Genomic DNA, 56,238 nt, shown 5'->3' on the forward strand with positions numbered 1-56,238 from the left:
CTGGACCTGCCCTACTTCGATCATATGCACCGCTATCTGCCGGCATTGATGCAGCGTGCCGGCTGGCGCACGGTGAGCGTACCCGTGCATCACCGCCATCGCACCGCCGGCGTGTCCAAGTACAACAACCTCAATCGCGCGCTGGTCGGCATCCGCGACCTGCGCGGCGTGGCCTGGTTGATCACCCGCAGCAAGCGCACCGTGGTGCAGGAGCGCTGATGGAACTGCATTGGCTGGATCAACCGCTGACCTGGCTGTACTGGACCGGGCTGCATGTCACCGGCTGGAAGCTGATCGGCTATGTGGGCGCACTGATGTTCGGCGGCCGCTGGCTGGTGCAATTCGTCGCTTCCAAGCGCGCCGGCAAGCCGGTGATCCCGCGCATGTTCTGGTACATGAGCGTGGTCGGCAGCCTGATGACGCTGAGCTACTTCGTGTTCTCGGCCAAGCAGGATTCGGTGGGCGTGCTGCAGAACCTGTTCCCGGCGTTCACCGCGTTCTACAGCCTGTATCTGGATGTGAAGCATCGCGGCTGGAGGCGGGATCGGGCGGTGCATTGAGCGGGGATTGGGGAGTGGGGATTGGGGATTCGTAAGTGCGGCACTCCTGCTCCACGTTTCCGGGCTTTGAGGCGATGCTGGTTGCGTAGCTGGGCTGATTGAGCGTGCTGCATTGACTCTGCTTTCGGTGGATAACGTCAGGGGCTCGCTAGCTGCGGTCAACGCGTTTTTTCGTACGTCGCGATGCGCTGGTTACCGACCTGGAATGAGGCGCGTGGCCGATGCCGCAGCTGTTTGCTCATCGGCACGCTGTGCCTATGTCCAGCGCGCTCCTCCATCGTCCGTTGTCCGGGTCGGCGCCGCTTGCGGCGCATTGGCACCTGCGGCTGTACACGCATCAGCAGGTGCCGTTGTTTGCCGACTGGCGTTGCGCGCGCGCGGCCGCGGCCAGCCTTGCGGCGGCCGGTCATTGGCAGGGTGCGCAGTTGCTGTGCTGGGTGCTGCTGCCGGACAGTTGGTGTGCGCTGTTGCAGGCGCCGGGCAAGGCTGCGCTGCTGCAACTGGCTGCGGTCGCACGACAGGCGGCTGCCGAGGCGGTCAATCGCGCGCGCGGCCGTGGCGGGACGGTGTGGCAGCCGCAGATGCAGGCGTCGGCGCTTGCGCCGACTGAGGACCACCGACAGTTCGCGCGCGCGCTGGTGGCGTTGCCAGTACGCGCAGGGCTGGCCGCGCAGATCGGTGGGTATCCGTACTGGGATGCGGTCTGGCTGTTGCATGACCGCGCTGCACACGGCGCCGCGATTGCAGCGCCAGATGATCGCGCACGCATGCCGGGTCCGGGACGCAGGTGACCGTGATCGCGTGCATTCGTCTGGCTTGAGCCGGAAAGACCGACCCGCGTCTTCGCCTGTCAGCCTTGCGGGATATCTGTGCGAGCGACATCTGCTCGATCAACATTTGACGTCCAGCGGCGCCTGCTCGATCAACGTCTGACGTCGAGCGGCGTCTGTTCGGGCGACGCCTGACGTCGACCGCCTACGCCTGTCGGAGCGGGCCGCGCGCTGCGGTGATAGCCTGCATCTGCCAGCGCCGAGCACGGTGTGGTCGGCAGCTGTGGCGACGCGACCTGCCCTGGCGGTAAGCCGGCAGGGCAGTCGCCCGGGACGTACCGGCCGGTCAAAATTCCAGTGGATGATCTGGAAGCAGGGCCTGCAACTGGCTGCGGAACAACCCGCGAATCCGCTGCAATGCGGCTTCAGTGTCGGCCTCGAAGCGCAGCACCAGGATCGGCGTGGTGTTGGAGGCACGCACCAGGCCCCAGCCGTCGGCGAAGTCCGCACGCAGCCCGTCGATCGTCGACAGCCGCGCCGATTCGAACGGCGATTCCTCGCCAGCCTGGGCACGCTCGACAATGCGCGCGACCAGTGCGTGCGCATCGCCGTCCACCGGCACCTTGATTTCAGGCGTGGACACGCTTTCGGGCAGGGCGTCCAACACCTCCGACGGGGTTTCCTCGCGCTGGGCCAGGATTTCCAGCAGGCGTGCGGCCGCATAGATGCCGTCGTCGAAGCCGTACCAGCGCTCCTTAAAGAAGAAGTGCCCACTCATCTCGCCGGCCAGTTCGGCGTCGGTCTCGCGCATCTTGGCCTTGATCAGCGAGTGCCCGGTCTTCCACATCAACGGGCTGCCGCCGTTGCGCAGCACGTGATCGGACAACTTGCCGGTGCACTTGACGTCGTAGATCACCAGCGCGCCGGGATTGCGCTGCAGCACATCGGCGGCGAACAGCATCAGCAGACGGTCCGGGAACACCATGGAACCCTGCTTGGTGACCACGCCCAGACGATCGGCATCGCCATCGAAGGCCACGCCGATATCGGCATCGAAGCGCTGCACCATCTTGACCAGGTCGTCGAGGTTGTGCGGCTCGCTCGGGTCGGGATGATGATTGGGGAAGGTGCCGTCGATCTCGCAGTACAGCGGGATGACCTCGGCGCCGATCGCTTCCAGCAGGCGCGGTGCGATATCGCCGGCCACGCCGTTGCCGGCATCCACCACCACCTTGATCGGGCGGTCCAGCTGCACGTCGTCGGCGATGCGCTGGATGTAGGCGTCGCTGATGTCGCGCTGTTCCAGATCGCCAGGCGTTGCCGCGGTGTGCAGGCGGCCTTCGTTGATGCGCTGGTGCAGTTCGGCGATCGCCGCCCCGGACAGGGTCTCGCCACCGATCACGATCTTGAAGCCGTTGTAGTCGGGCGGATTGTGGCTGCCGGTGACCGCCACGCAGCTGCCGGCGCGTAGTTCGTAGGCGCCGAAGTACACCACCGGGGTGGGCGCCAGGCCGATGTCGATCACCTGGCAGCCGGCGCGGCGCAGGCCGTCGATCAGGCCATTGGCGAGCTCCGGGCCCGATAGCCGCCCATCGCGGCCGACCACTACCTCACGCAGGCCCTGCGCCTGCATCACGCTGCCGATGGCCTGGCCGATCAACGCGGCGACGCCGGGATTGAGATCCTTGCCGACCACGCCGCGGATGTCGTAGGCGCGGAACATCTCGCTGGCGACCTGCAAGGCCGGCACCAGCGCTGGCGGTGAGGGCGGCGCATCTGCGTCCAGCGGGCGCGCCTGGCTGGCGAGGCTGGCGTCGTGCTGCAGGCTCTGGCTGAAGGTGGGTTCGTCGGCGGTTGGCTCGCCGGCCACGCGGCGACGCGGCAAGGCGACGCGGCCACGGCTGGCCAGCACCAACAGCACGGCGATGACGAGCAGCAGCGCGGCCACGATCGCGCAGCCCACGGCGCCCAGACCCAGCGGGCCGTCATCGCGTTGTGGTACCGCGGCGGCCACGCGCAGGCCGCTGTTACCCAGTGGCCTGGCCAGGGTTTCGGCAGCATCGGCCAGCACCAGATCGCCCTGCTGGGCAACGTTGTAGCTGCCCTGGCGCAAGGCCAGGTACGCACTGCCGGGCACTGCGATCGCATCCAGCGGGCCGGTCAGACGCAACAACGGCAGCCGCGCATACGCCACCGCCGGCTGCGCGCCCAGGCGCACCGCTGCCGCCACGCCGAGACGGACCTGCTTGGCATCGCGCACCACGTGCACCTGCGCACGCTCGGCCACCAGTGCCGACTCGAGCAGGCTCAGCCGCGCGTAGCCGAAGTCCTTGGGATTGTCGTAGGCGGCGGTGAGGTCGCCGGACAGGACCTGCACATCCTCGGCGCCCTTGAAGCGCTCGCGGATGCTCGAAGCAGCCGCAAGCGCGTCGCCATTGGCCAACGCGGCGATGACCTGCGGTTGCTTGAGCACGGCGTCGAGCTGGCTGGCCTGCTGGGCCATGGCCCGGCTGATGTCCTGCACGGCGCGGTCGCGCGCCTGTTCCAGCTCCTGCGCAACCGCATCCTGGCGCCATTGCGCATAGCTGCTCCAGCCGAACCAGGCAGCCAGCAGCACCAACACCCCCCCCAACACCGGACCACTCGTACGCACGCTGGACATCGACTGCCTGCGCTCGTTCGCCTTGCTCATGTGACGTCCCCCGTCAGCGCACGCCGGTGTGGCCGAATCCACCCGCTCCCCGCGCGCTGTCGACGAAAGTATCCACCACTTGCAAGCCCACGCGCACGATCGGCAGGATCACCAGCTGTGCGATGCGGTCGCCCGGCTCGATGGTGAAGGCCTCACGGCCGCGATTCCAGGTGCTGATCAGCAGCGGCCCCTGGTAATCGGCATCGATGAGCCCGGTGCCGTTGCCGAGCACGATGCCGTGGCGATGGCCCAGGCCCGAGCGCGGCAGGATCACCGCGCACAGCTGCGGGTCGGCCAGATGGATGGCGATGCCACTGGGAATCAGCGCCGCATCGCCGGGTTCCAGCGTCATCGGCGCTTCCAGCGCGGCGCGCAGGTCCATGCCGGCGCTGGCGTCGGTGGCGTAGGCCGGCAGCGGCCACAGATCGCCAAAGCGCGGGTCGAGCAGCTTCACCTGCAAGGACTGGGTCGGGGTGCTCATGCCTGCAATCTCTCCGCGATCAGGGCCAACAGCTGGTCGGCCAGTTCGGTCTTGCTGCTGCTGGGGAAGGCGCGCTCGCCGCCCTGCCAGTAGGCGGTGGCGGCGTTGTTGTCGCTTTCGAAGCCGCCGCCCTCGATCCCCACCTGGTTGGCGATGATCAGGTCCAGCCGCTTGGCGGCCAGCTTGCCACGCGCGTAATGCTCCACGTCGTGCGTTTCGGCGGCAAAGCCGACCACCAGCTTCAGCGCGCCGGTCTGCGCGGCGACCTCGGCCAGGATGTCCGGGGTGCGCACCAGTTCCAGGGTCAGCGTCTCGCCGGTCTTCTTGATCTTCTGCGCGACCACCCGCTTGGGGGTGTAGTCAGCCACTGCGGCGGCGCCGATGTAGATGTCGGCCGGGAACGCGCCCAGCACCGCATCGCGCATCTGCGCAGCCGAACGCACGTCAATCCGCCGCACCCCGGCCGGGGTGGTCTGGTGCACCGGGCCGCTGACCAGTACCACGTCGGCGCCCTGGCTGGCAGCGGCAGCGGCCAGGGCATAGCCCATCTTGCCGCTGCTGCGGTTGCCCACGTAGCGCACCGGGTCCAGGTCCTCGAAGGTGGGGCCGGCGCTGATCACGATGCGCAGGCCGTCCAGTTGCGCGCTGCTGGGCACGAACGCCGGGGCGGCAGCGGCCTTGGAGGCGAGCGGCGCGGCGCTGCCGGCACCGCCGGCCAGGGCGGCGATGATCGCCGCCGGCTCGGCCAGCCGGCCGGGGCCGGACTCGCCTTCGGCCAGCGGGCCGTCCTCGGGACCGACCACGCGCACGCCGCGCGCGGACAGGGTCGCCACGTTTGCCTGCGTGGCCGGGTGCAGCCACATGCGGTGGTTCATTGCCGGGGCCACGGTCAGCGGCGCGGTGGTGGCCAGGCACAGCGTGCTGACCAGATCGTCGGCCAGGCCGTGCGCCAGCCGCGCCAGCAGGTCGGCGGTAGCCGGGGCGACGATCACCTGATCGGCCCAGCGCGCCAGTTCGATATGTCCCATCGCCTGCTCGGCGGCGCTGTCCCATAACGTGGTGCGGGTGGGCTGCCCGGACAGTGCCTGGAAGCTGAGCGGGGTGACGAATTGTTGCGCGCCGCTGGTCATGGCGACCTGCACCTGCGCACCGGCGTCGCGCAGGCGACGGACCAGTTCGAGCGATTTGTAAGCGGCAATGCCTCCGCCGACGCACAGCAGCAAGCGCTGTCCGTCCAGGGGGCGGGCCTGAGTGGAGCCGATCACGTCGGAGTCGTCCTACGGTTACAAGGACAACTAGATTAGCCGATGCCCCCGTCCGGCCTGATAGGCGTGAGCGATGAGCACCGGCAATCTCGCCATATGCACATTCACGACTGGCCCACCCACGAACGCCCGCGCGAGAAACTGCTGGCGCGCGGGGCGCCTGCCCTGTCCGATGCCGAGCTGCTGGCGATCTTTGTCGGCTCCGGCCTGCGCGGCCAGGACGCCGTCCAGACCGGACGCAATCTGCTGCTGCGCCACGGCCCGCTGCGCGTGCTGCTGGATCACACGGCGCCCGCCCTGGCGCGCCTGCCCGGCCTGGGTCCGGCCTCAGCCTGCAAGCTCAGTGCGGCGCTGGAACTGGCGCACCGTCACCTGCTGAGCGCACTGGAACGCGGCGACGCGCTCAGCGACCCGACCAGCGTCGGCCGCTACTTTTCGCAGCGGCTGCGTGCGCGCCCCTACGAGGTGTTCGCGGTGCTGTACCTGGACACCCGCCATCACGCCATCGCCTTCGAGGAAGTGTTCACCGGCACCATCGACGGGGCCGACATCCACACGCGCGAAGTGGTGCGGCGGGCGCTACTGCACAATGCCGCGGCGGTGATCGTCGGGCACAACCACCCTTCAGGCAATCCGGAGCCGTCCGAGGCCGACCGCGCGGTCACCCGGCGCCTGCTGGATGCGTTTGAGCTGGTGGATATCCGCCTGCTGGACCACTTCGTGATCGGCGACGGGCGTCCGGTCTCGCTGGCCGAGCGCGGCTGGCTGGGATGAGCGCGCGGCGGTGACCTGAACCGTCGGCCCGACCCCGGGGCGCGCGGTCGGGTAAAATCGGTGGTTTCGTTCCAAGCAGATCCCACGTGAAAGCCCAACTCCGCGCACTGATCGGCCAAGGCATTGAAGCCTTGCGCGCCAACGGCACCCTGCCTGCCGACACCCTGCCGCCGGATTTTGTGGTCGAGCGGCCCAAGACGCGCGAGCACGGCGACTTCGCCACCAATGCCGCGATGCTGCTGGCCAAGCCGGCGCGCAGCAACCCGCGCGCGCTGGCCCAGGCGCTGGTCGCCGCATTGCCGGCCAGCGACGACGTGGCCAAGGTGGAGATCGCCGGCCCGGGCTTCATCAACTTCCATCTCGCCCCCACCGCCTACCAGCGCGAAGTGGCGCATGTGCTCAAGCAGGGCCACGACTACGGCCGCGGGCTGGCCGGCAACGGCCGCTCGGTGGGCGTGGAATATGTCTCGGCCAACCCGACCGGCCCGCTGCACGTCGGCCACGGCCGCGCCGCGGCGATCGGCGACAGCCTGGCGCGCGTGCTCGATGCCAACGGCTGGAACGTCAAGCGCGAGTTCTACTACAACGATGCCGGCGTGCAGATCGAGAACCTGGCCCTGTCGGTGCAGGCGCGCGCACAGGGGCTCACCCCCGACAGTGACGGCTGGCCGGAGAACGGCTACCGCGGCGACTACATCGCCGATGTGGCCACCGCCTATCTGGCTGGCGACACCGTCGACCTGGAAGGCCACCTGGTCACCGGCGGCAAGGACCCTGCCGATTTCGACGCGATCCGCCGCTTCGCCGTGGCCTACCTGCGTAACGAGCAGAACCACGACCTGGCCGCGTTCCGCGTCGATTTCGATATCTATTTCCTGGAAAGCTCGCTGTATAAGGACGGCAAGGTCGAAGAGGCGGTGCAGAAGCTGATCGCCTCCGGCCATACCTACGAGGAAGGCGGTGCGTTGTGGTTGAAGTCCACCGACTTCGGCGACGACAAGGACCGGGTGATGCGCAAGTCCGACGGCACCTACACCTACTTCGTGCCGGACGTGGCCTATCACCTGACCAAGTGGCAGCGCGGCTACGAGCGCGCGATCACCGAGCTGGGGGCCGATCACCACGGCTCGCTGACGCGCGTGCGCGCCGGCCTGCAGGCGCTGGAACTGGGCATCCCGCAAGGCTGGCCGGAATACGTGCTGCACCAGATGGTCACGGTGATGCGTGGCGGCGAGGAAGTGAAACTGTCCAAGCGTGCCGGCAGCTACGTCACCCTGCGCGATCTGATCGAGGAAACCAGCGCCGATGCGGTGCGCTGGTTCCTGATCGCGCGCAAGCCCGACTCGCAGCTCACCTTCGACATCGACCTGGCCCGTCAGCAGAGCAACGACAACCCGGTGTTCTACGTGCAGTACGCACATGCCCGCGTCTGCAGCGTGCTGCGGCAGGCGCAGGAGAAGGGCTACAAGTACGAGCAGGCGCATGGACTGGCCGAGCTGGCGCGCCTGGACGACGAGCATTCGCTCAACGTCATGGTCGAGCTGTCGCGCTATGCGGAGGTGGTGGACATCGCCGGGCAGACGCTGGAGCCGTACCAGATCGCGCAATACCTGCGTGAATTGGCGCACGCCTTCCACACGTGGTATCACAACACCAAACTGCTGGTGGACGATGCCGCAGAGCGCGACGCCAAGCTCACCCTCGCCGTCGCCACGCAACAGGTGCTCGCCAACGGCCTGGAACTGCTTGGCGTCAGCGCCCCAGAAAAGATGTAAGCCGGGCCGCATGGCCCGCAACGACGTGATTCGGAGAAGTGGTAGATGGCAGCACGACGCGGTAAGAGTCAGGCGCGACGCAACACCAGCAATGGCACCCCCGGTTGGGTGTGGTTGGTGGCGGGCGCTGCGATTGCGGCAGTGATCTTTCTGGCCGCGCCCAACCTGTTCAAGAAGGACGGCGACGGCTTCCTGCGCGTAGGCCCGCGCGCCAACCCCGACGCACAGCCCGAGCCGGTGGCCGATGCCGACGTGGATACGCCGGCCGAGCTGCCCAAGCCCAGCGCGCAACCGCCCAAGCCGCAGGCCAAGCCGGGCGATGCGCAGACCCAGTACGACTTCTATACCTTGCTGCCCGGCAAGGAGGTGCAGATGTCCGATGCCGAGCTGGCGGCCAGCGCGCGCGCCGAGGAAGCTGCACGTGCGCGCGCCGCATTGGAAGGCAAGCCGGTCGCGCCTGCACCGGGTGCGAGTGTGGCGGCAGCCACGCCGGCCGCCAGCGTGCCGGTCCCGTTGACCGAAACGGCCGCCAGCGCGCCGAAGCCATTGGCCGAGACCGCCCCGGCACGCCCGGCCGCCACCCCGGCCCCGGCCAGCACTGCGGCACTGAGCACGCCGGCTGCAACCGCTGCGCCGAAGCCGGCAGCGACGGCAGCAGCTGCCACCCCGGCAGCTGCCTCTGCAGTGACCGACAACACCCGCTACATCCTGCAGGCCGGCTCGTTCGGCGCCTCCGGCGATGCCGAATCGACCAAGGCCAAGCTGGCGATGATGGGCCTGGCCGCACGCGTGGAGTCGGCCGACATCAGCGGCAAGACCGTCTACCGCGTGCGCATGGGGCCGTACGGCAGCGCCAGCGAACTGGCAGAAGCCAAGCAGAAACTGACCGGTAGCGGCTTGCCCGCCATTGCGATCAAGGCGCAGTAGCCGCCGTGCTGCAGCGCACCGCCGGCCTGTGGTTGTGGTGGGGACTGATCGGCGCGGCGCACGCCACCGAGCAGATTCCCGACCGCATCCGGATCGACGGGCAGGACGCGGTGCTGCTGGCCGAGCCATTGGCGCCGGTGCTGGACGACCAGGCCACCTGGCAACGGTTCGTGGCGCATGCGCGGCCGGCGCTGGGCAGTTGCAGTGCAAACTGGCGCGGCTACCAGGCCGATTGGCGCGTGGAGCAGACGCAAGTGCTGCTGGATCGCATCGTCATCGGTGCCTGCGACACCGCGCCGCCGGCGTTACCGCTCGAGGTGTTGTTCCCCGGACGAACCGCCCCGGTCGCCGCGGACTGGATCGACGGTGAGCTGGTGATCGCCCTGCCAACCGCCGCGAGCGCCGGCGACACCGCACCCGGCACCGCAGAAGCACCGTATCTGCTCCTGCAGGTGCAACACGGTCGCGTAGTGACGCGCGAGCCGCTCAGTGAGGCCGAGCTGCGCGCGCGCCGTGCCCAGGCCCACGCACCCGGCGCTGCCACCACCCCCTGATCCCTTTGCCTGACCCCCTCGTTCGCAGGAGTTATCCCCCATGTCCAAGACTGTTCTGATCACCGGTGCCACCTCCGGATTCGGCAGCGCCGCCGTGCGCCGGTTTGCCGCCGCCGGCTGGAAGATCATCGCCACCGGCCGCCGCGCCGAGCGCCTGGATGCGTTGGCGGCCGAGCTGCCCGCCGGCCAGGTGCACACCGCAGCCTTCGACATGCGCGATGCGCAGGCCTTGTCGGCAGCGATCGACGCATTGCCGGCCGAGTTTGCCGACATCGATGTGCTGGTCAACAACGCCGGGCTGGCGCTGGGCACCGCGCCTGCACAACAGGCCGACCTGACCCAGTGGCAGCAGATGATCGACACCAATGTGACCGCGCTGGTCACCCTCACCCACCGCCTGCTGCCGGCGCTGATCGCACGCCGCGGCGCCATCATCAACATCGCCTCGGTCGCGGCGACCTACCCCTACACCGGCGGCAACGTGTACGGCGGCACCAAGGCGTTCGTGCAGCAGTTTTCGCTGGGCCTGCGCGCGGACCTGCACGGCACCGGCGTACGCGTGACCTCGATCGAACCGGGCATGGCCGAAACCGAATTCACCCTGGTGCGCACCGGCGGCAACCAGGCCGCCTCCGACACGCTGTACCGCGGCGCCACCCCGATGACCGCCGAGGACATCGCCGAGCAGATCTTCTACGTCGCCAGCCTGCCGGCGCATCTGAACATCAATCGGCTGGAAATCATGCCGGTCACGCAGTCGTTCGCCGGTTTCCAGGTGGCGCGCGACGCGCAGTGACGATGGCCTGCAACGCCATTGCCTCGGTCGCGTCGCGATCCGATGGTGGGTTGGTCGGCGCGTTGGCAGATTGCGCCGCATCCAAGCTGGGTGCGGCGCTGCAACCGGCGCACCGCCAGGGATGACGAAAACGCCGCGCATTGCGCGGCGTTTTGCTTTACCCGGTCAGCCGCGATCGGCGGCAGCCAACGGCTGCGCGCCTGGCCGCAGCATCCTGTCGCGCAGTTGCAGGAACGGGCGCTCCACCGCGTAGTGCAACAGCGCGCCGCCCAGCACTGCAACCAGCCCATACACCGCAAATGCCAGCATGCCCCGCCCCTCCAGCGCCGGGCCGAACCAGTCCTGGGTGAGATGGAAGACGGCCTTGTGGGTCAGATACAGGCTGTAGGAGATGGCCGCCAGCCATGCCGCGCCCGGCACGCGCAAACCGCCAAGCACACCGCTGCTGGCGGTGCCTGCGAGCACCAGAAAAGCCAGCCCCAGCGACAGCACCGGCCAGCCCACCGCATTGCCGAGCAGGCCGGTGCGCTCGCGGAACAGCCACAGTGCCAGCGCCAGAATCGCCACGCCGGCACACAGAATGGCGTTGCCGTGCTGCTGCAGCCGTTGCCACGTCATGGGACGAAACACCTTCAGCACCGCCAGCACGACACCGGCCAGCAGACCATCCAGACGATTCCAGGTCGGGTAGTAGATGTCTTCGATGAACCAGTTGCGCTGCAGACCGACGCCAGCGCTGTCCAGGGCAGTGTTGTGCCACCAGATGCCAGCACGCAGCGCGATGCCGGCAACCACGACCAGCACGCAGAGCACGCCAAAGCGTGTAGCCGAGGGCCGACGCAGCAGCAGCGTCGCCAGCAACGGAAACACCAGATAGAAATGTTCTTCCACGCACAACGACCAGGCGTGCGAGAACGCGGCGTCACGGCCGTAGTCGACGAACAGGTTCAGGGTGAAGGTGACGAACATCCACCACGGCGCCAGCCCGGGCGACTCGCGGAAGTCCGGCCACGCCATGTAGATCACCAGCACCAGCAAGAACGCCGGCAGGATGCGAAACGCGCGGCGCAGATAGAACTCCTTGAAGTCCAGGCGTTGCCCGCGCGCCAGCGGCCTCAGCACCTGCGTGCCGATCAGAAAGCCGCTCAGGACGAAGAACAGGTCCACGCCCATCCAGCCGTAGCGCGACAACCACGCCCAGTCCGGCCCCAGACCGCCGACCACGAAGGAATGGAACAGCATCACCCAGACAATGGCGATGCCACGCAGCAGATCGAGAGCGGGGTAGCGCATGCGGACGATGCAAAGCCGAGGGAGCCCGATTGTGCCGCATCCTACCGATGCGACGATGCCGGCGCTGGCCGCATTCGCCAGCTCGGATCAGCAATGCAGACGCTGTTTCCACCTCACTCCGTCGTGCAGGCATGGTCCGGTCGACCACCTATCGGCGGCAATAGGCCCCAGCGCCCCACCCGTGCAGCAGCCAAGGGGCTTCGGTGAGGCCAGCCGCATTGCCGCAGCCAATCCAATGTTGACGCTGTGGCTCCCCCCACAGCGTCAACCATCACGCATCGGCCTGTGTCACGCGACGGCCTGCTGCTCGATTCGCACGGCCGGCGCCACCGACAGCGCCGGTTGCAGCAATCCCCAGGCTTCCAGCTGCTCCACCGCACGGCCGATTCCGTCCTCCTCGCGGATGCGCTGCCCCAGCGCGCGCGCCGCTGCGCGCATGCTCGGCGCGCTGGCCTGGCCGATGGCATCGGCCAGGGTCTCCGGCTGCAGCCCGACCCGTGCGAGCGCCGGCGGGGCGACGCCGCGTTGGGCCAGGCAGTGCGCCCAGAACGGCTGGTCGTAGCCGAACGGCAGCACCACCGACGGAATCCCCGCAGCCAGCGCCGCACCGGTGGTGCCGGCACCGCCGTGATGCACCGCCACCGCCACCCGCGGAAACAGCCAATCGTGCGGTGCCTGCTCCAGCTGGAAGAAGCGCTCGGCATCGTCGGATGCGTCTTCCGCAGCCGCCAGCCCGCCCCAGCCGCTGGCCAGCAGCGCGCGTTGACCGGTCAGACGCACCGCCGCCTTGACGATGGCGGTGAGCTGGGCCGCATCGCTGCTGATCATGCTGCCGAAACCGATATACAGCGGCGGCGGGCCGGCCTGCAGAAACGCCTGCAGCGCGGCCGGTGGCTGCCACTGCGGCTGCGGCAACTGCCAGAAACCGCTGACCTGGGCCCGGTCCGGCCAGTCCGGCGGGCGTGGGCACAGATGCTCGCTGTAGCCATACACCACGCGCTGGGCGCTGCGATCGGGCCCGCTCCACGGATATGCCGGCAGCCCCAAGGCCGGGCGCACGATGCCGTTGAGCGCCGGGCGCATCAGCTGCCAGCCGGCAAAGCGCACCGCGTGATGCAGCGCCACGCTCACCAGCCCGGGCAGGCGTACGGTGGGCATGACCATCAACGGCACATGCCGCGAGGCGGTCAGCGGCTGCAATTGCGTGAACACCACCGGCAGGCCGTAGGCCTGGCCCAGGCTATGCGCCAGCAGGCTGGCGCTGCCGACGCCGAGAATCAGGCCGGCATCGGCACAGGCCGCGCGGCCCTGCTCGGCCCAGTCGCGCGCCCACTCCAGCAGCTGCGCACGCAAGGTGCCCCAGATGCCGCGCCAGCCACCGCGCATCTCGGCGACATCCGGATGGCCCTGCAGCAGTTTCTGGTGGTCGCCGCTGAGCGGGAAGAAGTCCAGCCCATTGGCGCGGATCAGCGCTTCGAAGTTGGCGCTGGTCAGCACCCGTACCGGATAACCGCGCGCCTGCAAGCCACGGCCCAGCGCGATGATCGGGCGCACATCGCCATGCGTGCCCAGGGTGGCGATCAGCACCGGGCGCCGGCGTCCCGCGTTGACGGAAGACTCAGGCATATTCGGCCACCCCGTCGCTGGCGGTGGCGATGCTGCCATCGCGTTGTGCGGCTTTCGTGGTGGCCGCGTGCAGCAGTGCGCTGAGCGTGGCCGCATGCGTGGACGACAGCATCGAGTGGTGGTCGCTGTCCAGCACATGCAGCTGCAGGTTGCGCACATACGGGCGCCAGGCCTGCGGCCGGTAATCCACCCACACCGTATCGTCGCCGCCGGAGGTCATGCGCACGCTCGCTTCGACGAACACCACATCCTGGTCCAGCGGCTTGGGACGATGACGCCGCGCCAGATGCAGGTGGTGCTGGGTCATGCCGCCCATGTCGTCCAGCAACGTGGGGCGTTGCTCGAGCAGCTGACGCACTGCGGGCAGGTCGTTCAAGCCGTAGTGATCGCACAGCAGGCTGGCCAGTTCGGCCACGGTGGTGGGCATCGGCTGGCCGGGTGCCAGATGCAGGCCCAGCGCATGCACCGATGCACGCACGTTTTCCGATTCCGGCAGCGACGCGGCCTGCTCCAGGTGCGGGTAGCTGTCGAGCATCGCCAGCAATTCGACTTCTTCGCCCAGCGCATGCAGTTCGGCAGTGATGGCATGCGCGATCAAGCCGCCCAGCGACCAGCCGATCAATCGGTACGGCCCCTGTGGCTGCACCGTGCGCAGCCGCGCCAAGTAATCGCGCGCGATCGCCTCGATGCTTTCCGGGCGATGCTGCGGGTCGCTCAAGCCCGGCGACTGCAAGGCATACACCGGCCACTGCGGATCCAGCTGACCGAGCAAGGTGAGATACGACCAGCCCAGGCCGACCACCGGGTGGATGCAGAACAGCGGCGGCGTACCCGGGGTGCCCGCACGCAGCGGCAACAGCACGCCGAGCGGGTCGTTCGGAGTCTGCGCGTTGCGCTTGATCACCTCGGCCAGGCCGGCGATCGTCGGCGCATGGAACAGGGTACCCAATGGCAGTTCGACACCGAACGTCTGCGGGAAGCGTGCTGCCATTTCTGCCGCGCGCAGCGAGTCGCCGCCGAGCTCGAAGAAGTTGTCTTCGACGCCTACCACTTCGATGCCCAGTACATCCTGCAGCATCGCGGCCAGCTGCTGTTCGAGCGCATCGCGCGGCGCCACATGCGCGCGCTGCGGCAGCGCACCTGGCGAGGGCAAGGCGCGGCGATCCAGCTTGCCATTGGGTGTCAGCGGCAGTGCCTGCAATGGCACCCACAAGGTGGGAATCATCGACGCCGGCAGGCGCTGCTGCAGATGGGCGCGCAACAGCTCGGGTGATGGCGTCGCGCCATGCTTGCCCACCACATACGCCAGCAACTGCAGTGTGTCGTGGTCGCCATCGCGATGACCGACCACCACCGCCTGCGCCACCTGCGAGTGGAGCAGCAAGGCGTTTTCGATTTCGGCCGGCTCCACGCGATGGCCGCGGATCTTCAATTGCGCATCGGCGCGGCCGATGAATTCCAGCATGCCGTCGCGGCGCTGACGCACGCGGTCGCCGGTGCGGTACATGTTGCTGCCGTCGTCGGCGAACGGGTCGCGCACAAAGCGCTCGCTGGTCAGCTGGCGCTTGCCGCGATAGCCCTTGGCCACGCCCGCGCCACCGATGTACAACTCACCGATCGCGCCGGTCGGCAGCGGTTGCCGCTGCGCATCGAGCACATAGACGCGGGTATTGAGCAGCGGCCTGCCGATCGGCGGGGCGGCAGCGTCGGTGAGCTGCAACGGCATGATGGTCGACCAGATCGTGGTTTCGGTCGGCCCATACAACTGGGTCAGGCGCCCGACCCGGCTCAGCAACTGGGTCGCCAGTTCCGGCACCAGGGCTTCGCCGCCGACCAGGGCGTGGATACGGTCCAGCGCCAGATCCTGATTGGCCAGCAGGATGCGCCACAGCGACGGGGTCGCCTGCACCATGCTGATCTGCTCCTGCGCGATCAGCCGCGACAGGCTGCGTGGATCGTGGGTGATGCCGGCCGGTGCGATGACCACGCGCGCACCCACCAGCAACGGCAGATACAGCTCCAGCCCGGCGATATCGAAGGTGATGGTGGTGACCGCCAGCACGCGGTCGCGCGGACGCAACGCAAGCTCATGCTCCATCGCATGCAGGAAATTGAACAGGTTGCGATGGCTGATTTCCACACCCTTGGGTGCGCCGGTCGAGCCGGAGGTGTACAGCACATAGGCCGTACCGTCCGGCGTGGCCAGCGGCGCGATTGCCGCCGGCAACACCGCCGGGCGCGGATCCAGCCAGACCATGCCGCCGAGCAGATAGCGCTCACACAACGCCGGCTCGCAGACCAGCGCGATGGCACCGGAATCGTTGAGCATCTGCCGGTTGCGTGCGGCCGGGCTTTCCGGGTCCAGCGGCAGATACGCCGCCCCGCTCCACATCACCGCCAGCAGGGCCACCAGCAATTGCTCGCTGCGCGGCAGCGCGATGGCGACCACGTCGCCAGGGCGGACACCATCGGCCACCCATTGCGCGGCGATGCGCGAGGCCAGTTCGCACAGCGTGGCGTAGTCCAGGGTGCGGTTGTCGTATTGCACCACCACTGCCGCCGGCATCAGCTCGGCACGCTGCAGCATGCCGTGCAGCAGCGTGGCCGGCTCCGGCAGCGCTGCGGCGGTGGCGTTCCAGGTCTGCAACAGGCGGCGGCGTTCCGCATCGCCCAGCACATCAATCTGGCCCAACGCGCATTCCGGATCGGCCAGCACCGCATCGGCCAGATGGGTCAGGCGGCGGCAGTGCTCGGCCAGCTCGTCGCTGTCGTACAGCGCCGGATTGGCATCCAGATCGAAGCGCAACGCGGCACCGTCGCCGCGCTCGTAGCAGAAGATGGTCAGATCGTCGGCCGGGCCGTTGGACAGGTTATGCGGCATCGCATAGGCCTGGCCAAAGCGCAGTGCGTAGTCAAAGGCTTCGATGTTCACTGCCAGGCGTGCGAACTTCTGATCGATCCCGAACATGCCCAGATCGCGGCGCACGTCCTCGAAGCGGTATTGCTGGTGGCGCAGCGCATGCCTGACCACCGAGGACACCTGCGCGAACAGCGCATGCACCGGCTGCTGCGGATCCATTTTCAGGCGCAGCGAAATCACATTGGCCACCAGGCCTGCGGTCTGCCGGTAGCGCGCATTGATGCGGCCGGTCACCGGCATGGCCAGCACCAGATCCTCGGCACCGGTGCAACGGTAGTAATACGCGGCGATCAGCGAAATCAGCATCTGCGGCAGGCTGGCGCCATAGTCCTTGCCGAGCGCGCGCAGCCGCACCACCTGCTGCGGCGAGAACTGTCCGGTGCCACGCAACAAGCCGGTCGACAGGTGATTGCCCGGACGCGCCAGGGTCGCCGGCGGCGGCAGGTCGGCCAGCTGCTGCATCCAGTAGCTGCGGTCGCGCTGAAAACGATCGGACTCGCGATACTGCTGTTCCAGCTCGATCAGCGACAGCGCGCTGCCGTACTGTGCAGGCTCCGGCTCGATGTTTTCTGCGTAGGCGTTATACAGCACCGCCATGCGCTGCATCATGATCGAGGCGCAATAGCCATCCATCACCAGATGGCTGACGCATTGCACCCACATATGGTGGTCTTCGCCAAGGCGAAACACCGCGCAATGCCATAACGGCCCGTTCTGCAGATCTTCCGGCTTGCGGATTTCTTCGTCGACCCAATGCTCGGCGGCGTTGCGCGGGGAAGGATCTTCGCTGACGTTGAAATACGGAATCGCGGCGGTGTATTCGGGCAGGACCACCTGATGCGGCACGCCGTCGTGCTCGGCGATGCATAGCCGCAGCGTGTCGAATTCGCGCGTCAGCTGCATGCTGGCGCGGATCAGCAGCTGCGGATCCAGCGGGCCAAACATTTCCAGGGCTTCGGACAACATCAAGGTGTTGTCGGTATGCAACTTGCTGGCCACCCACAGGCCGCGTTGCGCTTTGGTCAGGGGAAACACCGGAGAGTCGTCAGTGTGCATTGCGTGCATCCTTCTTGTGTGGCGCGCAGTCGCCCGGTGCGCCATGTCCGCAATGCGGTCAGTGGGACGCCGGATCAGCACCTGGCCTTGAGAACGTGAGGTAAGAGACACCGACGACCGCCAACGCATGCCGGCGATATACGATGGAAACGCACAATGGGAACGCACCACGAAGCGACGTGCAGCGTCGCTACCACGACGTGCAACGACATTGCTAAAAGCACTTGTTTCCCGACAAGTTAAACAAACACTAACAATTAGCCACCGCGATAAACCGTGCAAAAATCACGAAATCCGCGTCGCCTGCGAAAATTTTTTGCCGAAGTGTGATTTCAACTAATGTTCTGGATGCATACGTCCACAGCGCGCGTTTTTGCGGCGGTTGCGCGCTACCGAACCGACGGCCATGCATCGCACCGCAGCCGGTGAAGGCTTTTTTCCGGGAATTTTGCATGGCTTGCGCCGCGCCCATGGCCGCATGCACTAAGACCATTGTGTGCAACGGCATTGACGTTATTGCATTACCGGCGCAACCACTTCGCAAAATACAGTGATTTTTTGCAATGCCGTCTGCAACCGTGCGGTCACGCCACGGTTACTTGATTGTCATTGCCATGCTGAGGCAATCACGTATGCACAGCTGTTGCTGGTGATTGCCTGGCCCTGGCTGGGCCGATGGCGTTGATCGTGGCACGCCGTCGTTGCAGGCAATGCCTTACCGGGCTCGGCCAGGGCGCGTAGAAACCATGGCGTCCGGCGATGGCACCAGATAATGAACATGAGTTACGCCACATTACGGCCGCGCAGCGATGCTGCGGGCCGTCGCGTCAATGCAGTGCGCGCCAGGGTGAAAACAGCATGGCGCGCCACGGCCCCCGCAGCGCGCAGTGCCTCAGCCCAACGGTTCGTCGGACAGATAGGTGTAACCGGTCAACCCTGCTTCCAGCGCATCGCTCAATTCCTGTGCGCGCTCGGGCGACAGCTGCGCGGCGGCGATGCGATCGGCATAGGTCGCACGCAGCGTGTCAAGCCGATAGCCCACGTAGTCCAGCATCACATCGGTGGTATCGCCGCGGCGCTGCTGCGCGATGCGATAGCCATCGCCGTCCACGGCCACTTCCACCGCATCGGTATCGCCGAACAGGTTATGGATATCGCCCAGGATTTCCTGGTAGGCACCGACCAGGAAGAAGCCGATGCGATAACTCTCGCCCGGATTCAGCGTGTGCAGCGGCATCGAGCTGTCCAGGCTTTCGTTCTCGACGTAGGTCTTGACCATGCCGTCCGAGTCGCAGGTCATGTCGGCGATGATGCCGCGCCGCTGCGGCGCTTCGTTCAAGCGCTCGATCGGCACGATCGGGAACACCTGGTCGATCGCCCACACATCCGGAATCGACTCGAACACACTGAAGTTGACGAAGTACTTGTCCACCAGCCGCTCGTTGAGCTCGTCCAGCACCGGGCGATGGCTCTTCTCGTCGAAGCTCAGGCGTGCACGCACGCCATGCGCAATCGCATAGAACAGGTCGTCGATACGCGCGCGGTGGGTCAGGTCGATCTGGCCCAGTGCATACGCACTCAAGCCTTCGGCATGGAAGTGCTGCGCCTCCTGGAACAGTTCCACCGCCGGGCGCACATCGAGCTCGTCATGGATCTCGCGCAGGTGGCGGATCGCTGCCGGCTCGTCGTCGTGTGCGTCCGGCACGCGACCTTCCGGCGCCTGCTCCACTTCGGACACATTGGCGATCAGCACCGCATGGTGGGCGGTCATCGCGCGGCCGCATTCGGTGACGATGCGCGGCGGGGTCAGGCCGTGCTCTTCGCAGGCGCTGGCCAGCGGCTGCACGATGTTGCTGGCGTAGGAATGCAGGCCGTAGTTGATCGAGCAATAGCTGCGCGAGCGCGTGCCTTCGTAATCGATGCCCAGGCCGCCGCCGACGTCCACATGGCTGATCCTGGCGCCCAGCCGCGACAGCTCCACGAAGTAGCGCGTGGCCTCGCGCATGCCGTTGGCGATGTCGCGCACATTGGAGATCTGCGAGCCCATGTGGAAATGCAGCAGCTGCAGGCTGTCGGCGTACTCGGTGTCGCGCAGGGTCTTCCACAGGTCCAGCACCTGCCGTGGCGACAGCCCGAACTTGGCCTTGTCGCCACCGCTGTTCTGCCACTTGCCCGCGCCAAGCGAGGCCAGGCGCATGCGCACGCCCAGACCCGGCTTGACGTCCAGCGCGCGCGCCTCCTCCAGCACCAGCTTCAGCTCGGAGGGCTTTTCGATGACGATGAAGGTCTGCAGGCCGAGCTTGCGACCGATCAGCGCCAGGCGGATGTATTCGCGGTCCTTGTAGCCATTGCAGACGATCAGCCCGCCCGGACGCGACAGCGCCAGCACCGCCATCAGCTCCGGCTTGCTGCCCGCTTCCAGGCCGAAGCCGTCGCCGTGGTGGCTGGCCAGCGTGCCGGCCACGCCGCGATGCTGGTTGACCTTGATCGGGTAGACGGCCGTGTAGCCGCCGGCGTAGTCCCATTCGGATTGCGCCTGCGCGAACGCCGCCTGCAGCTTGCCCAGGCGCTGGCCCAGGATGTCCGGGAAACGCACCAGCAGCGGCAGCTTGGCGCCAGCTGCGCGCGCGGCGTCCACCACCTCGGGCAACGACACCGACGGACCGTCGCTGGTCGGCGTGACCACCACATGTCCGGCGTCGTTCACATCGAAATACCCGTCGGCCCAATGCGGGATCGAATAGGTCTTGCGGGCTTGGTCGAGGGACCAATCGCTCATTTCGCTGACTCGGCTGGGGCAAAAAGGGCGTGAAGTGTAACGCCTGGCACGCGCAGGGTCCGTTACAATCCGCGCCGACTTCACGCCCTGCTCCTGATTGGAGCGGGGTTGGCGGGGGTTCGGGATGGCCGCCAGCAGCTTGCCTGTGCGCGGCTGCGCCCGACCCTCATCCGGCGCTTCGCGCCACCTTCTCCCAAGTGGGAGAAGGAACAGCCCCATCTTTCAGGACCTTGCATGAGCGCCAACGACAACTGGTACATCGAACATTTCCAGCCGACCGGCTCGGCGATCGGCTTCCGCATCAGCGGCAAGCTGGACGAGGTGCAGTCCCCGTTCCAGAAGATCGAGATCTACCAGACCACCGACTGGGGCAAGCTGATGCTGATCGACGGCGCGGTGATGCTGACCAGCCGCGACAATTTCTTCTATCACGAGATGATCAGCCATCCGGCGCTGTTCACCCACGCCGCGCCCAAGCGCGTGGTGATCATCGGCGGCGGCGACTGCGGCACCCTGCGCGAGGTGCTCAAGCACCCGGGCGTGGAAAGCGCCACCCAGTGCGACATCGACGAGCAGGTCACCCGCATGTCGGAGAAGTATTTTCCCGAGCTGTGCGATTCCAACCACGATGCGCGCGCCGAGCTGCTGTTCGACGACGGCGTGGCCTACATGGCCAACTGCCCGGCCGGCAGCGTGGACATCGTGATCGTCGATTCCACCGACCCGGTCGGCCCGGCCGAGGGCCTGTTCAACAAGGCCTTCTATGAGAGCTGCTTCAAGGCATTGAAGGACGACGGCATCCTGGTGCAGCAGTCCGAATCGCCACTGGCGCTGCTCGAGCTGATCAAGGAAATGCGTACCGAAATGGGCAAGGCCGGCTTCCAGTCGTTCAAGACCCTGCCGTTCCCGCAGCCGTGCTACCCGACCGGCTGGTGGAGCGTGACCATGGCCAGCAAGCAGGCCAACGCCGATTTCGCCTTCCGCCAGGACGCTGCGCAGGCCAAGGGCTTCGAGACGCTGTACTACACCGCCCACCTGCATACCGGCGTGCTGGTCGCACCGCCGTTCGTGGCCAAGGCACTGGGCGAGTAAGCACGGCTCACGCACCGTAGCGCGCCGCCAGCGGATGCGGGCGGCGCGCCAGTAATCACGGCCAGGCCGTGACCAGGCAACCGTGCAGAGCACGCTACAACCGCGCCAGCACCTCGGCTTTCTTGGCTTCGAACTCTTCCTGGGTCACCAGTCCCGCATCCAGCAGTTGCTTGAGCTTGCTCAGCACCTGGATCGGATCGTCCGCGGCCGCTGCCGTGCTCTGCGGTGACGAGGACGCGCTGCCCTGCGCGGTGGGTGCGTGCACCACCACGCCACCTGCCGATGCGCGCAACTTGTCGAACTCCAGCTGCTGGCGCTTTTCGTAGGCCGATTCCTCCACCTGCTGCGCATAGGCGTAGACCCGCCGGGCCTGCTTCTTGGGCAGGCTGTCGATGGACAGGTAGCCGCCTTGCGTGGTGCGGCACATGATCGTCGCTCCCAGCATCTGCTCGCTCATGTGCACGTCGAGCACCTCGCGCCAGGGGACATCGCGAAACGTCATCCCGAACAGCGTGGGGTGCACCACGATGAATCTGCGAGTGGTCAGCACCACCGCGGCCGGCGACAGGTTCACCATCATTTTCTTCTGCACTGCGATGTACTCGACCTGCTCGTCCCGCGTCAGCAGCTCGTTCACCTTGGGCAGGATCTTGCCCACGGCCACCGGGTCCTGTTCGTCGGTCAGGAATTGCGTAAAGACCTCCATACCTTCCTCGTCGTGATCGCCTGCGCCGCAGCGTTGTCTTGTATGACACCACATCCGTGCCTTCGTGGTCCCGATCAGCGTTCCGACCAAGCGTGCGCAGTACCGGATCACTGAGCGCTTCATACAGCCCCAACGGTAACAAGGCGGATGTCGCCATCCGCCTTGCTGTGTGCACAACGCTGTTTTTATCGCCGACTCAGAAGCGGATTTCGGCGCCGACGCTCAGCACTTCGGCACGATTGATGGTGATGTCTTCGTAGTCGTCGTAGTACTCGTCGGCGTACAGGTAGTTGGTATAGAGGGCGCTCAGACTGAAATGCTTGCCGATATCCACACCGAGGCCCGCACCCAGATATGCGCCGTAGACACGCTCGGTGTAATCCTCGCCTTTTGCCTCGCCGCCCCAATAGCCCGCGCGTACCAAGGCGAACACGGGGGTATTGCCGAAGTTGAAGCGCGCCGTTGCGCCGATGCTGCCGAAGTCCACTGTCGGAATGACGACAAAGCCATCCGCATCCTTCGAACCGTCGACCTTTCCGGTGGCCACTTCAATGCCCACCAGCGTGACCGGACCAGCACGCCAGCGGTAACCGACGTTGAAACCTGCCATGTCCTGCTTGTTGCCCTCGAACACCTTGGCGTCGCCGGCCTGCGCGCCCAAGAACATGCCGCTCTTGAGGCGCGGCTCTTGTTGGCGTGGTGCAGGCGCAACGTAGGCAGGCGCCGTTGCGGGCGGTGCCGCCACTGCAGGCGTCTGTGCCGTCACCGTGGTGAATCCGCCGGTTTCGTCGGCTGCACTGGCTTGCACTGCCGTCTGTCCTGCGGCGGTACCGTCCTGCGACGGGCCGGACGGTGGCGCTGCCGGTGCGGTGGCCCCCTGGGTGCCAGCCTGCTGCTTTTGCTGTTGCCGATAGGTGTCCCAGCCACGCGACAACGACTGTGCGGCCGCGTCGGAAACGCAGCCCAGCGCCGTGCAGGCCAACAGCCATGTTGCGGTCCTTTTCATTGCATTCCCCAATGAGTCGTCCTCCATCGTCCCCGCATCCATGCGCACGCAGGCGTGACCTGGCGGCGTCCGGAAGTGGCGCAGTTGCTGTCCCATTCGGGGGCTTTCCCAGCATCACCGGATCGTGCGCGTACTCGGCTTCAGGCATCGTCCGCGTGGACGTGCCGATCCTGACGTGTGATGCAGCCCCCTGACCGCAGCCGGCACAGTGAATCGAGTCTCAGCAGCTGTCAAGAAGGGCTGTGATCGCTGACCATCGGTGCGCACAGTGCGCGGCCAGCCCGCCCCGAGAAGCGCTCCTGCCGACGGGTACGACATGCGCTTCGCTCCACGCACGCCCGCTGCAGGCAGCGCGTCGTATGGACATATCGACAAGATTGACTGCAGCTGACGCGGCAAGCTATTGATTCTTCGGGCCGTTCCACTTCCGGAACATTTCATTTGTTAAACAAATGTAATTTCAGTACTCGCAAGTTCTAAAATTCACCGGACCGATCCCCCGCGATCATCGTGAACCTGCCAGACGCGTGATTCCTCCGCGCCGCCAAGGTCCGGAGACTTGCCATGCATTACCAGCCGCTGGACACCTCCAGCCTGCAAATCGTCACGCCCGTGCTGCTCAAGCAGGGCACCCGGCTGCTCGAGCCCAACGTCTATCGCACGCATCTGGATGGGCAGCTGGCGGTGGTCAAGGACTACAGCCGCTACCGCCGTACGCTGCTGGCGCCGATCGCGCGGCTGATGGTGCGGCACGAGGCCAAGATGCTGGCCCGCCTGCACGGCTGGCGGCACGCGCCGGCCCTGCTCGGCACGCTGGGCGGGCTGGCGTTGGGCATGGAGTTCATCCCCGGCGACACCCTCAGCGCCAGTGCGGTGGTCGGCCAGGAAGTGTTCCAACAATTGCAGCAGGCGCTGCGCCGCCTGCACGCCGTCGGCATCACCCACAACGATCTGCACGGCACCAATGTGGTGATCAGTGCCGGCGTGCCGGTGCTGATCGATTTCACCTCGGCCTGGCGCTTCCCGCGCTGGTTGCGGCGCGGCACGCTGGCGCGGCAACTGCAGCGCAGCGACCTGGCCAATTTCCAGAAGATGCGCCAGCGCCTGGCCGGGATCGCGCCGACCGCCGACGAGGCCGCACGCAGCGCCGAGCCGCGCTGGGTACGCACCATCCGCGGCAGCTGGAAGCGGCTGTATCGGCACCTCAAGCGCGATGCGCAGCCAACCAGTGCCGACTGAAACCCGCTGACCGGCAGGCCACGGCCACCCGCCGCCAATGCAGCGCGCGCCGGGCGCGATGCCTGGCCGGTGACATGCAACCGCGCCCTGCATCCAGCACCGGCACCAGCGCAACAACGTATATCGATCTGCGTCCCGCGTGCTGATCCGGCGACGCGGGCCACTCCCACCGGGCTGCAAGCCTGGCCATCCCGATGCCACGCCAACAGTGCGCCGATCTTCCTGGCGAGCAAGCGCCAGGCGGTGCGCAACGGCGCGGGAGGAATCGCCGGGGACAGGGGTATACGCCGACGCAGCGCACCGGCGGCGCCCTCCAGGCGGCTAGCCGGTCGTCCGGTCGCCGCCCCGGCTCCTCACTGCGCGCTTGCCGCTTCGCCTGCCGACGGCGCGCGGTAGGCGATCAGTTGCGGCGCGTCGGCGACGAAGCGGTCCAGCACGCCATCGGCGATCTTGACCGGGCCACCGAAGCGCGTGGCGCCGGGGATCGAGGGGATCGCCGCGGCTTCGGCGGCGATCCGCTTGGCATCGGCAAACGCAACTGCTGCCTGCGCGTCACCGCGATTGGCGGCATCCAGCCCGGCTGCGGTCTGCTGCAGCGCGCGGCCCCAGCCTTCCATCGCCTCCAGCCAGGGGCGCGATTGTTCCGCAAAGCCCTTGTCGGCCACACCGGCACGAATGCTCTGCGGCGCGGCCGCGAACGCATCGGCCGTGCGCGCCAGCTCGGCGATGGCCTGGCTGCGCGCTGCCGCATCGCCGAGCGCGATCGCCTCGCGCACATGGTCGAGCACCCCCTTCAGCCGCGGCGCCTGTTCCTGCCACGGCTGGCTGCCGAAGGTCGGCGCCAGATGCTGGGTATCGAAGAAGGTCAGCAGCGCAGCGGTCACCTGCGCGTCGCCACCGGCCAGGTCGCGTGCGGCGGCATGCCAGGTGCGCTGGGCGTCGTAGCCGGTGTCGTTCCAGGCGAAGGCGGTCAGCCCCATCACCGCGACCCGGCTGGGCACTTCCTGATTCATCGGGTTGGAGACGATGCCGGACAACTCCGCCGACAGGCCGGCCTCGCGCCGCGCGTACGGCGCCATCAGCAGGCGCCCGGCCGAGGTTTCGAAATCGTTGACCGGGTAGTTGTCCCACAGCAGCGTCTTGCGGCCGAACGCCTTGGTGGCCGCGCGTGCATCGGGAATGGAAATGGCCGGCGGCACCACGTCGGTGCCGGTCCACTGCACCACGATCTTCGGGTCCAGATGCTTGCGCAGCGCTTCCTTGTACGGGCTTTCCTTGGCGTCGTAATACTCGGTCGGCACCATGATCAGCTCCGAGGCTGCATCGTGGCGGGCGACCAGATCGGCCTGCACCAGGTTGAGCAGATGCGACTGCGCGATACCGGCCGCCTGCGCGCCGGACGCGCCGAAGGTGGTCTTGTCGCGCTCGCAGTTCCACTTGGTGTATTCGATATCGTCCAGCGCCACGTAGAAGCTGCGGACGCCCAGCGCACGGAAGGCATCGAACTTGCGCAGCAGCGCCTTGGCATCGGCCGGATCGGAGAAGCACACCGACGGCCCCGGCGAGATCGCATAGACGAAGTCGACATGGTTGCGCCTGGCGGTGGCCGCCAGCTTGCCCAGCGCCTTCAGCGTCGCGGCCGGATATGCCTCGCGCCAGCGATCGCGCGCGTACGGGTCGTCCTTGGGGCTGTAGATGAAGGTATTGGCCTTGCTGCGGGCGAGAAACGCGATGTGCTTGCTGCGGTCGGCCATCGACCATGGCGCGCCGTAGAAACCTTCGATGGTGCCGCGGATCGGCATCGCCGGATGATCCTGGATCGCCAGGGTCGGAATGGCCGGGCGCTCGACCAGCTGGCGCAGCGTCTGCGCCGCATGGAACAGCCCGTCGTTGTCATGACCGGCCAGCGTGATCAGGCTGCCGGTGCCGAGCGCCACGCTGGCGAGCGTATAGCCCTCCTTGTGGGTGTCCTGTACCGCCTTGCTGCGGGTCAGCGCATCGCGCACCACTGCCGCCTCACCGGTGCCGAGCACGATGTGCGGGCGGTCGAGCGTGGCTGGCAGACGCGCCGCGGTGGCGATCTTGGTGACGCCGGCCGCACCGAGGATGCGGCGTACCAGCGCGACCGATTCCGGATCCGCACCCGGCGCCGCCACCAGCACCACTGACTGACCCAGCGTGACGGTGCCGCCCTGCAGCGTGATCGAAACCGGCGTGGGGAAGATCGCCGGCTGGGTGACCGGCTGTGCCAGCGCGGGGACGGTTGCCGCTGCCAGGCCCGCTGCCAGCCAGAGCGAGAGCGGGCGCAAGCCCGACTTCCTATCGCGTCGCTTCATCCCCGAACTCCGGTATTGAAATGGTATTAGGCCCTAGAGTAGGCAAGTCGTCGCGTGGCGACAAGCGGGCCCGGCCTCACGACATTTCTTGAGAGCAGAAGGGCGGGCTGCGTGACGGCACAACGTTGAGGCCGCTGCTGGCCTCAGGCGCCGGATTTGATCTGCGGTATTGAAATGGTATGAGCACACGCGTGGGCGTGTTACCGCTCGGGTCATGTCGCGGGCCAACTGCCCCGGATGAGGTTGCGCACGGAGCACCGTCTCGCAGACGCGTCGGCCATCGATGCCAGATGCCGCCTACCCACGGCGAACGGTGACCCACGACGCAGTGGTGGACACCGTGGCGCTGTGTCGCGGCAATCGGGCGATGACGGGTGCGGTATCTCAGCAATCGGCCAATCGCCTGAGTACCAACGGCGCAGCAGCGGCCAAAGGCGCTGCCCGCTGACGCCTTACAGCGCGTCGCTGTCCAGCTCGCCGGTGCGGATGCGCACCACGCTGCCCAGGTCGTAGACGAACACCTTGCCGTCGCCGATCTTGCCGGTCCCGGCCGCGGTCACGATGGCTTCGACCACGCGCTCGGCCTGGTCGTCGGTCACCGCCACTTCGATCTTCACCTTGGGCAGGAAATCGACCACGTATTCGGCACCGCGATACAGCTCGGTGTGCCCCTTCTGGCGCCCGAAGCCCTTGACCTCGGTGACCGTGATGCCTGCCACCCCGCAGCCGGCGAGCGCTTCGCGCACATCGTCGAGCTTGAACGGTTTGACGATGGCCATGATCATTTTCATCGGTGCAGATCCAGCGGCATGACAGGGCGCGCAGCATACCGTGGACGGCCGTAACACTCACCCCGTGGCGCGCGGCCGTCACCGCGGCCGACAGTCGAATGGGACTATCCTTACCGCCTGCCGACTGCCTTGCCGATGTCCCGCGTGTCCCGGCCTGCACTAGGCTTCCTACGGACCTGCGGAGAACACCCATGATCGATTTCAACCAGCTCGACGACCTCGCCCGCCGCCTCAGCGACCTGGTGCCGCCGGGCCTGCGCCAATCGCGCGAAGAACTGCAGAGCACCTTCAAGGGCGCGCTGCAGGCCGGCCTGGGCAAGCTGGATCTGGTCACCCGCGAAGAGTTCGACGTGCAGCGCGCGGTGCTGCTGCGCACGCGCGAAAAACTCGACGCGCTGGAGCAAGCCGTGGCCGCGCTGGAAGCCCGCGCACCCGCGACGCCGCCCACAGCGCCACCTGCCGCTCCCTGATCGGGGCCGTCCACCATGAGTCTGGCGCTGGTGCACAGCCGTGCCCGCGTGGGGGTGCATGCACCTGAGGTCCGGGTGGAGGTGCATCTCTCCGGCGGGCTTCCCTCCACCCAGATCGTGGGCCTGCCCGAGGCTGCGGTACGCGAATCGCGCGAACGCGTGCGTGCGGCGCTGCTGTGCGCACAATTCGAATTTCCCGCCCGGCGCATCACCATCAACCTGGCCCCGGCCGACTTACCGAAGGAAGGCGGCCGCTTCGACCTGCCGATCGCCCTCGGCATCCTGGCCGCCAGCGGGCAGATCGATCGTCAAACCCTTGCCGACTACGAGTTTCTCGGCGAGCTGGCGCTGACCGGCGAATTGCGCGGCGTCGATGGCGTGCTGCCGGCCGCCCTGGCTGCCGCGCAGGCCGGGCGACGGCTGATCGTGCCGCTAGTCAATGGTGCCGAAGCGGCTGTCGCCGGGCACGTCGAGGCCTTCACCGCGCGTACGCTGCTGGAAGTCTGCGCCGCGCTCAACGGCAGCCAACGGGCGCCCGCTGCCGAAGTAGCGGTTCCGGCGCTCGGCGCGCGCGCGCTGCCCGACATGGCCGATGTGCGCGGCCAGCCGCACGCGCGTCGCGCGCTGGAGATCGCCGCTGCCGGTGGTCACCATTTATTGCTGGTCGGCAGCCCTGGCTGCGGCAAGACCCTGCTCGCCTCGCGCCTGCCCGGCCTGTTGCCGGAATCCAGCGAGGCCGAGGCACTGGAAACCGCTGCCATTACCTCGGTCAGCGGCCGCGGGCTGGATCTTGCGCGCTGGCGGCAGCGGCCCTACCGGGCTCCGCACCATACCGCCAGCGCGGTCGCATTGGTCGGGGGCGGCACGCATCCGCGCCCGGGCGAGATCTCGCTGGCCCACAACGGCGTGCTGTTTCTGGACGAATTGCCCGAATGGCAACGGCAGACGCTGGAAGTGTTGCGCGAGCCCCTGGAATCCGGCCTGGTGACGATCTCGCGCGCCGCGCGCAGCGTGGATTTCCCGGCACGCTTCCAGCTGGTTGCTGCCATGAACCCATGCCCGTGCGGATGGGCCGGCGATGGCAGCGGGCGCTGCCGCTGCAGCAGCGACAGCATCCGCCGCTATCGCAGCCGCATCTCCGGCCCGTTGCTGGACCGGATCGACCTGCATGTCGAAGTGCCGCGACTGCCCCCGCAGGCCTTGCGCAGCGGCGATCCCGGCGAAGACAGCGCCAGCATGCGTGCCCGCGTGGTCGCCGCACGCCAACGGCAACTCGCGCGTGCCGGCGCACCCAACGCTCACCTGGATCAGGCACAGACCGATGACCACTGCCGCCTGGAAGGCGACGATCAGGTGCTGCTGGAACGCGCCATCGAACACCTGCAGCTCTCCGCACGCTCGATGCATCGCATCCTGCGCGTGGCCCGCACCATTGCCGATCTCGACGACAGTGCGGCCATTGCCACCCGGCATCTGACCGAGGCCATTGGTTACCGCAAACTGGATCGCGCCATCGGCACGGCGAGCGCGGCGTAGCAGCGCGCGCCATCGGCACGGCGAGCGCGGCGTAGCAGCGCCGATCCAAACGCCTCAACGTGGTGGCAGTGGTCCACCGTACGACGATGCCGCGCAGTTTCGTTAGGATGCTAAGGAATTCCAGACGGCAATGCGATCGATCGCTGTCTCCATCGAAGGGTTATCTGCTGCCGGTTCGTCGGCAGGGCGCGTACGCGTGCTTCCATCCGGCGGCACAGCATCCGCCGATACGTCCACACGCTCTCTCCAGCGTCGCAACATCCATTTCATGGCGATGCACGTACAACGTCCGCCTTCCCATTGCGCAGAGGCCGTCATGAGCCGACTTCCCGACCTAGTCACCGTCCCGTCCCTGGATCTGAATCGTTATCTGGGCACCTGGTACGAAATCGCACGGCTGCCGATTCGCTTCGAGGATGCCGATTGCACCGATGTGTCGGCGCACTATTCGTTGCAGGACGATGGCACTGTGCGGGTGCAGAACCGCTGCCTGACCGCCGAGGGCGAGCTGGAAGAAGCGATCGGGCAGGCGCGCGCCATCGACGACAGCAATGCACGACTGGAGGTCACCTTCCTGCCCGAAGGCCTGCGCTGGATTCCGTTCACCAAAGGCGATTACTGGGTGATGCGCATCGATGCGGACTACACCGCCGCGCTGGTCGGCGGACCCGACCGCAAGTACCTGTGGCTGCTGGCAAGGCTGCCGCAACTGGACGAAAACACCACCCAGGCCTATCTGGCGCATGCGCGCGAGCAGGGCTTCGATCTGGCCCCGCTGATCCACACCCCGCACACCGGGCGACTGACGGAGCAGCCACTTCTCTGACAGCTACGCCAAGCTGACAAAGCAGCCTTCAACTTCCTCGCTAGGGCACGCACCACGGGCCAGCGAATGTCTTATGTCTTTGGGGATCGGGGTTGCGGTTAGCTCGACTGTAGAGCCAGGCCAATTCGAGAGCGGCTGATCTGCGGATTGGCTGCAGGGTCGTTGCCCGCCTACCATCGCGGGACACGCCGCAAGTACGTCCCTGTAGGCTCTTACGCGGCATCCATGCCGCGTAAGGTCCCGCGACGGTAGGCAGGCAAGGACCAGTGGAGATGGTCGGTGCGCGCGGGCAAGCAAGGCAAGACATCGGGTGTTCGGATCACGGTGTATGCCACCGGCTTCCCATCCCAAGCCGCGCGGCAGACAGGTTTTCAACGCGCAACTGACAAACGTCTCCTCTGCCCGCCACAAGCTCAGGAACACGCTTTCGAGAAAGCAGCCGACCAACTCGCTAGTGCGGGACCCCCGCCGGTTGCGAGACCCTTGGCGGCATCAATGCCGCCAAGGAGCCTACACGGACGGATTCACGGCGTGTCCCGCAAGCGGTGAGGGCGCCGCACCCTCGACCTACCCCCTCGCCTAGCACCCTCGACCTACCCCCCTCGCCTATCTGATATTGGACGACTGGCGACCGGACTGCAGCCCGACTCAACCGTCGAGCGCACCCAGATCCTTGGCCGCAGCCTGCGCGCCTTCCAGGCTGTCGAAGGCGACGCCGGTGTCGCCGACCACGTACTTGGTCAGTTCGCCATCGCGGGTGGTTTCCTGCATCTTGAAGATCGGCACCGCATCGGTGCCGCCGACGCGTTCTTTCTGCGTTGTCATGGTAATTCCTCCAGGGAGAGTGCCTTGCACGGGGCCGGGTGGCGCCGTGGCTCCCGCTTGGGAGCACAGACACTTCGACCCTAGCGCGCCGCCTGGTGCAGGCGCGTGAATCCGTTGACGAGGCCGATTGCCACACCTGCCGGCATCGTCGTTTGCAGAAAATCACGTCTGCTTCGCTCCGCGGACGCGCGCAACCCGCGCGTCTGTCGTACATTCGCGACGTGCAGCCTCATCAGTCCACCGTCACTGTCTCCAGCGTCCTCGCGCGGCACGTCCGCGTGCGGCGCCGGCATGCTGCGCCAGTGGCGGGGCGATACGCGTCAGCGTCGCTCTGCACGGGCTGTCGTGCGTGAGCACCCCTCCACGCAGATGTGGGTGGTGAGGTGAAGCGTCAACGCATCATCAGTCTGACCGTGCTGCTGGTATTGCTGGGCGCAATGCTTCCGATCAGCCTGTCCTACTATCTGGCATGGCGGCTGGCGCTGGACCGCGAGGAGAGCAAACTCGCGCAGCTCGCGGCGCTGTCGATCCGGCGCACCGACACTGCCTTCGACGAGGCCCATGGCGCGCTCCTGAGTATGGGCGCATCGCAACTGCCGCCCTGCTCGCAGTCGCATCTGGCGCAGATGCGCGCACTGGTACTGGCCAGTCACTACATCGTCGAACTCGGCTACATGCAGCAGGGCCGGTTGCGCTGTACCTCATGGGGGCCATCGCCGCAGGCGGTTGCGCACACCGCTGCCGACTTCGTGGTCAAGCGTGGCATTGCGGTCACCACGCGGCTGCGTCCGCTGGCCAATCCGCAACACCCGCTGATGGCCCTGCAACTGCGCGACTACAACGTCCTGATCAATCCGACCACGCTGACCGACATCAATCTGCCGCCCGGCCTGCAGTTGGCGATCGGCACGCCGGACGGACAGATACTGAGCAGTACCGGCACTGCCGCCGAGCGGCTGCTGATCGCAGCGCCGACCGATGCATCCGGCACCGGCGCAGATGCCCAGGTGTTGTCCGGCCGCGACCGCCGCGGCGACTGGGCCGCGGTCGTCACCGAGCCGGCGGCCTATCTACGGGGGCCGCTGGCAGCCGCACGGCTGCAGGTGGTGCCGGTCGGCATTGCGCTGGCGCTGCTGTTGGTCAGCCTGGTGATCTGGGTGTCGCGGCGGCGGTTGTCGCCGCTGGCACGGCTGGAAATCGCCGTCCAGCGCAACGAGTTCGTCGTGCATTACCAGCCGATCATCGCGCTCGACACCGGCGCCTGCGTCGGTGCCGAGGCGCTGGTACGCTGGCAGCAACCCGATGGCGTGCTGATCCCGCCCGATGCCTTTATCCCGCTGGCCGAAGAAAGCGGCTTGATCCTGCCGATCACCGACCTGGTGGTGGCCGAAGTCATCCGCGACCTCGGCCCCACCCTGGCGGCTGACCCCTCCCTGCACGTGGCCATCAATGTCTCTGCCGAGGACATCAAGAGCGGCCGTGTGCAGACCGTGCTTGCCCAGGCGCTGCATGGCACTAGTGTGGACAGCGGGCAGTTGTGGGTGGAGGCGACCGAACGCAGCCTGATGGACATCGAAGCGGCACGCACCACCATCACCCATTTGCGCGGTGCCGGCCACACGGTGTCGATCGACGACTTCGGCACCGGGTACTCGAGCCTGCAGTACCTGCAGGGATTGCCGCTGGATGCGCTGAAGATCGACAAGTCGTTCGTGGATACCATCGGCACCCATTCGGCCACCAGCGCGGTGACCTCGCACATCATCGACATGGCCAAGACGCTGCAGTTACGCACCATTGCCGAAGGCGTGGAACGGCAGGAGCAGCTGGACTATCTGCGCGCGCACGGCGTGGATCTGGCGCAGGGCTGGCTGTTCTCGCGCGCGCTGCCGGCTACCGGCTTCATCGCCTACCACGCACTAATGCGCGGCGCTGCGCACTGACCGGCGCCGGGACGGCGCCCTGCACTGACCTGGACCGTCAGGACGCGCAATCGACCAACAGCCACGGCGATCCGGGCACCGCAATAAACGGTATGCGCGCACGGCATGCTCGAATCGCAGCGCAGGTGCTGATCTCACCCGCACGCAAGCTCAAATTGCCCGAACGCGTGTTGCCCGAGCTGGCGCTACCGCTTTGCGTCCACCCCTGCCGCAAGCACCGATGCCGAGCCCCCGGCAAGGCGCAATCTCGTGTGGCGATCCGGCAGGGACTGACTGCACCCCAAAAAAAAGGGCCGCCAATGGCGGCCCTTTCGATCAGGCGCCCTGCAAGGCGCCTTCGCGTTGGCGGCGTACCGGCTTGGGCCGGCTCGGGAACGCGTGCCGCACGATCCGCCACATCACCTGGCCGAACTGACGCGGCAGCGAGCCGGTGTTGTAGTGCTGGCCGTAGCGCGCACAGACCTGCTTCACCTCGACCGCAATCTGCGCGTAGCGATTGGCCGGCAGGTCCGGGTAGAAGTGATGCTCGATCTGGTGGCTCAGGTTGCCCGACAGCACGTTCATCAGCTTGCCGCCGGTGAGGTTCGAGGAACCCCGCAGCTGACGCAGATACCAGTGGCCGCGCGACTCGTTGCGGATCGACTCCTTCGGGAACACTTCCGCATCGGCGGTGAAGTGGCCGCAGAAGATGATCACGAAGGTCCAGATGCTGCGCAGCACGTTGGCAGCCAGGTTGCCCAGCAGCACGGTCAGGAAGAACGGGCCGGCCAGCAACGGGAACACGATGTAGTCCTTGAGCATCTGGCGGCCCATCTTACGGCCGACCGGCAGGAACGAGGCGCGCAATTCGGCCGCCTTCATCTTGCCGGCGAACCAGCGGCCCAGGCGCAGGTCCTGGATGGCCACGCCCCATTCGAACAGCAGCGCAAAGAACACCGCCACGAACGGCTGCAGCAGGTAGAACGGACGCCAGCGCTGCTCGGGGAAGATGCGCAGCAGGCCGTAGCCGATGTCGTCGTCCATGCCGCGCACATTGGTGTAGGTGTGGTGCTTGAAGTTGTGCGTCTTGCGCCAGTTGTCGCCGGTGGCAACGATGTCCCACTCGTAGGTGTTGCCGTTGAGCTGCGGGTCGCCCATCCAGTCGTACTGGCCATGCATGACGTTGTGGCCCAGCTCCATGTTCTCCAGGATCTTGGACAGGGTCAGCAGCACCACGCCGGCGATCCACGCCGGGATCAGCACGCTGTGCACGAACGCACCCAGGAACAGCAGCGCGCGACCGGCCACGCCGGTCCAGCGCACCGCCGCCACGATGCGGCGGATGTAACGCGCATCGGCAGCGCCAACCTGGCTCTGCACGCGGGCGCGGATGGCATCGAGCTCGTCGCCGAAGGACTGCAGTTCGGCAGCGGACAGGGCGCGGTTATGGACTCGGCTCATGAAGATTCCTTACAGATCCAGGATCAGGTCAGTGCTCGGGGCACTGATGCACAGGCGGACCTGTGCGGTGGGTTCGTTGCTGCGCTCACCGGTCAACAGGTGGCGCGTGGTGCCGGACTGGCGCGCGCAGGCGCAGCTGTTGCAGATGCCCATGCGGCAGCCGTACTTCGGGCGCAAGCCTTGTGCTTCCAGTCCTTCCAGCAGCGACCGGCCGCGCGGCAGGCTGAGCGTACGGCCACTGCGTGACAGCTGGACCTGCACGTCACCGGTTTCGCCGTCTTCCAGCGTCGGCACACTGAAGGCTTCGGCCTGGAACGCGGCCACGCGGCCCTGCAGGCGTGCACGCGCCGCCTGCACGAAACCGCCCGGCCCGCAGACCATGACGTGACGGCTGGAGAGATCGGCGATCTGCTCCAACGGATAGGTATCGATGCGCGCCGCCGGCGTAGCGCCTTCGCGGGTGGTCAGCAGCCGTACGCGCAAGCGCGGATGGGCGGCCGCCATCGCCTCGAATTCGTCGACGAAGCAGGCTTCGTCGCGCTGGCGCACCCAGTACAGCAGGTCCACGTCCATCGGCATGCCGGCCTGCGCGGCGGCCTGCAGCAGCGCGCGCATCGGGGTGATGCCCGAGCCGGCCGCCAGCAGCAACAGCGGCGTCGGGGTGGTCGGCAGCAGCATGTCGCCGAAGGCCGGATCCAGCGACACCACCGTCCCGATCGGCGCAGCGCCGGCCAGGTAGCGGCTGACCAGCCCGCCCTCGATCGCCTTGACGGTGATCGCCAGGCGGCCATCGGCCAGCACGGTCGGGCTATAGCTGCGCAGCAGGCGGCGGCCGTCGATCTCCACGCCCAGGCTCACGTGCTGGCCGGCCTGCAGGCCCTGCCAGTGGCCATTGGGCCGCAGCACCAGGGTCACCGCGTCGCGGCTGGCGGCCGTGCGCGCGACCAGGCGGGCCATCGGCCGTTCCAGCGTCCACAGCGGGTTGAGCCGGGTCGCCCAGAAGTCGAACAGCTGCGGCGACACCAGCCGGCGCGCCAGACGCGTCGGCAATGGGGACTTGGACTTGGGAGGAGATGCCAGGTTCATGGATTGCACTATACGCATGCATGCACAGCCGTGTATACAGTTGTATATCAATCAGAGGAGCTATGATTCAGGCCCACGCCTAGCTGCTGCCTCATGACCTCCATCGCCCTGCCTTCCCAAGACGCGCCGCCGTCACGCAAGCCGGCGATTTCACGCGAGGACCTGATCGCCGCGGCGCTGTCGCTGATCGGACCGCATCGCAGCCTGTCCACGCTGAGCCTGCGCGAGGTGGCACGCGAAGCCGGCATCGCGCCGAACAGCTTCTATCGCCAGTTCCGCGACATGGACGAGCTGGCGGTGGCCTTGATCGATCTGGCCGGGCGTTCGTTGCGCACCATCATCGGCCAGGCCCGCCAGCGCGCCACCTCCACCGACCGCAGCGTCATCCGCGTGTCGGTCGAAGCCTTCATGGAGCAGCTGCGCGCCGACGACAAGTTGCTGCATGTGCTGCTGCGCGAAGGCGCGGTGGGCTCGGATGCATTCAAGCAGGCGGTGGAGCGCGAGCTCAGCTATTTCGAAGACGAGCTGCGGGTGGACCTGATCCGCCTGGCCGCCGCCGACAACGCCAAGCTGCATGCACCGGCGCTGGTGTCCAAGGCGATCACCCGGCTGGTGTTTGCGATGGGCGCGGTGGCGATGGACTCGCCGCCGGAAAAAGATCCCGAGCTAATCGAACAGATCTCGCAGATGTTGCGCATGATCTTGACCGGCGCACGTACCTTGGGCACGCACGGCGGGTGAGCGTGGTTTGACGTTGGAAGCGGCGTGCCTGCCCTGCTTTCATCGATGACGCTTGATCGTTGAGCGCTGCAGCCAGGCTGGCTGCGGATGGATTGCATCGCACGTCTGCAATGTCATCGCGTCAATGACCTTGTGGTCATGCTGGCGTCGTCCACCTGCGTTGCCGCGTCGAGCATCGTTCAAGCGCCCGTGCATCGACATGGCCGCAGGTACTGCGTTTCGCACAGCCAGCCAGAAATATCGATCGCTGAAACATCTGTAGTGCCTGCTTTCGAAGGCATTTCGATGACCTGCAGGGCAATACGGCCGCATCTTCTGAAGGCCACCGCTTTGTGGAAATACGCTTGGCGTTATCGGCTGACGTCTTGATACAGATTATCCGTACACACCAACCACGTAAGGCCATTCGATAAATCAATACACCTGCGGTGCAAGCTTGCTTGAGCGCGATATTGCAGGCTGGCGTCAGCGACCTCATCCATACCGACAGATGCACAGTTCAGTCTTGTCGCGACGGCACTCACGTCCAAGCACACGCGTTTCACTCCTCGCTGGCCAAGGTGGCGCCACGTTCGCGATCTGCTCGACAGACGCACCTACAGCCACCCCGGAGACGACATGAGCAACCACGATATCCCTCTCGACAAGCAGGAACGCAAGGCCGAAGCACAGGATTTGAATCGTGATCCGATCTCCGGCGCACCCGGTTCGCATCCGGTAGGCGTGGGTGTGGGCGGCGTTGCAGGCGGCGCTGCCGCAGGCGCGCTGGCCGGTACGGTGTTCGGCCCGCTGGGCACCCTGATCGGCGCTGCGGTGGGCGTGGTGGCCGGCGCCGCAGCCGGCAAGGGCGTGGCCGAGCGCCTGGACCCGACAGTGGAAACCGAATACTGGCGCCAGGAATATCAGAACCGTCCTTACTACAAGGAAGGCACCGATTACGATCGCGATTACGCCACCGTGTACGGCTTCGGCCTGCAGGCGCGTGAAACGCGCCCAACCAGCACCTGGGAAGAAACCGAAGCGACCCTGGCCGGCGAGTGGCCGCGCAATCGCGGGGAATCGCGGCTGGAATGGGAAGAAGCGCGCCTTGCTGCGCGTGATGCCTGGGAGCGCGCCGATCGCACCCATAGCGTCTATCGCGAGGGCGACACGCATTACGAAGGCCGCTTCGACAGCGCGAGCTATCGCGATGCCGAGTATTCCTATGACGATTATCGTCCGGCCTATCGTTATGGCATGCAGGCGCGTCAGCAACACGCCGGCCGCCAGTGGGACGACCATCTGGAACGCGACCTGGGCGACGGCTGGGACCGGTTCAAGTCCAACTCGCGCCTGAGCTGGGAAAAGGCCAAGCACGCAGTGCGCGAAGCCTTCGATTCCGAGCATCACGGTGATGCGGCACGTCGCAACCCGACCGACCCGCGCGTCTAAGCTCATACGGCGTGGCGGCGCGCCAGGTTGAAGTCTTGGAAAAAGAACGGGCCCCACGGGCCCGTTCTTCTTTGTGGAAAGCACTGCCATGCACGAGGCGTTCTAGCGAACGCGCGAATCAGCTGGAACTGTTCTCCACCGCACGGATATCGCCACGGAATTCGTTCGTTTCCTGCCCCGGCGAGGAGAGCGCATCGCTCTGCTGCTTGAGCCTGTGCTTGCGCGCGGCCACCACTTCCTTGGCCAGGGCGATGCGCCGGCCGACCACCATCTCGGTCAGCCAGTCGATCAGCGTGCGCGTATATTCCTGCTGGTGTTCCTTGACGCTCAATGCGTGATCGGCACCGGCAATCACGCGTGCACTCAGCGAGCGCGCATTGACGAAGGCATTGGCGTAGTTGCGCAACACCGGATGCGGCACGATCACATCGTGTTGCGCCTCCACCAACAGCACATCGCCTTTGTAATCGGCACAGGCGGCCAGGGCGATATTGTCGTCGGGGGTCAGCACGCGTTGCCGGTAGTCCATCAACTCCGGATCGGCGTTGAGGCTCACCTTGGGGTGATCCCAGTGCTCGTCCTTGTAGAGCGCGGGCGAGCGTAACGCCAGCCATTCCACCGGGCGTTCGCGCGTCAGCAATGCCGACAGGTAGCCGCCGTAACTGAGCCCGACCACCGCAATCGACTGCGGATCGACGTACGGCAGGCCAGCGAGCTGATCGTAGGCGGCCTTGATGTCGTCCAGGTTCTGCGCGCGTGTCACGCTCTGGCGCATCGATGCATAGCCTTCGTGACCGCGCAGATCGAAGGTCATGCAGATGCAGCCCAGGCCGACCGCTTCGCGCGCACGCACCAGGCTGTGATGCTGGCTGCCGCCCCAACCATGGACGAACAACACCGCGGGAATGCCGGTGGGCGTCAGCAAGGTGCCGCTGAGTTCGTCCTGGTCGACCGGGATCTGGATGCTAGAAAGTTTGGCTTCCATTATGCGGTGGATACCCTCCTGTATTTGAAGCGCGGACCCGGCCCGGCGCGCTCTGCGCGGTAGTAGATCTGCGCATCCGCGGGCGGTTCGCCCTGATAGATCTCATGCGTGGATGCGTGCACCCACTGCAGGCTGGCGTCATCCTGGAAGCTGGAGATCGCGGCAAGCTCGGCCGGTGTCGCGCCGCCGACGCGCCAGGATTGCTCCAGCACACCGCAGACCGGACCGGCCTGCCCATCGTCGCCGCTGACCACGTCGTAGTTGCGCCGCGAGATGTGCAACCCAGGATAGGCGGCGGTGATGAATCGATCGTATCTGCAGGCCTGCTCGACCACCCGCTGTTGCAGCGACGGAAGCGCGGTCGCAGCCAGTGCCTCGAGCGATCCGCGATACACATGCAGCGACGAACCGCCATAGACCTCTTCATCCTGCATGTTGCGCACGCTGCATTGCGTGCCGTAATACGCAATCTGGACACCCGCAAGGCAGAGCTCGCCCACGCTATGCGTCACGGGCTGCAGGATGTTGCGCTCCAGCACCGCGCCATGCGTGCGCAAATAGTGCTCCGGCAGGCTGTCCAGCACCTGCGCGAGGTGCGCTGCACCGGCGATACGCCATTGGCCGTTGCCACCCACGCCTGTCGGCAGCTTCAGTCGCACACCGCCATCCGGAAGCAGGAGCTCCAATGTACGCAGGGCATCGACGCGCGAAAACACCGTATAGCCCGCCAGTGTTGCCGGGATCAGCGCGGTGGCCAGCGTCTGGTTCCATCCGGCGATGCTGGCTGCATGGTCGGCAATGAGCGGGTGGCCGATCACCTTGGTCGCCAGGAAGGCATGCGGCACGATGCCGCCCAGCAAATCCGCCGCATCATCGATACCGAGTCCATGCGCCTGTTCCGAGGTCAAGGTCTCATCGGGCACATGAAACACGGTCTCAGGGACAGCATGCTTGAAGTCACTGGCGTGCCCTGCGCCGCGAACGCCCAGCAACCGTGCGATTTCACCGCAGACCCAGGCATGCGTGGCACGCTCGTGACCGTACTCGGCCACCGGACGCGTGACATGCCCCACGACCTGGCAGTACTGCCTGTGCGCCATCACGTCTCCCCTCGCAGCATCGAGCCGAGTGCCGTTGCTGGCTTGTTCAAACAGTTGAGACGCACGCAGGCATTGATGCAGCGCTACGCGATGCCCGGGAGAACCGGCTTATTTCAGCGTCAGATAGAACGCGAATACGATCACAAGGACGACGATCAAGCTGATGGCGACACGTCCCCCTCGTAGCTCCACCAAGGCATGCCACCACACGCGTGCTTCGGAGGTACCGCTGGCGGCTTGCGGCTTACGGCTGCTTTCGCTGTCCTGCATCCTGAGTACTCTCATCTCCCTAAAGTCATCCCACATCCTAAGCATCAGACGTTACACAAGTGTGGAACGATTCAGAATCTTCCGTAAATTGCGGCATTGCGCAGGGGTTTTCTCGCTCACCAACGCAGCTACCAGCCGATGCGCGATGCAAGCCTCACACCTCGATGGCCGACATTTCAGCCAATGCAATCGATTGCTGGCTATTACTCAGCACGACGCCATCGCCTCGATCGCACTGCACGTCATGCGCGACATGGCCTGCATACGCAGCGTGTAGAGGCGCAACTGCAAGCTGACCAGTTAAGCACGCAGCGCGGCAGTGCGTTGAATAGTCGGGTTCGATGATCATTCGTTGACACAGCCGCAGTTACCCTGCATGTCAAGTTTGTTTAACCCGGACCACGCGAAGTCATGAGCAGAGACCCATCCGTCATCGATGTACAAGCCGAAATCGCGCATTGGCAGGCGCGGCACGCGCAGGGCAATCTGGGTGCAGGCAAGTTCAGCGAATTGTCCCCGGTGGTGAAGATGGCCTGCGATATCTATCTGCAGGCGCCGCGTTCGAGCGATCAGGAACGTCTGCGCCTGTTTCGCGACCGCCTGGAGCATCACTTCATTTCATCCAGTACGCAGTCCAATTACGAGCAATTGGCCACCGACTGCTGGCAGCGGCTGGGTGCACGCAATAGTTGAGCAGTATGTGTTGAGCAAGACCGTTACTCATTGGAGAGCATCATGAAAACCCCGTATCAAGTGCAGCAGGAGCTGGAGCGATTGGAGCGGCTGGTTCCGCACATCGTCAGCGACCAGGGCGACCGCGCGGAGGACATCCTAGGCTTCCATGTCGCCAGCTTGTTGGGCAGTGCCCCGGCCAGCGAACACGCGCTGATTCGCGAGCGCACCGCACGCATGGCGCGCGTGTGCCGCACTGCACAGGACAGCGTGCGTACACCAGCTAGACCGCTGGGCCTTGGCGCAGCCGCCCAGGCGCAGCTGGCCTGACCGGCAGGCGCCGATCCACGCATCACCGGAGCCGCGTAGCGGCTCCTTTGCATTTCACCGTCGGCAGTATTGGCCGCATTCTTTTAGGACCTCCATGAAATCCCTTCTTGTCGCGACATCGCTCCTTGCCGTGCTCTCCCTGACCGCCTGCGATCGCCCCGGCGGCGATGCCTCGCGGACTGCGCCGGCAGTATCGCCCGAGCCGACTGCCGCGCCGGTCAGCGGCACCGGCGCTGCCGAACTGGCCAAGGGCGATCCCGCCGTGCTCGGCGTGCTGGCGGCGCTGGATGAAAACGAAATCGCGCTGGCCAAGCAGGCCATCTCCCAGGATCTGGGTGGTGCGACCGACACCTTCGCCAAGCAGTTGCTGCACGACCACGAAGCCAACCTGGAAAAGAGCAAGGCGCTGGGTGCCACCGACAGCCCGCGTGCCGATGCAATGCGCGCCAAGGGCAAGGCAGCGGTGGATGCACTGGCAAAGACAGCGACCCTGCCCGATGGCAAGGACGCCTACCGCAATGCGTTCCTGCGCACGATGGTCAGCGACCACGGCGACACCATCAAGATCATCGACGCCGAACTGCTGCCCGCCGCCGAAAGCGCGCCGGTCAAGCAGCATCTGGAAGAAAGCCGGCGCGTGGTGTCGGCGCACTTCGAGCGCGCCCACGCGGTGTCATCCTCGCGCTGAGCCTGTTGCAGCGTCTGCAAGCACCCAACGCGCCGGCCTGTCCGGCGCGTTGGCGTTTGGGGCTTGCCGGTCTTTACTGGTGGACGCGCGCTGCGCCCGGCCGCCGTCCTGGTGCCGCACGCGGCCATCGCAGCGGGTGCAGCAGCGACTTCACTTTGCAGCAGGCAGCGCTGGCCTATCGTGCCGCATCGATTCGGCGCAGGAATGTCCCATGCAGTTGCTCATCACCGGCGGCACCGGCTTCATCGGCCAGGCCTTGTGTCCGGCACTCGTGCAGGCCGGGCACCAGGTCAGCGTGCTGACCCGCGACCTGCGGCGCGCAGCGCGTCGCCTGCCCGGCATGACCGTGGTGGACACGCTGGACGGCGTGCAGGCCGATGCGGTCATCAATCTGGCGGGCGAGCCGCTGGCGGCCGGCCGCTGGACCGATGCGCGCAAGCAGCGCTTCCGCGCATCGCGCCTGGGCATCACCGGCCAGCTGCATGCCTGGATCGCGCAGCAGCCGGCCGAACGGCGCCCGGCGGTGCTGATTTCCGGCTCGGCGGTAGGCTATTACGGCGAGCGGGGCGACAGCGTCCTGACCGAGGCGGACCACGCCGGCAACGATTTCTCTGCGCAGCTGTGCCGCGACTGGGAAGCCGAAGCGGCCAGGATCGCCGCACTCGGCCCGCGCGTGAGCTGGGTCCGCACCGGCATCGTGCTCGACCGCGACGGCGGCGCCCTGGCCCGCATGCTGCCGGCGTTCCGCTTCGGCGGCGGCGGCCCGTTCGGCGATGGCCGCCACTGGATGAGCTGGATCCACCGCGCCGACATGGTGGCCTTGCTGCTGTGGTTGCTGGAACACGGCCAGTCCGGCGCCCACAACGCCACCGCACCGACCCCGGTCACCAATGCCGAGTTCGCGCGCACCCTGGCCCACGTGCTGCATCGTCCGGCACTGCTAGCGCTGCCAGCCGGCCTGCTGCGGCTGGGCTTCGGCGAGATGGCCGAGCTGCTGCTGATCAGCCAGCGCGTGCTGCCGCAACGCGCGCTGGATGCCGGCTTCCGCTTCCAGTATGTCCATCTGGAAGCGGCGTTGCGCGCCATCCTGCAGCGCTAGCGCCTGCGTGGCCCTGGGGCCCTGCGCAATGGCAGGGCTGCCGGCCGCCTGTAACGGCCCGGCGGGCCATGCACTAATATTTGCCTAACGACCATCTCCGACAGTGCTGCCGATCTCGGACTGGCCCTGGGCCCGGCGGAACACCTATGCACCTGCTGCTTGTCGAAGACGACACCATGCTGGCCAACGCGATCTGCGATGGCGTCCGCCAGCAGTCCTGGACCATCGACCACGTCGGCAGCGCCAATGCCGCCAAGACCGTGCTGGTGGACCACCGCTACACCGCGGTGCTGCTGGATATCGGCCTGCCGGGCGAGTCCGGGCTGACGGTGATCCGCTTCATGCGCGGCCATTACGACGCCACGCCGGTGATCGCACTGACCGCGCGCGGCCAGCTCACCGACCGCATCCGCGGCCTGGATGCCGGTGCCGACGACTATCTGGTCAAACCGTTCCAGTTCGACGAGCTGATGGCGCGGCTGCGAGCGATCACCCGGCGCAGCCAGGGACGCGTGGTGCCGCTGCTCACGCAGGGCGATGTCTGCGTGGACCCGAGCAGCCGCAAGGTCACCCGCGACGGCAAGTGGGTGGCGCTGAGCGCGCACGAATACCGCCTGCTGCTGGCGCTGATGGAACGCGCCGGGCGCGTGGTCACCAAGGATCAACTGGAAGAAGGCGTCTACGGCGGCCCGTCCGAAGGCGGCAGCAACATGATTGCGGTGTACGTGCACCAGCTGCGCCGCAAGCTGGGCGACGAGCTGATCTCCACGGTGTATGGCCAGGGCTACATGGTCGGCAAGGCACCGGAATGAAATCGCTGCAGGCGCGCATGCTGGCGGCGCTGGCCGCAATCGTGTTGTTGAGCTGGTCCACCTCGTTGTGGATCCTGGTCGCCCTGGTCACCCAGGGCCATCACAGCGTGTTCGAGCAGGAGCTCAACATGTTCGGCGACCAGTTGATCAGCGCCCTGCCCGACGCGCTGGAGCACCGCTTCGATACGCAACCGGAGCCGCCGGCCGCGGTCGATACGCACACCCCGATCGGCAATGCGTCCTCGCGCATGAGCTTCAAGCAGACCTTGATTGCGATGGTGCTCAACACCTTGCAACTGGGGGTATTGGGCGTGCTGGTGTGGTGGGCGGTCCGCACCTCCCTCGCACCGCTGCGCGCCATCTCCGGCGCCATCGCGCAACGCACCGGGCTGGAAACCGAACCGGTGCCGCTGGCGCAGGTGCCGGACGAGATTCGCCCGCTGATCGGCTCCTTCAATTCGCTGCTGGCCCGCGTGGAAAAGACCGTGCAGGCCGAGCGCGATTTCGTGGCAGACGCCGCGCACGAACTGCGCACCCCGCTGTCTGCGCTGCATGCCTACGCCGAGGTCGCGCTGCGCGCACCCACGCTGGAGGCCAAGGACGCGGCGCTGCAGCAGCTGCTGGAAACCGCGCGCCGCAGCAATCGGCTGGCCGAGCAATTGCTGGATCTGGCACGGCTGGATGCAGGCATCAGTTCGGCGGCGTACCAGCAGGTGGACATGGGCGAGCTGATCTCGCATGTGCTGGACGAATTCAGCGTGCAGGCCGAGGCCCGCCACATCAATCTGCAGGTGGAAGCATCGCCGTGCCTGCTGCGTTGCGATGTGGATGCGGTGGGTATCCTGATCCGCAATCTGGTCGACAACGCCATCCGCTATGGCCGGCCTCATGGCATGGTGGAAGTGAGTTGCGGCTACTGCCTGCGCGCCGATGCGCTGCATCCGTTCGTGCAGGTCAGCGATGACGGCCCCGGCGTGCCGGAGAGTGCCCACGCGTCCATCTTCGAACGCTTCTACCGGGTTGCCGGCAGCCAGGTGCAGGGCAGCGGGATCGGGCTGTCGCTGGTGGCCGGCATCGCGCGCCTGCACGAAGCCAGCATCGAAACCTGCGAAGGCCACGAGGGCCGCGGCCTGTGCGTGCGCGTGGTGTTCGCCAGCGAGGGCGTGCGCCGCACCGGCTGAACGCAGGTGGCGCGTGGCGATCGCCCAGCGCCAAACCCAATAAGTTTCCAACACCCGCTGCCTACAGTGCACTCACCGCACGCATCCAGGATGCATGGTGATGTTTCACTCGATCCGTTCCACCCCGCTTTCCCCCGCCGCCATCGCGCTACTGGCACCGCATACGGCTGCCAACGACAGCGTTGCTCCTGCACCTGTCGCCGATGTCCTCCTGCTGGACTTTCGCTGCGGCCGCACCGGCACGCGCAATCGCGACATCTGGAGCGAACTGCCGGATATCCGCAGCGCGCGTCAGGCCCGCCGGCTGCAGCAGTGGGCCAAGAGCGGGGTGTTGTTCACTGCCGCCGCAGTGGTGTTTGCGCTGGCGGTGGCCAGCTATCTGATGCATTGAGCGCGCGGCCCTGCTGGCGCGTGCTTGCCCCTATCTGCTTCCTCTCCAGGTATTTGCCCATGTCGTTGCATTCCCTTGTCCGCTGCTGCGCGCTGCTGGTTGTCGGCGTGACGCTGATCGGTTGTGCCAGTACGCGCCCGATGCCGTACAGCCAGCTGCCGTCTTCAAGCTATCTGCGCCCGCACGATGGCAGCCGTGGTGACCGCATGCCATACGCCTACCAGGGCGAGGTGGATTGGACGCGCTACCGCGCCGCACTGGTCGAGCCGGTCAGCATCTATCGCGGTCCTGACGCGCAATTCGAAGACGTGCCCGAGCAGGACAAACGCATGCTCGCCGATTACATGCAACAGGAGTTCGGCAATGCGATCGGGCAGCGTTGGCAGCGCGCGACGGTGGCCGATCGCGACACCTTGCGCGTGCACATCAGCCTGACCGGTGCCAAGCCCAGCAAGCGGGTGCTGGGCACCTTCATGAAGGTGGATCTGGGCGGCGGTTCCTATAACGCGGTGCAGGCCGCACGCGGCAAGGAAGGCGCGTTTTCCGGCTCGGTCAGCTACGCGGTGGAAATCTTCGACGCGCAGAGCAACCGCCTGCTCGCCGCCTATGTCGAAAAACAGTATCCGAGCGCAATGAACATCAAGGCCAGCCTGGGCGCCTACGACGCCGCCAAGGCCGGTATTCGCAAGGGCGCCGAGCAGTTGGTCAAGGGAATGGAGTAGCTGGGATTTGGGATTTGGGATTTGGGATTTGGGATTTGGGATTTGGGATTTGGGAATCGGGAGTCGGATTAGCGGAAGCGATGGCTTCCAGTTTTCGTCCCCCATCGGGAGAAGGTGCCCCGCAGGGCGGATGAGGGTACGGGCGAAGCCTCGCGAATGCGGGACGACATGCGGCTTCGTCGGTTTCACGCTACCGCCGCTGCACACCCAACCCATTCTTGCAGCGCAGGCGCTCAAGGACGCGCGCCCATGGCGTGCAAGCCGTACCTTCTCGCTCCGTGAGGAGAGTGGCTTGATGTCCCGCATCTGGCGAGCGGTGCGGACAGATGCCCATCCGGTTCAAATGTCAGATCCAGTCACTTGCCCGATCACATGAGCGCAGCAAGCAAGGGACCGCCTCGTTAACGATCACACCACAGAAAAGGCCGGCGCTGCACAGACAGCGCCGGCCTTTGTCGGTCTGCACGGCCAACGCATCGTCAGCGTGCAATGCCATCTTGGTGCCGCAGCATCAACGCGTCACGCGCTTGGCCACCTTCTTGCCCACCGCCTTGCGGGCGGCGGTGGTCTTGGCCACGGCACGTGTGGCCGGGGTTTTGGTGACCTTGGCGGCCTTCTTCAAGGTGGTCTTGGTCACCGCCTTCTTGAGCGGGGCCTTTTTCACTGCGGCCTGTTTGGTGGCGGTCTGTTTGGCCACCGGTGCCTTCTTGGCGGCGGGCTTGACGATGGTCTTGGCGACCGGCTTCTTGACCGGCGCCGCCTTGGCCGCAGCCTTCTTCGCTGCCGCACGCGCGCCTACCGTGGCCACCGCGCTCTTGCGCGCTGCGCTCTTGGCCGCGGTCTTGGCACTCAGTGCTGCCGCTTCGGCCTTGGCATTGGCCTTGGCGGTTTCCAGCTTCTGCTTGGCGCTGGCCTTGGTGTTGGCCAGTTTCTTCTTGGCAGCATCGGTGGTGCTGCTCAGCTTCTGCTTGGCGGCATCCTTGGTAGATGCAAGCTTCTGCTTGGCAGCGTCCTTGGTGGCGGTCAACTTGTCCTTGGCGGCCTCCTTGCCCGACACCAGCGAGCGCTTGGTCTTGGCCACGCTGCGCTTGACCGCGGTGGCTGCATCGCCAGCCTTTTCGACGACGCGCTGTTCAACCTTGACCACGGCCTTGCGGGCCTTGGCGACGCGGATCTTGACCTCGGCCGCCGCCGTGCCGGCCGCGTCCTGCACGCTGGCCACCGCGTCGCTGGTAGTACTGGCGATGGTCTCGCCCAGTTCGGTGGCAGTGCTCTTGACGCTATCGACAGCCTCGGACAGGGTTGCCGTCACACCATTGCCGTTGCTCATAGGACCCTCCTTAAGGGCATCAGTGCTGAAAACGCGGGCGATGCGCAGCGGCATGCGTATGCTGAACAGGCATCGGATCAAGCGGACGCTACGCCGGGCTCAAGCGACTGTCAACGCAGCGCCGGCAAGGGCTCGGCGGCGCTTTCACCAGGCGTTAAATTGCCCGCTGGCACTCTCGTTCAGCTTGATTTACGCAGTCAGACGCCCTATTCCTCTTCCACCGCGTAACCCGGACTCGTTGCATGCGCCCGCTGCCCACCTTGCTGACCCTTTCCCTGGCCGCTGCCTTCGGCGGATTTGCCGCCACCGGCATCAATGCCTGGATGGACAACCGCGCCGAGGCCGCACCGGCCGGCGCGTCCACCACCTTTAGCCTGCCCGCGGCCGCCGCACTGCCGGCCGCCGTCGCCGGGCAACCGGTGCCGTCGCTGGCGCCGATGCTGCAACAAGCGATGCCGGCGGTGGTGAGCGTCAATACCAAGCAAGTGGTGCGCGTGCGCAACCCGTTCTTCAACGACCCGATCCTGCGCCGGCTGTTTCCGCAGGTGCCGCAGGACCGCATCAACGAGTCGCTGGGTTCTGGCGTGATCATCGATGCGCAAAAAGGCTATGTGCTGACCAATCACCACGTCATCGAAAATGCCGACGATGTGCAGGTGACGCTTGGCGACGGGCGCACGGTCAAGGCCGATTTCATCGGCTCCGATGCCGATACCGATATCGCGCTGATCCGCATCAAGGCCGACAACCTCACCGACATCAAGCTGGCCGACAGCAATGCGCTGCGCGTGGGTGACTTCGTGGTGGCGATCGGCAACCCGTTCGGCTTCACCCAGACGGTGACCTCCGGCATCGTCTCGGCAGTGGGCCGCAGCGGTATTCGCGGGCTGGGCTACCAGAATTTCATCCAGACCGATGCCTCGATCAATCCGGGTAACTCCGGCGGTGCGCTGGTCAACCTGCAGGGCCAGTTGGTGGGCATCAATACCGCCAGCTTCAATCCCCAGGGCAGCATGGCCGGCAATATCGGCCTGGGTCTGGCGATCCCCTCCAACCTGGCGCGCAATGTGGTGGAGCAATTGGTGACCAAGGGCGTGGTGGTGCGTGGCACGCTCGGGCTGGAAACCCAGAACCTCACCCAGCAGATGCTGCAGGGCCTGGGTGTGGATTCGTTGCGGGGTGCGCTGGTGACGCGTGTGTTGCCAGGGTCCGCTGCGGCCGCCGCAGGCGTGCAGCCGGGCGATGTGGTGGTGGCGGCCAATGACCAGCGCGTGGACAGTGCAGAGGCGCTGCACAACTATGAAGGCCTGCAGGCGGTTGGTAGCCCGGTCAGGCTGGAGATTCGCCGCGATGGCAAACCGCTCACCCTCACCGCCAAACTGAAAGAGCAGGACCGCGCAGTCACCGGCGACATGCTCGACCCGCGCCTGGGCGGCGCCACCTTCGTGGACCTGCCCGAATCGCTGCGCCAGTCCGGCATTACCGGCGTCATGGTCAGCGAGGTCAAACGCGGCGGTCGTGCCGCAGCCAATGGTCTGGTCAGCGGCGATGTGATCGTGGCCAGCAGCGTGGGCGAGTTTGCCGATCTGGCCAGCTGGCGCGCCAATTTCCAGCGCAAGCCGCAGCAACTGGTCGTGCGCATCCTGCGTGGCAACGCGCAGTACGACGCGTTGATGCGTTGACGTGGCGTGCACTGCCATCGGTGCGCACTAACACCTCCTACACCGTAGCGATGCTATTGCTGCACCACGCCCGCACGCTGTCGCGGCTGCCATCAATGACCGAAGGAGATATCACATGAGCCCCACCAATACCGACCAGCTGAAGGAAAACCTGAGCGAAGCCGGCACCCACCTGAAGTCTGCCGCCAGCGCCGCAGGCGAAGCCGTCAAGGGCGCCACCAGCGCTGCAGGCGATGAGCTCAAGCTCGGTCGCGCCAACGTCAAGGCTGAGCTTTCCGATACCGCACTGGCCGGCATGGCTGCTGCCGAGTTCGGCGGCGCCGCTGCCAAGGAACAGCTCGACGTGCTGGTCAGCAAGGGCAACGATCTGCTGGAAAGCGCCACCGATCTGATTCGTGAGCGCCCGCTGGCTGCGTTCGGCGTTGCGTTTGCGACCGGCTGGATCATTGCCAAGCTGGCACGCAGCAACGACAACTAAGTCGTGAGCGACCAGGCCTCTACAGCTGCCGCCTCCGACGCGCCCAACGCGCGTCCGGAAACGCCAGGACTGGACGAAAGCGTACGTGCGGTCGGCGCAGCCGGCCGCGCCACGCTGGGCTCGGCCAGGGACACCAGCCGCGCGTTGCGCCGGCTGGTGTCGGCCGACTTGCAACTTGCACGCAGTGCCTTCGGGCGTGGACTGGCCTGGGCATGCGTTGCCGTGGTCTTCGGCGCGTCGTCGTGGCTGTTGCTGGCAGGTGCGATCATCGCGCTGCTGCAACGCGCAGGCCTGTCGTGGTTCCAGGCGATGTTTTTCACTGCATTGGCCAGCTTGCTGGTCACCGGCATTGCGGCGTGGCGGGTGTTCTTCTACTTCGACCACACCGGCTTGAATGCAACACGTCGTCAGCTGGTCAAGCTGGGCATCTTCGATGACAGCAGCGACGACGACGATGCCCACGCATCGGCTGCCAATGGAGCACGCACATGAAGTTTGGCACCTTGCGTCAGCGCGTGGAACGCGCCGAATTCCTGGTGGAAGGGCGCGCCCAGGAAACACGCCTGCATTGGGGAGAATTGCGTGACACCTGGCGTGCCGGGTGGTCGCCGCTGCGGATCATGGTGGTTGGTTTCGGCCTGGGCTTTGTCACCGGCCGCAACGAACCGCAGGCGGCATTGGGCAGCATCGCCAGCAAGCTGGGCGGTATCCCGAAAATTCTGCAGATGATCAGCACGATCTCTGCGCTGTTCACCGCACACCGTGCGCAGGAAGCCTCCGAGCAGGCCGAACGTGCTGCAGACAGTGCCGAAGAGGTCGCTGCCGATCCGCCGGTGACGGTGGTGCAGGCGCCGATTGATCGCGCCGCGTGATGGCGTGATCCCGAGCACCGCTTGGGATCACGCAGCGGGTGTCCGCCGCCCGCTGCGCGGCAGAGCCCGCCACCTATGCTGTTAAGGACTGACGTTACGCGCACGCCCTCTGTGCGCTGCGTTGACGCGTTCGGCTGATAATGGCCCACCGCTGGCAGCACGCCAGTCTGCTGCCAGGGCGCGCATGACTCTTCCCGTCGATTCTATGGATGCTGCCGCTGCGGCAGATTCACTCCCGCCGCCACCGGCACCACGCCCGCGCGCACCGGTCTCGTTGGTGGTGCTGGCCACGCTTGCGGTGGGTTATACGCTGTGGGCTGCACAGACGATCATCCTGCCGGTGATGCTGGCCGCCTTCTTTGCCTTGATCGGCAACCCCATCCTGCGCGGTCTGCGCAAGCTGTACATCCCCCGCTTCCTCGGCGCCTTGATGGTGTTGTGCCTGGGCCTGGCCGGTACCGTGACACTGGCCGCGCAGCTGGCCGGGCCGGCCGCCGAATGGGTGCAGCAGGCGCCCCGGCAGATGCGCCAGATCGCGCGCGACGTGCGCGATTTCACCAAGCCGGTGATGCAGGCCAATCAGGCCGCGGAAAACTTTGCACGCGCGGCCGGCGGCGATGGCCAGCGCAGCGTGCAGATCGTGCGCACGCAGATGGACGACCCCTACAAGGCGCTGGTGCGCACGCCCAAGCTGGCCGCCTCGGTGCTTGCGGTGGTGCTGCTGACGTTCTTCTTCATGGTCTACGGCGAAAGCCTGCAACGGCATGCGATCGCCTTGCTGCCCAACCGACAGCAGCAACGCTTCACTACCGAAATCATGCTGGACATCGAGCGCGAGGTCTCGCGCTACGTGCTCACCATCAGCGTGATCAATACGCTGGTCGGGCTGGTCTTCGCCGGAATTCTGTATGTGCTCAAGATTCCGCTGCCCGAAGCGCTGCTGTGGGGCACGGTGGTGGCGCTGCTCAACTTCGCGCCGTATGTGGGCCCGTTGATCGGCGTGATGCTGATGCTGCTGATGGGCTTTGTGGAATTCCGCACCACCTTGTCGGCGATGCTGCCGGCGATCCTGTACCTGGCACTGCACACCATCGAAGGCCAGGTGGTCACCCCGATCGTGCTTGGCCGCCGCATGGCGATCTCGCCGCTGATGCTGATCCTGGCGCTGATGCTGTTCGGCTGGCTATGGGGCATGGTCGGTTTGCTGCTGGCGGTACCGCTGCTGGTCTGCATCAAGATGGTGCTGAGCCGGGTGGAGGGAATGCAGCGTTGGGCCAGGCTGTTGGAGTAGCCGGGATTGGGGATTCGGCATTGGGGATTGGTAAACGCAACCGCGCAGTTGCCGTTGACAATCCCCAATCCCGATTCCCCAATCCCAACGCAAGACCGTAAAATCTGGCGATGAGCTTCCAAATCAGCGCCATCACCCTCGACCTCGACGATACGTTGTGGCCCTTTGCGCCGATCGGGGCGCGGATCGACCAGGTGTTGTACGACTGGATGCGCGAGCACAGTCCAGTCACCGCCGAGCGGTTTCCGGTAGAGGCAATGCGCGAACTGCGCGAGCGCAGCTTTGCCGACAACCCGCACCTGCATCATGACCTCAGCGCGCTGCGGCGATTGACGCTGGAAATGGCGCTGCGCGAGAGCGGCGGCGACCTGGCCTTGCTGGAGCCTGCGTACGACGTCTTCTACGCCGCGCGCAACCAGGTGGAGTGCTACCCGGATGCGCTGGACGCACTGACGCGCATCGCCGCGCACATGCCGGTGGCGGCACTCAGCAATGGCAATGCCGATCTGCAGCGCATCGGGTTGATGCATCACTTCGCGTTTCAGCTGGGTTCGCGCGAGCACGGCAGCGCCAAGCCGGATCCGAGCATCTTCCTGGCCGCATGCGCGCGGCTGGAGGTGCCGCCGGCGCAGGTGCTGCATGTGGGCGACCACGTGCGCATGGACGTGCTGGGCGCGCTGGATGCCGGGCTGCGCGCCTGCTGGATCAATCGTGATGGAGCGCAGTGGTCGCACCCGACCCAGCAACCGGATCTGGAGTTCGACTCCATGACCGGGCTGGCCGACTGGCTGGACGCGCAGCAGCCGCACCCCGACCCCGCACACGCCGGCATCCGCCTTCCCGCCTGAGCCACTTTTTGCTCGGCGCATGGCGCCGCCTCCGAGGATTTCCATGTCGCAGCTCACCGGTTTCATCGATCCCAATGCCGCAGCCTTGCCGCTGCATGTGCTCGACCGCGAAGGCTTTGCACGTTGGTGCGCCGAGCAGCCCACGCACGTGCTGTCGTGGGCACAGGCGCAACGGTTCGATGCCGCGCCAGGCAGCGTGCTGTTGTTGCCGGGCGAACAGGGGCTGGCCGGCGCGGTGCTGGGCATCGGCGACCGCGCCGATGCCTACGCCTACGCGCATGCACCGATGGCGCTGCCGCCGGCCAGCCGCTGGACCCTGGCCAACACGCTGAGCGAGAGCGAGCAGGCGCTGCTGCACCTGGGCTGGGGCCTGGGTGCGTACCGCTTCTCGCGCTACCGCAAGGTACCGCGCGCACCGGCCGAACTTGCCGCTACGCCGACACCGCAGACGCGCGCCTTGATCGAGGCCTGCATCCGCGTGCGCGACTGGGTCAATACGCCGACCGAGGACATGGGCCCGCAGCATCTGGAAGAGGCCACGCGCGCACTGGCGCAAACGCATGGCGCCCAGGTCGATGCCATCGTCGGCGAGCAATTGCTGGCGCAGAACTTCCCCACCATCCACGCGGTCGGGCGTGCCTCGCACCGGGCGCCGCGGCTGATCCAGCTGCAATGGGGCGATGCGGCGCATCCGCATCTGGTGCTGGTTGGCAAGGGCGTGTGCTTTGACACCGGCGGGCTGGATCTGAAGCCGGCCGATGGCATGCGCAACATGAAGAAGGATATGGGCGGCGCGGCGCATGCCTTGGCGCTGGCCGGCCTGGTGATGGCGCAGCAGCTGCCGGTACGACTGACCCTGTTGATTGCCGCGGTGGAAAACGCCGTCGGCCCGGATGCGTTCCGCCCGGGCGAAGTCATCACCACCCGCGCCGGCGTCACGGTGGAAGTGGACAACACCGATGCCGAAGGCCGCCTGGTGCTGTGCGATGCGCTGAGCTACGCCACCGAGCAGCGCCCCGATCTGATCCTGGATTTCGCAACGCTCACCGGTGCCGCACGCATCGCCTTGGGGCCGGACCTGCCCGCGCTGTTCGCCAACGACGATGCGCTGGCGCAGGCCTGGCTGCGTGCCGGCGAGCAGACCCGCGACCCGGTCTGGCGCATGCCGCTATGGCGCCCGTATCTGCGTTACCTCAACAGCCATGTCGCCGACATGGCCAACGCCGGCTCGCGCATGGCCGGCGCGGTCACCGCCGCGCTGTACCTGGAGCGCTTTGTCGCGCCGGGCCAGCTGTGGGCGCATCTGGACGTGTATGCCTGGAACGACAGCGACCGCCCCGGCCGCCCGGCGGGCGGCGAGGCGCTGGCGCTGCGCTCGGCCTTTGCGATGCTCCAGCAACGCTACGGCGGCTGAGCTCGCTGAGCTCGCCGCGCACGCAAGCGCGCGGGCCATCAGCACGCAGCTTGAGTCGCGCCGGTCATCCCTGGCTGCGCAGCAACGGTGCGATCGTGCGCATGCGTGTCTGCGTCGCCGGGCCGACCAGCGCAAACGCGGTCTCGCCTTCGGCCCAGTACTGCGCCAGTAGACGGCCATCGCGCCGTTCGCCGGTGGGCATCGGCCCGCTGCGCGGACGCAGATACAGACCGATACGCGCGCCGTCGGCATCGCTGTAGACCAGCATCGCTGCCGCGCCTTCGGGCGTGGAAAGCAGCTGCCCGCCGCGCAGCACATAGCCCTGCGCGCGCAGATCCGGCACCACACCGGCATTGCCGAAATGCGTGCGCAACCACGGCTCCAATTCCGTACGGCGCTGCACCTCCAACGCAACGCCCGGATGCGCGTCGACATCGGCAAACAGGCGGTAGGCGGCCACTGCATCAGCCATCGGCACGCGCTGAATGGCGAGCCGGCTCTCGCGCAACTGCCAGCCCAGCCCGGTGCCCAGGCCCAGCGCCAGCACGCAACTGGCGGCCATGGCCACCAGGGTCCGGCGGCGTTGCTGCAGGCCACGGCGAATCGCTGCAGGCGTCAGCGCCAGCGTGGCCATCTCCGGCTCCAGGCCGGCGTGCGCGGCGCGCAGCGCTTCGGCATCGCGTTTCCAGCCGGCCACGCGCGCGGCCTGCGCCGGGTGCGCCTGCAACCAGGCGGCCACCGCTGCGCGTTGCGCCGGCTCCAGCCGGCCATCGACATAGGCGTGCAGTGCGTGTTCGTCAGGCGGCGGGGTGCTGGTCATTTCAGGATCCTCAATGCAGGTGCGTGGCGCACGTGGCCTTCGTTCAATGCACGCAGGCGTTCGCGCGCGCGCGACAGCCGCGACATCACCGTGCCGATCGGGATGCCGAGGGTGTCGGCCACCTCGCGGTAACTGAAACCCTCCACGCTGACCAGGAGCAGCAAGGCGCGCTGTTCCGGCGGCAGCAACGCCAGGCTGGCCAGCATGGCGCGGCCGTCGTGCACCTGCTCGGCCGATGCGGACTGGCTGGGCTGCTGCGGTGCGAACAGGCCCACCACGCGCTGCCAGCGCGCGGCGCGGCGCTGCCCGTCCAGAAACTGCCGGTACAGGATGGCGAACAGCCACGGCTGCAGGGCCTCGGCGGTATGGCGGGTGCGCCAACGCCGCAGCGCACGTTCCAGCGTGGCCTGCACAAGGTCGTCGGCGCTGGCGGGCTCGCCGCTCAGCGAGCGCGCGAAGCGACGCAGCGCCGGCAGCACGGCACGCAGTTGGTCATCGTCCAGAGCATCCATCGGCAGGTTTGGTGGTGGCATCACACAGTAGACGCGCTGGAGCGTGGACTATTCCCACGTTCGATGCGCGTGCCACAACGCCTGGGCGATCACGGGAATAAGCCGGCCTGCACGTCGTCTCACTGCATCGACCACTCACCGCACCGACCCCTGGAGCCAGCCATGACCTTGCCACCTCCTTCCCCACCGCCACAGCATGGACGCGTTCGCGTGGCGCCCTTGCTGGGGATCGCCGCGATTGCCGGCGGCCTGGCGGTTGCGTTCGCCTGGACCGCCGGCTGGATCGGTGGCGACCGGCTGACCGCCGCGCGCATGACCGACACCATCGAGGCCAGCGGGCCGCCGCATCCGGGCTTTCGCCGCGCACATACCAAGGGCGTGTGTGTGAGCGGGGACTTCAAGTCCAGCGGCAAGGCCACCTGGCTGTCGTCGGCACGCATCTTCAGCCAGGCCAGTACGCCGGTGCTCGGGCGCCTGTCGATCGGCGGCGGCGACCCGCATGGCGCCGATGGTGCGGCACGCGTACGCAGCATGGCATTGCTGTTGCGCAGCGACGACGGGCAGGAATGGCGCACCGCGATGAATAGTTTTCCGTTCTTCGTGGTGGCCACGCCGGCCGGTTTCCAGGCATTGAACGTGGCATCGCGGCCGGACCCGGCTACCGGCAAGCCAGATCCGGCCAAGCTGGCCGCGTTCGGCAAGCAGTATCCGGAAGCGGCCAAGTTCCAGCAGTGGGCCAAGACCGCACCGTGGTCCAACAGCTGGGCCAATACGCAATACAACGGGGTCAATGCGTTCCGCGCGATTGCCGCCGATGGACGCGAGCGCTACATCCGCTGGTCGATGCGTCCGCATACCCCGTTCCAGGAGCTCAGCGCCGAACAGCGCGCGCAGGCCGATGGCGATTTTCTCGCCACCGATCTGGGCACGCGCCTGGCGCAGGGGCCGCTGCGTTGGGACCTGGTGCTGACCGTGGCCGAGCCGGGCGATGCGGTGGACGATCCC

General features: G+C 66.6%; 53 protein-coding genes (2 of these 53 only partly in view). 32 read left to right on the forward strand and 21 right to left on the reverse strand.

Annotated elements, in window-relative coordinates:
- From DGN21_RS18115 to DGN21_RS18125, 3 genes are all read left to right on the forward strand, one after another.
- Positions 1–219 carry the 3' end of a glycosyltransferase family 2 protein gene (locus DGN21_RS18115; protein WP_024940453.1) on the forward strand. The gene continues 504 nt to the left of window position 1, outside the view, so 219 of the gene's 723 nt are visible here — the last part of the coding sequence; the start codon falls outside the window, past its left edge; it ends in the stop codon at positions 217–219.
- Positions 219–560, forward strand: coding sequence for a lipid-A-disaccharide synthase N-terminal domain-containing protein (locus DGN21_RS18120; protein WP_016901963.1), 342 nt, complete (start codon positions 219–221; stop codon positions 558–560). The genes DGN21_RS18115 and DGN21_RS18120 overlap by 1 nt, the downstream gene beginning before the upstream one ends.
- A 221-nt stretch (positions 561–781) precedes the next feature.
- Positions 782–1,351, forward strand: a complete 570-nt coding sequence (locus DGN21_RS18125; RefSeq protein ID WP_126966474.1) for a hypothetical protein — start codon at positions 782–784, stop codon at positions 1,349–1,351.
- Positions 1,352–1,676: 325 nt separating this feature from the next.
- Here DGN21_RS18125 and DGN21_RS18130 read toward each other — a convergent pair whose 3' ends face one another.
- Genes DGN21_RS18130 through coaBC form a run of 3 tightly spaced genes read right to left on the reverse strand, consistent with a single transcriptional unit; the run spans position 1,677 to position 5,768 of the window.
- Positions 1,677–4,022, reverse strand: a complete 2,346-nt coding sequence (locus tag DGN21_RS18130; RefSeq protein ID WP_164738924.1) for a phosphomannomutase/phosphoglucomutase — start codon at positions 4,020–4,022, stop codon at positions 1,677–1,679.
- Between the two features lie 13 nt (positions 4,023–4,035).
- The gene (gene dut, locus DGN21_RS18135) at positions 4,036–4,503 is read right to left on the reverse strand and encodes a dUTP diphosphatase (protein WP_016901966.1); all 468 of its coding nucleotides are present in this window, start codon (positions 4,501–4,503) and stop codon (positions 4,036–4,038) included.
- Positions 4,500–5,768, reverse strand: coding sequence for a bifunctional phosphopantothenoylcysteine decarboxylase/phosphopantothenate--cysteine ligase CoaBC (gene coaBC, locus DGN21_RS18140; RefSeq protein WP_024940449.1), 1,269 nt, complete (start codon positions 5,766–5,768; stop codon positions 4,500–4,502). Before coaBC ends, dut begins: the two co-directional genes overlap by 4 nt.
- Before the next feature lie 96 nt (positions 5,769–5,864).
- On the opposite strand from coaBC, the gene radC reads away from it, so the two are divergent.
- The 5 genes from radC to DGN21_RS18165 all read left to right on the forward strand — a co-directional run bounded on the left by radC (position 5,865) and on the right by DGN21_RS18165 (position 10,594).
- A complete protein-coding gene (radC, locus tag DGN21_RS18145; RefSeq protein WP_065033494.1) occupies positions 5,865–6,542 on the forward strand; it encodes a DNA repair protein RadC in 678 nt (225 codons plus the stop codon).
- Between the two features lie 86 nt (positions 6,543–6,628).
- Positions 6,629–8,317, forward strand: coding sequence for an arginine--tRNA ligase (argS, locus tag DGN21_RS18150; RefSeq protein WP_065033493.1), 1,689 nt, complete (start codon positions 6,629–6,631; stop codon positions 8,315–8,317).
- Between the two features lie 45 nt (positions 8,318–8,362).
- Positions 8,363–9,244 (forward strand): SPOR domain-containing protein, encoded by an 882-nt coding sequence (locus DGN21_RS18155; protein WP_039524849.1) that lies wholly within the window; start codon positions 8,363–8,365, stop codon positions 9,242–9,244.
- A gap of 5 nt (positions 9,245–9,249) precedes the next feature.
- Positions 9,250–9,798, forward strand: coding sequence for a hypothetical protein (locus DGN21_RS18160; RefSeq protein ID WP_126966472.1), 549 nt, complete (start codon positions 9,250–9,252; stop codon positions 9,796–9,798).
- Positions 9,799–9,838: 40 nt separating this feature from the next.
- Complete coding sequence (locus DGN21_RS18165) at positions 9,839–10,594, forward strand: SDR family NAD(P)-dependent oxidoreductase (protein WP_016901972.1); 756 nt, start codon at positions 9,839–9,841, stop codon at positions 10,592–10,594.
- A 165-nt stretch (positions 10,595–10,759) separates the two neighbouring features.
- On the opposite strand, the gene DGN21_RS18170 is transcribed toward DGN21_RS18165, so the two are convergent.
- The 5 genes from DGN21_RS18170 to speA all read right to left on the reverse strand — a co-directional run bounded on the left by DGN21_RS18170 (position 10,760) and on the right by speA (position 20,268).
- On the reverse strand, positions 10,760–11,887 hold the full coding sequence (locus DGN21_RS18170) for an acyltransferase (RefSeq protein ID WP_184551802.1): 1,128 nt from the start codon (positions 11,885–11,887) through the stop codon (positions 10,760–10,762).
- A 288-nt stretch (positions 11,888–12,175) separates the two neighbouring features.
- The gene (locus tag DGN21_RS18175; RefSeq protein WP_184578159.1) at positions 12,176–13,513 is read right to left on the reverse strand and encodes a glycosyltransferase; all 1,338 of its coding nucleotides are present in this window, start codon (positions 13,511–13,513) and stop codon (positions 12,176–12,178) included.
- A complete protein-coding gene (locus tag DGN21_RS18180; protein WP_252374716.1) occupies positions 13,506–17,432 on the reverse strand; it encodes an amino acid adenylation domain-containing protein in 3,927 nt (1,308 codons plus the stop codon). The genes DGN21_RS18175 and DGN21_RS18180 overlap by 8 nt, the downstream gene beginning before the upstream one ends.
- Positions 17,433–17,739: 307 nt before the next feature.
- A complete protein-coding gene (locus tag DGN21_RS18185; RefSeq protein ID WP_146094227.1) occupies positions 17,740–17,997 on the reverse strand; it encodes a hypothetical protein in 258 nt (85 codons plus the stop codon).
- A gap of 384 nt (positions 17,998–18,381) precedes the next feature.
- A complete protein-coding gene (gene speA, locus DGN21_RS18190; RefSeq protein ID WP_104593419.1) occupies positions 18,382–20,268 on the reverse strand; it encodes an arginine decarboxylase in 1,887 nt (628 codons plus the stop codon).
- A 234-nt stretch (positions 20,269–20,502) separates the two neighbouring features.
- Here speA and speE point away from each other — a divergent pair, with 234 nt between their 5' ends.
- The gene (gene speE, locus DGN21_RS18195) at positions 20,503–21,360 is read left to right on the forward strand and encodes a polyamine aminopropyltransferase (protein WP_024939717.1); all 858 of its coding nucleotides are present in this window, start codon (positions 20,503–20,505) and stop codon (positions 21,358–21,360) included.
- Positions 21,361–21,454: 94 nt separating this feature from the next.
- Here speE and DGN21_RS18200 read toward each other — a convergent pair whose 3' ends face one another.
- Both DGN21_RS18200 and DGN21_RS18205 read right to left on the reverse strand, forming a co-directional pair.
- Entirely contained in the window at positions 21,455–22,066 is a 612-nt protein-coding gene (locus DGN21_RS18200) for a PH domain-containing protein (RefSeq protein WP_184551804.1), read from the reverse strand.
- Between the two features lie 196 nt (positions 22,067–22,262).
- The gene (locus DGN21_RS18205; protein ID WP_184551805.1) at positions 22,263–23,072 is read right to left on the reverse strand and encodes an outer membrane beta-barrel protein; all 810 of its coding nucleotides are present in this window, start codon (positions 23,070–23,072) and stop codon (positions 22,263–22,265) included.
- A 564-nt stretch (positions 23,073–23,636) separates the two neighbouring features.
- Here DGN21_RS18205 and DGN21_RS18210 point away from each other — a divergent pair.
- Entirely contained in the window at positions 23,637–24,311 is a 675-nt protein-coding gene (locus DGN21_RS18210) for an RIO1 family regulatory kinase/ATPase (protein WP_046344826.1), read from the forward strand.
- Positions 24,312–24,664: 353 nt separating this feature from the next.
- On the opposite strand, the gene DGN21_RS18215 is transcribed toward DGN21_RS18210, so the two are convergent.
- Together DGN21_RS18215 and DGN21_RS18220 are read right to left on the reverse strand one after the other, a co-directional pair.
- The gene (locus tag DGN21_RS18215) at positions 24,665–26,647 is read right to left on the reverse strand and encodes a beta-N-acetylglucosaminidase domain-containing protein (protein WP_215825014.1); all 1,983 of its coding nucleotides are present in this window, start codon (positions 26,645–26,647) and stop codon (positions 24,665–24,667) included.
- 452 nt (positions 26,648–27,099) lie between these two features.
- A complete protein-coding gene (locus tag DGN21_RS18220) occupies positions 27,100–27,438 on the reverse strand; it encodes a P-II family nitrogen regulator (protein WP_016904463.1) in 339 nt (112 codons plus the stop codon).
- Between the two features lie 191 nt (positions 27,439–27,629).
- On the opposite strand from DGN21_RS18220, the gene DGN21_RS18225 reads away from it, so the two are divergent.
- From DGN21_RS18225 to DGN21_RS18235, 3 genes are all read left to right on the forward strand, one after another.
- A complete protein-coding gene (locus DGN21_RS18225) occupies positions 27,630–27,908 on the forward strand; it encodes an accessory factor UbiK family protein (protein WP_039816672.1) in 279 nt (92 codons plus the stop codon).
- A 15-nt stretch (positions 27,909–27,923) separates the two neighbouring features.
- Complete coding sequence (locus tag DGN21_RS18230; RefSeq protein WP_104543574.1) at positions 27,924–29,444, forward strand: YifB family Mg chelatase-like AAA ATPase; 1,521 nt, start codon at positions 27,924–27,926, stop codon at positions 29,442–29,444.
- A gap of 316 nt (positions 29,445–29,760) precedes the next feature.
- Positions 29,761–30,270, forward strand: coding sequence for a lipocalin family protein (locus tag DGN21_RS18235; protein ID WP_202397356.1), 510 nt, complete (start codon positions 29,761–29,763; stop codon positions 30,268–30,270).
- Positions 30,271–30,918: 648 nt separating this feature from the next.
- Here DGN21_RS18235 and DGN21_RS18240 read toward each other — a convergent pair.
- Positions 30,919–31,095: a hypothetical protein gene (locus DGN21_RS18240; protein WP_046344854.1), complete on the reverse strand. Its 177-nt coding sequence runs from the start codon at positions 31,093–31,095 to the stop codon at positions 30,919–30,921.
- Positions 31,096–31,478: 383 nt separating this feature from the next.
- Between DGN21_RS18240 and DGN21_RS18245 the strand changes: the two genes are divergently transcribed.
- Entirely contained in the window at positions 31,479–33,038 is a 1,560-nt protein-coding gene (locus DGN21_RS18245; RefSeq protein WP_102582067.1) for an EAL domain-containing protein, read from the forward strand.
- 315 nt (positions 33,039–33,353) lie between these two features.
- On the opposite strand, the gene DGN21_RS18250 is transcribed toward DGN21_RS18245, so the two are convergent.
- Both DGN21_RS18250 and DGN21_RS18255 read right to left on the reverse strand, forming a co-directional pair.
- Positions 33,354–34,478, reverse strand: coding sequence for an acyl-CoA desaturase (locus DGN21_RS18250; RefSeq protein ID WP_215825015.1), 1,125 nt, complete (start codon positions 34,476–34,478; stop codon positions 33,354–33,356).
- Positions 34,479–34,487: 9 nt separating this feature from the next.
- Positions 34,488–35,564 carry a ferredoxin reductase gene (locus DGN21_RS18255; protein ID WP_184578150.1) on the reverse strand — a complete coding sequence of 359 codons (1,077 nt, stop codon included), beginning with the start codon at positions 35,562–35,564 and terminating at the stop codon, positions 34,488–34,490.
- A gap of 93 nt (positions 35,565–35,657) precedes the next feature.
- Between DGN21_RS18255 and fabR the strand changes: the two genes are divergently transcribed.
- Together fabR and DGN21_RS18265 are read left to right on the forward strand one after the other, a co-directional pair.
- On the forward strand, positions 35,658–36,305 hold the full coding sequence (gene fabR, locus DGN21_RS18260) for an HTH-type transcriptional repressor FabR (RefSeq protein ID WP_016902665.1): 648 nt from the start codon (positions 35,658–35,660) through the stop codon (positions 36,303–36,305).
- Between the two features lie 618 nt (positions 36,306–36,923).
- A complete protein-coding gene (locus tag DGN21_RS18265) occupies positions 36,924–37,736 on the forward strand; it encodes a hypothetical protein (protein WP_104569590.1) in 813 nt (270 codons plus the stop codon).
- A gap of 118 nt (positions 37,737–37,854) precedes the next feature.
- Here the strand turns inward: DGN21_RS18265 and DGN21_RS18270 are convergent, their stop codons facing one another.
- The 3 genes from DGN21_RS18270 to DGN21_RS18280 all read right to left on the reverse strand — a co-directional run bounded on the left by DGN21_RS18270 (position 37,855) and on the right by DGN21_RS18280 (position 40,440).
- Positions 37,855–38,721 carry an alpha/beta fold hydrolase gene (locus DGN21_RS18270; RefSeq protein ID WP_184578147.1) on the reverse strand — a complete coding sequence of 289 codons (867 nt, stop codon included), beginning with the start codon at positions 38,719–38,721 and terminating at the stop codon, positions 37,855–37,857.
- The gene (locus tag DGN21_RS18275; protein WP_184578145.1) at positions 38,721–39,821 is read right to left on the reverse strand and encodes a DUF3182 family protein; all 1,101 of its coding nucleotides are present in this window, start codon (positions 39,819–39,821) and stop codon (positions 38,721–38,723) included. The genes DGN21_RS18270 and DGN21_RS18275 overlap by 1 nt, the downstream gene beginning before the upstream one ends.
- 424 nt (positions 39,822–40,245) lie before the next feature.
- Positions 40,246–40,440, reverse strand: a complete 195-nt coding sequence (locus DGN21_RS18280) for a hypothetical protein (protein ID WP_184578142.1) — start codon at positions 40,438–40,440, stop codon at positions 40,246–40,248.
- A gap of 62 nt (positions 40,441–40,502) precedes the next feature.
- Between DGN21_RS18280 and DGN21_RS18285 the strand changes: the two genes are divergently transcribed.
- From DGN21_RS18285 to DGN21_RS18320, 8 genes are all read left to right on the forward strand, one after another.
- Positions 40,503–40,784 (forward strand): hypothetical protein, encoded by a 282-nt coding sequence (locus tag DGN21_RS18285; RefSeq protein ID WP_003486531.1) that lies wholly within the window; start codon positions 40,503–40,505, stop codon positions 40,782–40,784.
- Between the two features lie 42 nt (positions 40,785–40,826).
- Entirely contained in the window at positions 40,827–41,093 is a 267-nt protein-coding gene (locus tag DGN21_RS18290; RefSeq protein ID WP_054591254.1) for a hypothetical protein, read from the forward strand.
- A gap of 94 nt (positions 41,094–41,187) precedes the next feature.
- Positions 41,188–41,781 (forward strand): DUF4142 domain-containing protein, encoded by a 594-nt coding sequence (locus tag DGN21_RS18295; RefSeq protein WP_024939702.1) that lies wholly within the window; start codon positions 41,188–41,190, stop codon positions 41,779–41,781.
- Between the two features lie 211 nt (positions 41,782–41,992).
- Positions 41,993–42,880, forward strand: coding sequence for a TIGR01777 family oxidoreductase (locus DGN21_RS18300; protein ID WP_126966459.1), 888 nt, complete (start codon positions 41,993–41,995; stop codon positions 42,878–42,880).
- Between the two features lie 146 nt (positions 42,881–43,026).
- Entirely contained in the window at positions 43,027–43,692 is a 666-nt protein-coding gene (locus tag DGN21_RS18305; protein WP_016902656.1) for a response regulator transcription factor, read from the forward strand.
- Positions 43,689–44,873, forward strand: a complete 1,185-nt coding sequence (locus DGN21_RS18310) for an ATP-binding protein (protein ID WP_126966458.1) — start codon at positions 43,689–43,691, stop codon at positions 44,871–44,873. Before DGN21_RS18305 ends, DGN21_RS18310 begins: the two co-directional genes overlap by 4 nt.
- Positions 44,874–44,973: 100 nt before the next feature.
- The gene (locus DGN21_RS18315) at positions 44,974–45,264 is read left to right on the forward strand and encodes a hypothetical protein (RefSeq protein WP_102257208.1); all 291 of its coding nucleotides are present in this window, start codon (positions 44,974–44,976) and stop codon (positions 45,262–45,264) included.
- A 59-nt stretch (positions 45,265–45,323) separates the two neighbouring features.
- Entirely contained in the window at positions 45,324–45,986 is a 663-nt protein-coding gene (locus tag DGN21_RS18320) for a DUF3313 domain-containing protein (protein WP_184611841.1), read from the forward strand.
- A 511-nt stretch (positions 45,987–46,497) separates the two neighbouring features.
- Here the strand turns inward: DGN21_RS18320 and DGN21_RS18325 are convergent.
- Positions 46,498–47,316: a histidine biosynthesis protein HisIE gene (locus tag DGN21_RS18325; RefSeq protein WP_104543562.1), complete on the reverse strand. Its 819-nt coding sequence runs from the start codon at positions 47,314–47,316 to the stop codon at positions 46,498–46,500.
- A gap of 242 nt (positions 47,317–47,558) precedes the next feature.
- Between DGN21_RS18325 and DGN21_RS18330 the strand changes: the two genes are divergently transcribed.
- The 7 genes from DGN21_RS18330 (at position 47,559) to DGN21_RS18360 (ending at position 53,901) form a co-directional block, all read left to right on the forward strand.
- A complete protein-coding gene (locus tag DGN21_RS18330; protein WP_046344874.1) occupies positions 47,559–48,998 on the forward strand; it encodes a Do family serine endopeptidase in 1,440 nt (479 codons plus the stop codon).
- Between the two features lie 115 nt (positions 48,999–49,113).
- On the forward strand, positions 49,114–49,476 hold the full coding sequence (locus DGN21_RS18335) for a hypothetical protein (RefSeq protein ID WP_102251076.1): 363 nt from the start codon (positions 49,114–49,116) through the stop codon (positions 49,474–49,476).
- A gap of 3 nt (positions 49,477–49,479) precedes the next feature.
- Positions 49,480–49,968: a phage holin family protein gene (locus DGN21_RS18340; RefSeq protein ID WP_215825016.1), complete on the forward strand. Its 489-nt coding sequence runs from the start codon at positions 49,480–49,482 to the stop codon at positions 49,966–49,968.
- Positions 49,965–50,348, forward strand: a complete 384-nt coding sequence (locus tag DGN21_RS18345) for a hypothetical protein (RefSeq protein ID WP_016902649.1) — start codon at positions 49,965–49,967, stop codon at positions 50,346–50,348. The genes DGN21_RS18340 and DGN21_RS18345 overlap by 4 nt, the downstream gene beginning before the upstream one ends.
- A 184-nt stretch (positions 50,349–50,532) precedes the next feature.
- Positions 50,533–51,639, forward strand: a complete 1,107-nt coding sequence (locus tag DGN21_RS18350) for an AI-2E family transporter (protein ID WP_024939693.1) — start codon at positions 50,533–50,535, stop codon at positions 51,637–51,639.
- A gap of 110 nt (positions 51,640–51,749) precedes the next feature.
- A complete protein-coding gene (locus tag DGN21_RS18355; protein ID WP_215825017.1) occupies positions 51,750–52,487 on the forward strand; it encodes an HAD family hydrolase in 738 nt (245 codons plus the stop codon).
- Between the two features lie 43 nt (positions 52,488–52,530).
- On the forward strand, positions 52,531–53,901 hold the full coding sequence (locus tag DGN21_RS18360) for a leucyl aminopeptidase family protein (RefSeq protein ID WP_039524791.1): 1,371 nt from the start codon (positions 52,531–52,533) through the stop codon (positions 53,899–53,901).
- A gap of 64 nt (positions 53,902–53,965) precedes the next feature.
- On the opposite strand, the gene DGN21_RS18365 is transcribed toward DGN21_RS18360, so the two are convergent.
- Positions 53,966–54,721, reverse strand: coding sequence for an anti-sigma factor (locus DGN21_RS18365; protein ID WP_102251080.1), 756 nt, complete (start codon positions 54,719–54,721; stop codon positions 53,966–53,968).
- Complete coding sequence (locus DGN21_RS18370) at positions 54,718–55,233, reverse strand: RNA polymerase sigma factor (RefSeq protein ID WP_016902644.1); 516 nt, start codon at positions 55,231–55,233, stop codon at positions 54,718–54,720. Before DGN21_RS18370 ends, DGN21_RS18365 begins: the two co-directional genes overlap by 4 nt.
- A gap of 162 nt (positions 55,234–55,395) precedes the next feature.
- On the opposite strand from DGN21_RS18370, the gene DGN21_RS18375 reads away from it, so the two are divergent.
- Positions 55,396–56,238, forward strand: partial view of a catalase family peroxidase gene (locus DGN21_RS18375; RefSeq protein WP_126966456.1) — the 5' portion only. Its footprint extends 255 nt past the window's final position; the window shows 843 of its 1,098 coding nt (coding positions 1–843); its start codon is at positions 55,396–55,398; its stop codon lies off the right edge, out of view.

Source organism: Xanthomonas sp. MLO165 (genome assembly GCF_018831305.1).
Lineage (GTDB): Bacteria > Pseudomonadota > Gammaproteobacteria > Xanthomonadales > Xanthomonadaceae > Xanthomonas > Xanthomonas arboricola.

Coding starts and splice junctions, on each gene's coding strand:
- dut (WP_016901966.1), bottom strand. CDS start 4,503: ATGAGCACCCCGACCCAGTCCTTGCAGGTGAAGCTGCTCGACCCGCGC.
- speA (WP_104593419.1), bottom strand. CDS start 20,268: ATGAGCGATTGGTCCCTCGACCAAGCCCGCAAGACCTATTCGATCCCG.
- DGN21_RS18280 (WP_184578142.1), bottom strand. CDS start 40,440: ATGATCATCGAACCCGACTATTCAACGCACTGCCGCGCTGCGTGCTTA.
- DGN21_RS18345 (WP_016902649.1), top strand. CDS start 49,965: ATGAAGTTTGGCACCTTGCGTCAGCGCGTGGAACGCGCCGAATTCCTG.
- DGN21_RS18235 (WP_202397356.1), top strand. CDS start 29,761: ATGAGCCGACTTCCCGACCTAGTCACCGTCCCGTCCCTGGATCTGAAT.
- DGN21_RS18325 (WP_104543562.1), bottom strand. CDS start 47,316: ATGAGCAACGGCAATGGTGTGACGGCAACCCTGTCCGAGGCTGTCGAT.
- DGN21_RS18300 (WP_126966459.1), top strand. CDS start 41,993: ATGCAGTTGCTCATCACCGGCGGCACCGGCTTCATCGGCCAGGCCTTG.
- DGN21_RS18360 (WP_039524791.1), top strand. CDS start 52,531: ATGTCGCAGCTCACCGGTTTCATCGATCCCAATGCCGCAGCCTTGCCG.
- DGN21_RS18215 (WP_215825014.1), bottom strand. CDS start 26,647: ATGAAGCGACGCGATAGGAAGTCGGGCTTGCGCCCGCTCTCGCTCTGG.
- DGN21_RS18275 (WP_184578145.1), bottom strand. CDS start 39,821: ATGGCGCACAGGCAGTACTGCCAGGTCGTGGGGCATGTCACGCGTCCG.
- DGN21_RS18335 (WP_102251076.1), top strand. CDS start 49,114: ATGAGCCCCACCAATACCGACCAGCTGAAGGAAAACCTGAGCGAAGCC.
- DGN21_RS18290 (WP_054591254.1), top strand. CDS start 40,827: ATGAAAACCCCGTATCAAGTGCAGCAGGAGCTGGAGCGATTGGAGCGG.
- DGN21_RS18205 (WP_184551805.1), bottom strand. CDS start 23,072: ATGAAAAGGACCGCAACATGGCTGTTGGCCTGCACGGCGCTGGGCTGC.
- DGN21_RS18210 (WP_046344826.1), top strand. CDS start 23,637: ATGCATTACCAGCCGCTGGACACCTCCAGCCTGCAAATCGTCACGCCC.
- fabR (WP_016902665.1), top strand. CDS start 35,658: ATGACCTCCATCGCCCTGCCTTCCCAAGACGCGCCGCCGTCACGCAAG.
- DGN21_RS18370 (WP_016902644.1), bottom strand. CDS start 55,233: ATGGATGCTCTGGACGATGACCAACTGCGTGCCGTGCTGCCGGCGCTG.
- DGN21_RS18230 (WP_104543574.1), top strand. CDS start 27,924: ATGAGTCTGGCGCTGGTGCACAGCCGTGCCCGCGTGGGGGTGCATGCA.
- DGN21_RS18175 (WP_184578159.1), bottom strand. CDS start 13,513: ATGCCTGAGTCTTCCGTCAACGCGGGACGCCGGCGCCCGGTGCTGATC.
- DGN21_RS18170 (WP_184551802.1), bottom strand. CDS start 11,887: ATGCGCTACCCCGCTCTCGATCTGCTGCGTGGCATCGCCATTGTCTGG.
- speE (WP_024939717.1), top strand. CDS start 20,503: ATGAGCGCCAACGACAACTGGTACATCGAACATTTCCAGCCGACCGGC.
- DGN21_RS18255 (WP_184578150.1), bottom strand. CDS start 35,564: ATGAACCTGGCATCTCCTCCCAAGTCCAAGTCCCCATTGCCGACGCGT.
- radC (WP_065033494.1), top strand. CDS start 5,865: ATGCACATTCACGACTGGCCCACCCACGAACGCCCGCGCGAGAAACTG.
- DGN21_RS18350 (WP_024939693.1), top strand. CDS start 50,533: ATGACTCTTCCCGTCGATTCTATGGATGCTGCCGCTGCGGCAGATTCA.
- DGN21_RS18355 (WP_215825017.1), top strand. CDS start 51,750: ATGAGCTTCCAAATCAGCGCCATCACCCTCGACCTCGACGATACGTTG.
- DGN21_RS18270 (WP_184578147.1), bottom strand. CDS start 38,721: ATGGAAGCCAAACTTTCTAGCATCCAGATCCCGGTCGACCAGGACGAA.
- DGN21_RS18295 (WP_024939702.1), top strand. CDS start 41,188: ATGAAATCCCTTCTTGTCGCGACATCGCTCCTTGCCGTGCTCTCCCTG.
- DGN21_RS18240 (WP_046344854.1), bottom strand. CDS start 31,095: ATGACAACGCAGAAAGAACGCGTCGGCGGCACCGATGCGGTGCCGATC.
- DGN21_RS18130 (WP_164738924.1), bottom strand. CDS start 4,022: ATGAGCAAGGCGAACGAGCGCAGGCAGTCGATGTCCAGCGTGCGTACG.
- DGN21_RS18125 (WP_126966474.1), top strand. CDS start 782: ATGCCGCAGCTGTTTGCTCATCGGCACGCTGTGCCTATGTCCAGCGCG.
- DGN21_RS18220 (WP_016904463.1), bottom strand. CDS start 27,438: ATGAAAATGATCATGGCCATCGTCAAACCGTTCAAGCTCGACGATGTG.
- DGN21_RS18155 (WP_039524849.1), top strand. CDS start 8,363: ATGGCAGCACGACGCGGTAAGAGTCAGGCGCGACGCAACACCAGCAAT.
- DGN21_RS18315 (WP_102257208.1), top strand. CDS start 44,974: ATGTTTCACTCGATCCGTTCCACCCCGCTTTCCCCCGCCGCCATCGCG.
- DGN21_RS18165 (WP_016901972.1), top strand. CDS start 9,839: ATGTCCAAGACTGTTCTGATCACCGGTGCCACCTCCGGATTCGGCAGC.
- DGN21_RS18250 (WP_215825015.1), bottom strand. CDS start 34,478: ATGAGCCGAGTCCATAACCGCGCCCTGTCCGCTGCCGAACTGCAGTCC.
- DGN21_RS18330 (WP_046344874.1), top strand. CDS start 47,559: ATGCGCCCGCTGCCCACCTTGCTGACCCTTTCCCTGGCCGCTGCCTTC.
- DGN21_RS18320 (WP_184611841.1), top strand. CDS start 45,324: ATGTCGTTGCATTCCCTTGTCCGCTGCTGCGCGCTGCTGGTTGTCGGC.
- DGN21_RS18120 (WP_016901963.1), top strand. CDS start 219: ATGGAACTGCATTGGCTGGATCAACCGCTGACCTGGCTGTACTGGACC.
- DGN21_RS18185 (WP_146094227.1), bottom strand. CDS start 17,997: ATGCCGTTGCACACAATGGTCTTAGTGCATGCGGCCATGGGCGCGGCG.
- DGN21_RS18310 (WP_126966458.1), top strand. CDS start 43,689: ATGAAATCGCTGCAGGCGCGCATGCTGGCGGCGCTGGCCGCAATCGTG.
- DGN21_RS18265 (WP_104569590.1), top strand. CDS start 36,924: ATGAGCAACCACGATATCCCTCTCGACAAGCAGGAACGCAAGGCCGAA.
- DGN21_RS18285 (WP_003486531.1), top strand. CDS start 40,503: ATGAGCAGAGACCCATCCGTCATCGATGTACAAGCCGAAATCGCGCAT.
- DGN21_RS18365 (WP_102251080.1), bottom strand. CDS start 54,721: ATGACCAGCACCCCGCCGCCTGACGAACACGCACTGCACGCCTATGTC.
- DGN21_RS18305 (WP_016902656.1), top strand. CDS start 43,027: ATGCACCTGCTGCTTGTCGAAGACGACACCATGCTGGCCAACGCGATC.
- DGN21_RS18225 (WP_039816672.1), top strand. CDS start 27,630: ATGATCGATTTCAACCAGCTCGACGACCTCGCCCGCCGCCTCAGCGAC.
- DGN21_RS18200 (WP_184551804.1), bottom strand. CDS start 22,066: ATGGAGGTCTTTACGCAATTCCTGACCGACGAACAGGACCCGGTGGCC.